This window comes from Thalassobacillus devorans, from assembly GCF_011761345.1.
In the GTDB taxonomy this organism is placed as follows: Bacteria; Bacillota; Bacilli; order Bacillales; family Halobacillaceae; genus Thalassobacillus; species Thalassobacillus devorans.
Genome location: NZ_JAASRY010000001.1, coordinates 1,435,791 through 1,479,682 on the forward strand (window position 1 = coordinate 1,435,791; position 43,892 = coordinate 1,479,682).

At 42.7% G+C, this 43,892-nt stretch carries 49 protein-coding genes and 1 riboswitch (1 of these 50 only partly in view); of the genes, 6 read left to right on the forward strand and 43 right to left on the reverse strand.

Annotated elements, in window-relative coordinates:
- The 14 genes from FHS45_RS07130 to FHS45_RS07195 form a co-directional block, all read right to left on the reverse strand.
- Window positions 1-78, reverse strand: the start of a protein-coding gene (locus tag FHS45_RS07130; protein ID WP_062446452.1) for a DUF4430 domain-containing protein. The gene continues 324 nt to the left of window position 1, outside the view; only the first 78 of its 402 coding nucleotides appear in the window; it begins with the start codon at window positions 76-78; the stop codon falls past the left edge of the window.
- A gap of 192 nt (window positions 79-270) precedes the next feature.
- Window positions 271-450, reverse strand: a riboswitch (cobalamin riboswitch).
- A 65-nt stretch (window positions 451-515) separates the two neighbouring features.
- Window positions 516-2,303 (reverse strand): ATP-binding protein, encoded by a 1,788-nt coding sequence (locus FHS45_RS07135; RefSeq protein WP_062446454.1) that lies wholly within the window; start codon window positions 2,301-2,303, stop codon window positions 516-518.
- Window positions 2,303-3,019, reverse strand: coding sequence for a response regulator transcription factor (locus tag FHS45_RS07140; RefSeq protein WP_062446456.1), 717 nt, complete (start codon window positions 3,017-3,019; stop codon window positions 2,303-2,305). The genes FHS45_RS07135 and FHS45_RS07140 overlap by 1 nt, the downstream gene beginning before the upstream one ends.
- 199 nt (window positions 3,020-3,218) lie before the next feature.
- Window positions 3,219-4,406 (reverse strand): c-type cytochrome biogenesis protein CcsB, encoded by a 1,188-nt coding sequence (ccsB, locus tag FHS45_RS07145; RefSeq protein ID WP_062446457.1) that lies wholly within the window; start codon window positions 4,404-4,406, stop codon window positions 3,219-3,221.
- 36 nt (window positions 4,407-4,442) lie between these two features.
- Window positions 4,443-6,068, reverse strand: coding sequence for a cytochrome c biogenesis protein ResB (gene resB / locus FHS45_RS07150; protein ID WP_062446459.1), 1,626 nt, complete (start codon window positions 6,066-6,068; stop codon window positions 4,443-4,445).
- Between the two features lie 25 nt (window positions 6,069-6,093).
- Complete coding sequence (gene resA, locus FHS45_RS07155; protein WP_229717856.1) at window positions 6,094-6,642, reverse strand: thiol-disulfide oxidoreductase ResA; 549 nt, start codon at window positions 6,640-6,642, stop codon at window positions 6,094-6,096.
- Between the two features lie 54 nt (window positions 6,643-6,696).
- The gene (locus tag FHS45_RS07160; protein WP_062446464.1) at window positions 6,697-7,440 is read right to left on the reverse strand and encodes a pseudouridine synthase; all 744 of its coding nucleotides are present in this window, start codon (window positions 7,438-7,440) and stop codon (window positions 6,697-6,699) included.
- Between the two features lie 263 nt (window positions 7,441-7,703).
- A complete protein-coding gene (locus tag FHS45_RS07165; protein WP_062446466.1) occupies window positions 7,704-8,222 on the reverse strand; it encodes a spore maturation protein in 519 nt (172 codons plus the stop codon).
- Window positions 8,219-8,809: a nucleoside recognition domain-containing protein gene (locus tag FHS45_RS07170; protein ID WP_062446468.1), complete on the reverse strand. Its 591-nt coding sequence runs from the start codon at window positions 8,807-8,809 to the stop codon at window positions 8,219-8,221. The genes FHS45_RS07165 and FHS45_RS07170 overlap by 4 nt, the downstream gene beginning before the upstream one ends.
- Entirely contained in the window at window positions 8,803-9,891 is a 1,089-nt protein-coding gene (locus tag FHS45_RS07175; protein ID WP_062446470.1) for a D-alanyl-D-alanine carboxypeptidase family protein, read from the reverse strand. Before FHS45_RS07175 ends, FHS45_RS07170 begins: the two co-directional genes overlap by 7 nt.
- A 278-nt stretch (window positions 9,892-10,169) precedes the next feature.
- On the reverse strand, window positions 10,170-10,685 hold the full coding sequence (locus FHS45_RS07180; RefSeq protein ID WP_062446472.1) for a DUF3907 family protein: 516 nt from the start codon (window positions 10,683-10,685) through the stop codon (window positions 10,170-10,172).
- A 41-nt stretch (window positions 10,686-10,726) separates the two neighbouring features.
- Window positions 10,727-11,140, reverse strand: a complete 414-nt coding sequence (locus FHS45_RS07185; protein WP_062446474.1) for a hypothetical protein — start codon at window positions 11,138-11,140, stop codon at window positions 10,727-10,729.
- Window positions 11,141-11,206: 66 nt separating this feature from the next.
- Complete coding sequence (gene scpB, locus FHS45_RS07190) at window positions 11,207-11,806, reverse strand: SMC-Scp complex subunit ScpB (protein WP_062446476.1); 600 nt, start codon at window positions 11,804-11,806, stop codon at window positions 11,207-11,209.
- Window positions 11,807-11,809: 3 nt separating this feature from the next.
- Window positions 11,810-12,556, reverse strand: coding sequence for a segregation/condensation protein A (locus FHS45_RS07195; RefSeq protein WP_062446479.1), 747 nt, complete (start codon window positions 12,554-12,556; stop codon window positions 11,810-11,812).
- A 294-nt stretch (window positions 12,557-12,850) separates the two neighbouring features.
- Between FHS45_RS07195 and FHS45_RS07200 the strand changes: the two genes are divergently transcribed.
- Entirely contained in the window at window positions 12,851-13,363 is a 513-nt protein-coding gene (locus FHS45_RS07200; protein ID WP_062446480.1) for a DUF309 domain-containing protein, read from the forward strand.
- Window positions 13,364-13,415: 52 nt separating this feature from the next.
- Here the strand turns inward: FHS45_RS07200 and FHS45_RS07205 are convergent, their stop codons facing one another.
- From FHS45_RS07205 to FHS45_RS07315, 23 genes are all read right to left on the reverse strand, one after another.
- On the reverse strand, window positions 13,416-13,793 hold the full coding sequence (locus FHS45_RS07205) for a GNAT family N-acetyltransferase (protein WP_062446482.1): 378 nt from the start codon (window positions 13,791-13,793) through the stop codon (window positions 13,416-13,418).
- 322 nt (window positions 13,794-14,115) lie between these two features.
- Window positions 14,116-14,541 (reverse strand): site-2 protease family protein, encoded by a 426-nt coding sequence (locus FHS45_RS07210; protein WP_166761377.1) that lies wholly within the window; start codon window positions 14,539-14,541, stop codon window positions 14,116-14,118.
- Window positions 14,542-14,639: 98 nt separating this feature from the next.
- On the reverse strand, window positions 14,640-15,077 hold the full coding sequence (locus tag FHS45_RS07215) for a peptidylprolyl isomerase (RefSeq protein WP_062446487.1): 438 nt from the start codon (window positions 15,075-15,077) through the stop codon (window positions 14,640-14,642).
- Window positions 15,074-16,387 carry a diaminopimelate decarboxylase gene (lysA, locus tag FHS45_RS07220; RefSeq protein ID WP_062446490.1) on the reverse strand — a complete coding sequence of 438 codons (1,314 nt, stop codon included), beginning with the start codon at window positions 16,385-16,387 and terminating at the stop codon, window positions 15,074-15,076. The genes FHS45_RS07215 and lysA overlap by 4 nt, the downstream gene beginning before the upstream one ends.
- A 231-nt stretch (window positions 16,388-16,618) precedes the next feature.
- Window positions 16,619-18,085 (reverse strand): spore germination protein, encoded by a 1,467-nt coding sequence (locus tag FHS45_RS07225; RefSeq protein ID WP_062446492.1) that lies wholly within the window; start codon window positions 18,083-18,085, stop codon window positions 16,619-16,621.
- A 47-nt stretch (window positions 18,086-18,132) separates the two neighbouring features.
- Complete coding sequence (gene spoVAE, locus FHS45_RS07230; RefSeq protein ID WP_062446493.1) at window positions 18,133-18,483, reverse strand: stage V sporulation protein AE; 351 nt, start codon at window positions 18,481-18,483, stop codon at window positions 18,133-18,135.
- Window positions 18,483-19,496, reverse strand: a complete 1,014-nt coding sequence (spoVAD, locus tag FHS45_RS07235; protein WP_062446495.1) for a stage V sporulation protein AD — start codon at window positions 19,494-19,496, stop codon at window positions 18,483-18,485. The genes spoVAE and spoVAD overlap by 1 nt, the downstream gene beginning before the upstream one ends.
- Window positions 19,497-19,507: 11 nt before the next feature.
- Window positions 19,508-19,963, reverse strand: a complete 456-nt coding sequence (gene spoVAC / locus FHS45_RS07240; protein ID WP_062446497.1) for a stage V sporulation protein AC — start codon at window positions 19,961-19,963, stop codon at window positions 19,508-19,510.
- A gap of 17 nt (window positions 19,964-19,980) precedes the next feature.
- Window positions 19,981-20,397, reverse strand: a complete 417-nt coding sequence (locus tag FHS45_RS07245; protein WP_062446499.1) for a stage V sporulation protein AB — start codon at window positions 20,395-20,397, stop codon at window positions 19,981-19,983.
- On the reverse strand, window positions 20,378-21,001 hold the full coding sequence (locus FHS45_RS07250) for a stage V sporulation protein AA (RefSeq protein WP_062446502.1): 624 nt from the start codon (window positions 20,999-21,001) through the stop codon (window positions 20,378-20,380). Before FHS45_RS07250 ends, FHS45_RS07245 begins: the two co-directional genes overlap by 20 nt.
- Window positions 21,002-21,128: 127 nt before the next feature.
- Window positions 21,129-21,881 (reverse strand): RNA polymerase sporulation sigma factor SigF, encoded by a 753-nt coding sequence (gene sigF / locus FHS45_RS07255; protein WP_062446504.1) that lies wholly within the window; start codon window positions 21,879-21,881, stop codon window positions 21,129-21,131.
- A gap of 9 nt (window positions 21,882-21,890) precedes the next feature.
- Window positions 21,891-22,331 carry an anti-sigma F factor gene (spoIIAB, locus tag FHS45_RS07260; RefSeq protein ID WP_062446506.1) on the reverse strand — a complete coding sequence of 147 codons (441 nt, stop codon included), beginning with the start codon at window positions 22,329-22,331 and terminating at the stop codon, window positions 21,891-21,893.
- The gene (gene spoIIAA / locus FHS45_RS07265; protein WP_062446508.1) at window positions 22,328-22,681 is read right to left on the reverse strand and encodes an anti-sigma F factor antagonist; all 354 of its coding nucleotides are present in this window, start codon (window positions 22,679-22,681) and stop codon (window positions 22,328-22,330) included. The genes spoIIAB and spoIIAA overlap by 4 nt, the downstream gene beginning before the upstream one ends.
- Window positions 22,682-22,800: 119 nt before the next feature.
- Entirely contained in the window at window positions 22,801-23,964 is a 1,164-nt protein-coding gene (locus tag FHS45_RS07270) for a D-alanyl-D-alanine carboxypeptidase family protein (protein ID WP_166761378.1), read from the reverse strand.
- Between the two features lie 272 nt (window positions 23,965-24,236).
- Complete coding sequence (locus FHS45_RS07275; protein WP_062446512.1) at window positions 24,237-25,538, reverse strand: pyrimidine-nucleoside phosphorylase; 1,302 nt, start codon at window positions 25,536-25,538, stop codon at window positions 24,237-24,239.
- Between the two features lie 18 nt (window positions 25,539-25,556).
- Window positions 25,557-26,381 (reverse strand): purine-nucleoside phosphorylase, encoded by an 825-nt coding sequence (locus FHS45_RS07280; protein WP_062446515.1) that lies wholly within the window; start codon window positions 26,379-26,381, stop codon window positions 25,557-25,559.
- Window positions 26,382-26,394: 13 nt separating this feature from the next.
- Entirely contained in the window at window positions 26,395-27,573 is a 1,179-nt protein-coding gene (gene deoB / locus FHS45_RS07285; protein ID WP_062446517.1) for a phosphopentomutase, read from the reverse strand.
- Between the two features lie 97 nt (window positions 27,574-27,670).
- Window positions 27,671-28,561 carry a site-specific tyrosine recombinase XerD gene (gene xerD, locus FHS45_RS07290; RefSeq protein ID WP_062446519.1) on the reverse strand — a complete coding sequence of 297 codons (891 nt, stop codon included), beginning with the start codon at window positions 28,559-28,561 and terminating at the stop codon, window positions 27,671-27,673.
- A gap of 6 nt (window positions 28,562-28,567) precedes the next feature.
- Entirely contained in the window at window positions 28,568-28,786 is a 219-nt protein-coding gene (locus FHS45_RS07295; protein ID WP_085508759.1) for a YqzK family protein, read from the reverse strand.
- 281 nt (window positions 28,787-29,067) lie between these two features.
- Entirely contained in the window at window positions 29,068-29,520 is a 453-nt protein-coding gene (gene fur / locus FHS45_RS07300; RefSeq protein WP_062446520.1) for a ferric iron uptake transcriptional regulator, read from the reverse strand.
- A 117-nt stretch (window positions 29,521-29,637) separates the two neighbouring features.
- Window positions 29,638-30,255, reverse strand: a complete 618-nt coding sequence (gene spoIIM / locus FHS45_RS07305; RefSeq protein ID WP_341829884.1) for a stage II sporulation protein M — start codon at window positions 30,253-30,255, stop codon at window positions 29,638-29,640.
- Between the two features lie 92 nt (window positions 30,256-30,347).
- Entirely contained in the window at window positions 30,348-31,523 is a 1,176-nt protein-coding gene (locus tag FHS45_RS07310) for an endonuclease Q family protein (protein WP_062446524.1), read from the reverse strand.
- Between the two features lie 2 nt (window positions 31,524-31,525).
- Window positions 31,526-32,068, reverse strand: coding sequence for an NUDIX hydrolase (locus FHS45_RS07315; protein WP_181949540.1), 543 nt, complete (start codon window positions 32,066-32,068; stop codon window positions 31,526-31,528).
- 93 nt (window positions 32,069-32,161) lie between these two features.
- Between FHS45_RS07315 and FHS45_RS07320 the strand changes: the two genes are divergently transcribed.
- Window positions 32,162-33,082: an aldo/keto reductase gene (locus FHS45_RS07320; protein ID WP_062446528.1), complete on the forward strand. Its 921-nt coding sequence runs from the start codon at window positions 32,162-32,164 to the stop codon at window positions 33,080-33,082.
- Window positions 33,083-33,778: 696 nt separating this feature from the next.
- On the opposite strand, the gene FHS45_RS07325 is transcribed toward FHS45_RS07320, so the two are convergent.
- The 6 genes from FHS45_RS07325 to FHS45_RS07350 form a co-directional block, all read right to left on the reverse strand.
- Complete coding sequence (locus tag FHS45_RS07325) at window positions 33,779-34,003, reverse strand: DUF3886 domain-containing protein (RefSeq protein WP_062446532.1); 225 nt, start codon at window positions 34,001-34,003, stop codon at window positions 33,779-33,781.
- Window positions 34,000-34,332, reverse strand: coding sequence for an iron-sulfur cluster biosynthesis family protein (locus FHS45_RS07330; protein ID WP_062446534.1), 333 nt, complete (start codon window positions 34,330-34,332; stop codon window positions 34,000-34,002). The genes FHS45_RS07325 and FHS45_RS07330 overlap by 4 nt, the downstream gene beginning before the upstream one ends.
- A 66-nt stretch (window positions 34,333-34,398) precedes the next feature.
- Complete coding sequence (locus FHS45_RS07335) at window positions 34,399-35,673, reverse strand: Y-family DNA polymerase (protein WP_062446536.1); 1,275 nt, start codon at window positions 35,671-35,673, stop codon at window positions 34,399-34,401.
- A 134-nt stretch (window positions 35,674-35,807) separates the two neighbouring features.
- Window positions 35,808-36,602, reverse strand: a complete 795-nt coding sequence (locus tag FHS45_RS07340) for an SDR family NAD(P)-dependent oxidoreductase (protein WP_062446538.1) — start codon at window positions 36,600-36,602, stop codon at window positions 35,808-35,810.
- Entirely contained in the window at window positions 36,599-37,576 is a 978-nt protein-coding gene (locus tag FHS45_RS07345; protein WP_082412083.1) for an MBL fold metallo-hydrolase, read from the reverse strand. The genes FHS45_RS07340 and FHS45_RS07345 overlap by 4 nt, the downstream gene beginning before the upstream one ends.
- 141 nt (window positions 37,577-37,717) lie before the next feature.
- On the reverse strand, window positions 37,718-39,337 hold the full coding sequence (locus FHS45_RS07350) for a M20/M25/M40 family metallo-hydrolase (protein ID WP_062446540.1): 1,620 nt from the start codon (window positions 39,335-39,337) through the stop codon (window positions 37,718-37,720).
- 79 nt (window positions 39,338-39,416) lie between these two features.
- On the opposite strand from FHS45_RS07350, the gene FHS45_RS07355 reads away from it, so the two are divergent.
- From FHS45_RS07355 to FHS45_RS07370, 4 genes are all read left to right on the forward strand, one after another.
- Window positions 39,417-40,148, forward strand: coding sequence for a glycerophosphodiester phosphodiesterase (locus tag FHS45_RS07355; RefSeq protein ID WP_062446541.1), 732 nt, complete (start codon window positions 39,417-39,419; stop codon window positions 40,146-40,148).
- A gap of 31 nt (window positions 40,149-40,179) precedes the next feature.
- Window positions 40,180-41,199 carry an NADPH dehydrogenase NamA gene (gene namA / locus FHS45_RS07360; protein WP_062446543.1) on the forward strand — a complete coding sequence of 340 codons (1,020 nt, stop codon included), beginning with the start codon at window positions 40,180-40,182 and terminating at the stop codon, window positions 41,197-41,199.
- Window positions 41,200-41,301: 102 nt separating this feature from the next.
- Complete coding sequence (gene rnz / locus FHS45_RS07365) at window positions 41,302-42,231, forward strand: ribonuclease Z (protein ID WP_062446545.1); 930 nt, start codon at window positions 41,302-41,304, stop codon at window positions 42,229-42,231.
- A gap of 13 nt (window positions 42,232-42,244) precedes the next feature.
- Window positions 42,245-43,615: an aldehyde dehydrogenase gene (locus tag FHS45_RS07370; protein ID WP_062446547.1), complete on the forward strand. Its 1,371-nt coding sequence runs from the start codon at window positions 42,245-42,247 to the stop codon at window positions 43,613-43,615.
- The last annotated feature ends 277 nt before the right edge of the window (window positions 43,616-43,892 follow it).

The window sequence follows — 43,892 nt, forward strand, 5'->3', positions numbered from 1 at the left end:
CTCTGATTCGGATTGACAACCTGTCAATACTGCCACTGTCATTAATAAAGCAACAATAAATTGCTTAATATTCAGCATGACCTATCATCCTTTCACGTAGTTTGTTTGTTTCATTGCTATTGGGTGTGAAATTCAGATAGACAACCGCATTTCCCCCAAATAAATAGCCCATTCTTCAATAGAATGGGCTTGGACTACCAGTATTCATATAGATCCCGACTTAATGGGGTTAATCCACCGGTTGTCTCAACCAGCTCAATCCCCGAAGCTTTGAAACGACGAATCAAGGCAGGTCTACTGGCTTGTGCTTTTCCTACTACGGACCCTTCCCATACATTATGGTACAGTGGTCTGTCCGTTTCGTGGCACTTACAGTTGCGAGGACAGCTTTGGATTTTCACCAAATTCCCTTTTCAACTACTCAAAAGTACCTTGATTCACATATTCAATTCTATTCTTATATTATCATAAGCAAGGTGAAAGTAAATAGTTGTTTCACAGGGAACAAGATTTTATTACAAATCTTGTAGATCTTCGCTAAGATCAGGCAAGTGAAAAGAGAATGTTGTTCCCGAACCTTCTTTACTGTGCACAGCAATGGTTCCCTGATGTGCTTCAATAATATGTTTAGCGATAGAGAGTCCCAGTCCGGTACCTGTCTTTCCTTTTTTCCTTTTCCTCGATTTGTCTGCTTTATAGAAACGCTCGAATACAAATGGCAAATCTTCTTCAGGAATCCCTGTGCCTGAATCTTGTACAGCAGAATGGATTCCTTCATTCGTCATTTCCAGATGAATATCAACATTTCCGCCCGTATTGGTATGACGAATCGCATTATCGATTAAATTCGTATAAACCTGCTCGATACGATCGGGGTCAAAATATTTGGTGCTCATCACTTCTGGAGCATGGAGTCTTAAGTTTACATCCTTTTCCTGGGCAAGCCCTTGGAATTTACGTACAATCTTTTCTGCAAACGGGCGTACGTCTACCTCTTCTTTATTCAAGGTAATATGGCCGGCTTCCATTCTTGCCAGGTCCAGCAGTTCGTTGACCAGTCTGCTCATCCGCTGGGATTCTTCATAGATGATCTGGGCAAGTTCATTTTTCTCCTCCTTGCTTTCAGCTATATCATCTACAATTGCTTCGCTATATCCCTGCATCATCGAGATTGGGGTACGTAACTCATGAGAGACATTTGCAATGAAATCCTGTCTCAGTTTATCCAGGCGTCGTTCTTCAGTCATATCTCTTAGTACTGCAACAGCTCCGCGGACAGAGGATTTATCATATAATGGCGTCATGATAATAACCCAGTTTCTTCCTTGAGCATCTGTCTCTGTCATCACTTCCGTCTCCGTCGCAATAACTTGGTTGAAAATCTCTTTCAACCTTTCTGGCAAATGCATCGACTCATCTTTGTAAGCAATATCTGTCCCATCTTCTTCATAAGCCCAGGCTTGAAGATATTGTTCAGCGGGAGGATTGGTAATCAGGATTTCCCCTTGGCGATTAATAGTGATAACACCGTCAGCCATTGAGCTGAGAATCCCTGACAACTGCTCTTTTTCCTGATTCAATGCATTAATATGAAATTTCAACTGGCGCCCCATCCGATTAAACGCCATTGCGAGCTCCCCAATTTCATCATGGGTAAGAATGGGTACTTTCGTGTTGAATTCCCCTTTAGCAAGTTCTAAAGCGCCTTCGCGCATCTTGATAAGCGGTGCTGTGATCCGTGTCGATAAGAAGAAAGCGAATATCGTAGTCAAGATGATTGCTATTCCGGCACCCAGAAAAATGATTTTAGTCGTCTGCATTGTCGTCTCTTCAACTGAGTCGAGAGACTGGTAGACAAAGACACCTGAACCTTCTGCATTTAACGGTGTACCTACTACCATGACCCCATTTTGAAAGTTATCAATATCCGCTATTTTTTTCACTTGATCTGACCCTGACAATACGGAAGAAAGCTCTTCATCCGATTCAATCCATTGGCGGTCAATTTGGGGCAGAGTTCCTTCTGCCGAGGAACTCCACATGTCCTTCTCATCAAAAAAGATGACCACACGGCTTGTCGGGTCTTTCACTCTGGTAGAGGTGTCTAAAATTAAATCCCTTTCACCATATTCATCAACAATTTCGGAAACCTTATCTGCCGTCTGTAATAACTCTCTTTCAGCTTCTAAAATGTGGAAGTTCTCAAAAAACTCCAGGAGTAATACCGTCAAAAGAAATAATACAAATGAAACTAACAATAATATAGTGAACCATAGTTTACCTACGACACTGCGCCAAAACATCAGTCACCACTTACCTCGAATTTATATCCCACACCCCAGACAGTTACAATCATTTTAGCGGCATCTTTGGAAACCTTGCTTAATTTCTCCCTCAGTCGTTTTACATGCGTATCAACTGTTCTTAGATCACCGAAAAATTCATACTGCCAGACTTCCTTCAATAAATGCTCCCGTTCATAGACCTTATCAGGAGCTTTGGCAAGGAAATGTAATAATTCATATTCTTTCGGGGTCAAGGTTACCTCTTTTCCATCAGCAGTCACCCGGTGTGCGTCATTGTCAATCGTCAGATGCGGGAACACTAATACATTATTTGCCGAAGTATCTGTTTGAAGAAACTTAGTAGAAGAAGACCGACGCAGGATTGCTTTAACCCGAAGCACTACTTCTCTCGGGCTGAATGGTTTTACAATATAGTCGTCTGCTCCTACTTCAAACCCTTGAACACGATTGCTTTCTTCTCCCTTTGCTGTAAGCATCAGAACCGGTGTTGCCTTTTTTTCGCGCAAATCCTTACAAACTTCAATTCCATCTTTTCCAGGCATCATGATATCCAATAATATTACATCGTAATCGTTATTCAATGACTTAGTAAGTGCTTCATCTCCATCTTCTGCTTCTTCAACCTCAAAGTTTTCTCTTTCTAAGTACATACGAATCAGCCGTCTGATTCTTTCTTCATCATCTACTACTAATACCCTGGCTTCTTTTTCCATAGCGATGCCCCCTCTAAAAGTACCTATATATCATTCAATTCTATTACCTTTGTTTCTTTTCCTATTAGCATAACAAAAAATTATTATGTAAACGATAGACCATCAGAGAACTGCAGGCCTCTAATGGTCTATCATTGGTCTTTTCTTCTGTAAGGATTTGGATGCAACCAGCCAGATATACAAATGAATTCCTTAATATTTAAGCGTAGGAGTGTAATCCAGCGATAATAAGGTTGACAGCAATCAAGTTGAACATGATGATAGCAAATCCTCCTACGGCAAGCCAGGCCGATTTAGTACCGTGCCAGCCCCTTGATAACCGCAGGTGAAGGAAGAATGCATAGAATAACCAGGTAATCAGTGCCCATACCTCTTTCGGATCCCATCCCCAAAATCGATTCCAGGCTTCTTGTGCCCAAATCATAGCAAATATCAAGGCGCCTAATGTGAATATTGGAAAACCGATCGAAACTGCACGATAAGAAACTTCATCAATTAAATCCGGGTTGAATTTTTTTAGCTTCGGCTGGATGACTGCAGCTACTCGCTTCCTCAAAATCAGACGCGCAGCCCCATAAAGAACTAATCCACTCACAAGTGACCAAATCAATGTGTTAAATTTGCGTGCCGCACTTTCTCCCCTCATCCATTCCGGGGCATCAAATAGTGGCTGCATGGCTCCTGCCGTCTGTAACTCTCCGTCATTTGGACCAGCAATTGCAGGTAAGTGATATTCTACCGCTACAATCTGACCTTCCACCGGTGCCTGGAACTGGGCCTGGTAATCCATAGCACCGAAAGTAGTAGTTACAATGATAAAGCCTAAAGTAGAGAAAATGGAATAAATAACAAATTCAAGCCAGAATGTATGCTTAGACTTTTTAGTCTGATCAATTTGCCGGATTAAAAATATCAAGCCGGCCACAAAACTGATAGCTAAGATTGCCTCTCCAATTGCGGCTGTGGTTACATGAATATACAGCCAATGGGATTTCAAGGAAGGAACCAATGGTGATATCTCCCTCGGAAACATGCTTGCATAGGCAATGATAAGTAATGCAACTGGCAGTGCAAATAAACCAATGACATCCAACCGGTAGATAAAGTAAATGATGATAAACGCCATGACAAGCATCATGCCGAAAAATGTCGTGAATTCAAACAAGTTACTCACCGGGGCATGTTTGCTGACTGCCCAACGAGTGAAGAAATAACCGAGCTGGGTGATAAACCCGGCAATAGTCAAGGAAATCCCAATAGTACTTGCTTTTCCTCTGGAACTATTTTTTTTGTCACGAATCGTCCCGCCAAAAAAGAAGGTAGCGATCATGTAAAAGAAAAATGAAGCATATAATAGATTACTGCTGATTGTTACCAGATCTCCCATTTAATTATCCTCCTATCCCCTTTTTCATGAAAAGGGTCAACCTTTTAATTGCTGCTGATCCTCCGGCATGTCAATTCCTGTTTGATCAATAGACTTTTCTATGTCTTTCTTCAGTCCATACCAATTCTTATTCGTATGGCCGGCAATCCATACGCCGTACTCCCTAGGCTGCAGCCATATCCTTCGGTGGTTCCAGTACATCCCCTGGACCACCCCGATCATAAAGATCAATCCTCCTACAGCCATAAACGGCAGCGTATAATCCTTTTTCACAGCCAGGCCAGTAACATCCCTTGTATCATAACCTGCCAGGCTCAGCTTATATTGATTTTCATTAGTCGGATCGATATTCATCCCGATACCGGCAAAACTGACCTCTGGATCGCCTCCATCTGGAGGATAAACATAAAATACAAATGCCGGATTTTTAGGGAATTTAGATTTAGAGCGTGGCTGATTCTCATCCATGTAATACTCTGGAAAATATTCATCGATTACTACCCTGGCCCCGCTATCCAGCTCGTATTCCATCTCCGGATTCGTCAAATCGACGGTGAATTCACCCAGTACTGCTGATTCATCGTCCGTTTCATGGAGGGTAAAAGACATAGCAGCAAATTCATCTAACTGATAGCTGGATTGATATAGGGCAAAACCATCAAACTTTGCCGGTTTATTGACAACAATTTCTTTTTTTTGAATTTCTTCTAATTCCGGTTCAGCTCCTACCACGTCATTGTTGGTACGCTCGTAAATCACAGCATTGGTTTGATAGTTGCTGGCAACAGGAGCACTTTGGTTCATCAACGCTTCCTGGAATCGTTCGTCTTTATCAGGATCATAGTTTTCAAGAATGAAGTCTTCATTTTTAACATAATATTGACCGCCTGTGGATGGCACTACAGCAGTCTCACCTTCCCGAACCCACACGAAGTCATCGATATACATAGAAGGTAAAAAGCGTAACAACGCCCCTAAAAGAAAGATGATCAGCCCAATATGATTGACATAAGGACCCCACCGTGAAAATCTACCTTTCTCGGCGAGAATATGGCCATTTTCGTCCCATACTTTATACCGCTGCTTTCTCAATTTTGATTTAAAAGCTTCAACATCAGCTTGTCCGTTTGTTTCCCCAAAAACACGCTGACGCTTCAAAAAAGTATGATGTCGTTTAGGTTTTTGTTTTTTTAGTGCCCTATGTAATGGAACAACCCTGTCAATGCTGCAAATGACCAAGGAAACACCAATCAGTGCAATCATTAACATAAACCATACCGTGCTGTATAAATTATGGAATCCTAACTGATAATAGATTTTCCCGGCCAGTCCATATTGGTCTTCATAAAATGTCGCTGGGTTGGAGCCCGGAGGAATATACATCTCTTGCGGAAAAATCGTACCAAGTGATGATGCAACCAGAGTTATGATAATCAGCCAGACTCCCACTTTAACAGAAGAAAAAAAGTTCCATACTTTATCTATTATATTGCGATTATAAGTCTGGGAACGACGAGCACTTCCTTCATAACGCATATTCAATAACGAGTCTTTCTTATTCCCATCAATATGCTGATTGCCTTCAATTGGCTTCCCGCAGGCTTCACATAATACTGTGCCTTCCGGGTTGACGTGCCCGCATTCGCATTTGATCTTCTTCATAGTAAAACCTCTCTATACCTAAGACTTATGCTTCCGGTTGAATCTCTTTCAAATGTTCTTCCAGTTTTTCAAGTGTCAGAGGCCCGATGACTTTATCTACAATCTCTCCATTTTCATCAATGAAAAAAGTGGAAGGAATAGGGCTGATACCATATTGATCCATTACCTGCCCGTTTTTATCATGAAGATTAGTAAACGTGAGATCATATTTATCAATAAAACGATTGACTACCAGTTTCGTTGAATCAAGGTTGACTCCCACAATTTCTACGCCTTTTTCCTTATACTTAGGGTATAGCTCTTGCATATAAGGCATTTCTTCTTCACAAGGCTTACAATATGTAGCCCAGAAGTTGAGCATTACTCCTTTACCTTTGAAATCATCCAATGACTTTCTTTCACCGTCTGTTCCGAATTGTTCCAGTTCAAAGTTCGGAGCCTGTTCACCTTCCGCAACAACCGCATCATCTTGTGATAAATTTCCGATAATCGCAAAAACAACAAGACCGACCAGTACCGCTAATATAAAGATGCGAAATATCAACCGACGTTGTTTTTTCTTCTTTTTATCCATTTTCATCACTCCTTTTGCGATTATAACATTTAACACTATTGGTAAATGTGAAAGTTATTTAACATTTTTCTCCGATAAATGCCTTAGCTGTTTCACTTCATGGGGGGTCAACTCACGAAGCTCCCCTGCATTCAAACCATGAAGATCAAGAAAACCATAGCGTTCCCGTTTCAACTTATCGACAGGGTACCCGATGGAATCAAACATTCTACGCACTTGCCTGTTTTTTCCTTCGTGCAGGATCAATTGAATAATAGCAGTGTTCTTCTTTTTATCCACCGACTTTGTTTTTACATGCGCAGCTTTTAATAATTCACCATCAGACCGTATTCCTTTTGTCAGCTTAGCCAAATCTTCTCTTAAAGGGATTCCTTTTGTCTTCGCGATATATACTTTTTCAATCTCATGCTTAGGATGCATCAATTGATTAGCGAATTCCCCGTCATTTGTTAATAACAAAATCCCGGAGGTGTCATAATCCAGACGGCCGACTGGAAATACACGTTCCTCTATTTCTTCAGGGAGAAAATCTGTTACTACTTTACGGTTTTTATCGTCTTTGACACTGGAAATAACCCCTCGTGGCTTATATAGAAGAAAATAAACCGGCTCTTCTTTTGTCAATGGAACACCTTCCACTTCTACCTTATCATCCGGTGTCACTTTCGTTCCCAGTTCCGTAACGACCTTTCCGTTGACGGATACCTTTCCTTCCACAATCAATTTTTCCGCTTTTCTTCTTGATGTAACGCCACTTTTAGCAATTACTTTCTGTAAACGTTCTAATGAACCTGTCATACTAATCACCTACTCAATTATTGTTATATAATATATTGGATACATAATAGAAGTCATTTCCCCCTTCATTAAGTGATTCACTTCATTGACTATTTCTATACAAACTTAATGAAAGCCATATATAATTTATAGTACGGGAATTATGTTAACGCCTTATGAAGACGCTAGGGGGAAATAAACTACCATGCAAGAAAAATCCAATACCCAACAGTAAGCCACGCTGACATTTCAGCGTGGCTTACTATCTGGTCTCCTTATCCTGATCAACTGAAAAGGATGGTGACAACTATTATTGAAGCTATTATACCAATCATGTCAGCGGCTAGTCCAACTTTAAGTGCATCCCCCATCTTTTTTATTCCGACTGCTCCAAAATAAACGGTCAGTATATAAAAGGTTGTATCGGTACTCCCTTGCATAACAGATGCCAAATACCCGATAAAAGAATCAGGTCCATAAGTTTTTATTAATTCACTTGTCATCCCTAAAGCAGCGGTTCCCGATAAAGGACGCACAAGGGCTAATGGTAATATTTCTTCAGGCATGCCAAGCAACACTGTAAGAGGTTTTACTAAGGTGATGAATGCTTCCATTGCACCGGAAGCACGGAAGATAGCAATGGAGACCATCATCCCAATCAAAAAAGGCAGCAGGGAGATAGCGATATCTATCCCTTCCTTGCCTCCTTCCACAAACTTTTCATACGTTGGAACTCTTTTGTAGGTCGCTGTTAAGAGAATCAGCAATATGATAGCGGGGATTATCCAAATGCTGATACTCATTCTGCTCCCCTCCTGTATCTTCTCCAGTAAAAATAACGATCAATCAAAAGAGCTCCTGTTGTGGAAATGGTGGTAGCTATAATAGCTGCACCGACAACCGCCGTCGGATCAACAGAGCCATATTTCATCCGAATTGCTATTACCGTCGTTGGAATCAATGTTATGGAGGAAGTATTGATTGCCAGAAAAGTAATCATTGATCGGCTTGCTGTATCCTTACCATGCAGCTGCTTCAATTCTTTCATCGCCTTCAAACCCATTGGCGTAGCAGCATTACCTAAACCGAATAAATTGGCGGTCATATTCGATAAAATATAACCCATGGCTGGGTGGTCTTTGGGGATGTCAGGAAATATCCGCTGAACGACTGGACGGAACAAAGTGGCAAGACCCCTAAGTAAACCAGCTTCTTCGGCAATACGCGTCAACCCTAACCAGAATATCAGCACCCCCATCATGGTCAGCGTTATCATAATCGCATCATCTATGGTACTGAAAATGGCTTTATTAACCTCTCCCATCGTCCCATTAAAAGCAGCAAATACAATTCCAATTACTGCGAGCAACGACCAGATAATATTTACCATGACGTCAACCCCATAAACCGATTAGTCCTTTCCAGCCAGTATGAAAGTAATGTTCGCTCTGAAGGACTATCCACAACAGCTGTGGTCATGATTGGACTGTCATCGAGATAGATTACATGCCTGCCGACAAGTGAGCTGTCTGTATTCTGCAGCAAATTCAATTTTGAATGAAGTGACTGCTTCTCAGAAGTGGTTACCGGCCAAATAACATCCCTTGTATAATATAAAGATTTCTTTTCGGGAACGTTTACTGGAACTTTTCCTTTTTCCTGAAGGAGAACGTGATCGTAATTCTCAAATCCCCATTCGAACATCCGTTGATGATCATTCCAGTCATCTCCTGCATTTAATGTAACGGCCACCAGCTCCATATCCCCTTTTTTTGCTGTAGATACTAATGTTCTTCCGGCTGCTTTGGTAAAGCCTGTTTTCCCTCCGGTACAATAATCATAATACTTAGTGAGAAGCTTGTTTTTATTGAACCAGTAATAATCCCTATTCTCCGATAAGTACCGTTCTGCTCCTGTTATTTCACGGAATGTGTCATACTGCATAGCACTACGCATTAATAAAGCCAAGTCATACGCAGTTGAATAATGATTATCAGAGTCAAGTCCATGGGGGTTTTCAAAATTGGAATGATTCATTCCCAGCCAATCGGCCTTTTCATTCATTAAAAATGCAAATCCTTCCTCGGAACCGCCTAAATGCTCAGCGATAGCCATAGCAGCATCATTACCGGAGCGCAGCATCAGACCATAGACGAGGTCCTTCAGCTTCATCTTTTCTCCTTCTTTTAAATAGATGGAAGACCCCTCTGTGTAAACCGCATGATGGCTCGCTTCCACTTTTTCTTCTAATTTTCCAGATTCAACGGCAATTAGTGCTGTCATTATTTTTGTCGTACTTGCAATCAATTCTTCTTCGTCAGCGGCCTTCTCATATAAAACTCTCCCTGACTGCATGTCCATCAGCACAGCATTTCTGGCAGAGACAGAGATCGCTGCTTCCGCTTGAAATGGATGAATAAGACTAACGATGAGGAAACTATAAATCAACCATATAATCATGCGCTTCTTCAAAGCCGCTCCTCCTTCAATTCATAACTTACTATTTAATCTATGCGAAGAAGACGAGCGTATGATATAGATGGACCTCTTTTAAATAGGAACAGCTGAAAATAAAATATAAAATCGTTTCGAACGAAACGAGCAGCAACACCTGCCAGAAAGCCATATCCCCTGGATAAGTTTTTCACCTTACCTCTAACCTTAATCAGACCAAAAAACTGCCCCAAAAGCCTATGACAGACTTTTGGAGCAGTTCCTTTCTTATTGGCTGGTGATTCGTTTCCTATCTCTCAGGATGCCGGGCCCTTTTTCTTATTTCCTTCCAGGGCAGCTTTGGATTGGTTATTTGTCTCATAACATTCCAATTCTTGCCGGACTTTTTGAAAAGATGACTCCAGTTTCAACATCAATTTTTTAAAGGAAAGCGGTGGCTCATGATGATAAAGGATTGCACTTTCCCCTGTATACGCGGCACGACTGTCTTCATACCAAGTATCACTTTTAGGAGCAAAAAACTCTGCGATACATTGATGGTATATACCGTACAACGTCCGCTCTGCTGCTGCCGTTTTAAACCCTTCCGATTGAAGCAGGACAGCAATGGCGTCTTTAGCTTCATCACAAAACACTTCCAACCTGCGAAGCGACTTCAATAATGAACGGTAGTATCTTTTTTCTTTACTTCCTTGTTCTTCCATTAAATTGTCCAATTGATGATAATCAAGGTAGGCATCTAACTGCTCAACTATTAATGTTAAATAACTGCCTGCCACATTCAGTTGTGCCCGTATCATCTGTTTATGCATAGCCAGCCTCCTAAGTGGTGTATATCTCATGAAGGTCAATCTCAAGCATGAAGAAATTCCAGGGTGGATTCGAGATCGAATCGCTTGCCATTGCTGAGCTTTAAGAAGGCCTGTTGGGCTGCTTCCCAATTCACATTCGTATATAGTTCCTTATATTTCTCATAATCATTGATATAGACTTTTTTGCGATGTTTATAGCCAGGATTTTTCACGAGTGCAATAAAAGCTGCCATGTCCTTAAGCATGATTTCTTCCTCACCGAACACTATCACCGGGTTCTCCGAAAAAGGTGTAAATTCTTCAGGATTTTCATCAAAATACCGTAAATATAGTAAAGAAAAACTGTGTTCTTTACCCTTATCTTCATAGATTACTTCGGAGCGATTGAAAAATTCCTCAGGTGAATTGGCCTTTTCTTTTACCAACTCTACGCCTTTCGCAGATATGATTTCCATAGGCTCCCCCTTATCAGTATATGATATAAGTATATTTTACCATAACCCTATTGAGAAGGTTGTATATTATTCCTCATCGGGTTGCTTCTCTGCAGCTGGTGCTTTGAATTCTTCAAAGAAAAGGTCGGCTTCTGCCTCCACATCTTCTTCATTCCCTTCTGGTAAAGGGGGCAAGTCTTCTAAGGAACTTATTCCAAAATAAGTTAAAAATTCTTTTGTAGTACCATACAAAATGGGACGGCCTATTCCCTCTTTCCTCCCAACTTCTTGTATCAGGGAACGAGTAGTAAGGGTCTGGATGGCACGTTCACTCTTCACCCCTCGCAGCTCTTCAATTTCCGACCTGGTAATGGGCTGTTGGTAGGCAATGATAGCAAGTGTTTCTAGAGCTGCTTGTGACAGCCGGGAAGCATGCGGTGTATCTAATAATTGCTTCAAATAGGGAGCATGTTCAGCTTTCGTCGTCATATAGACGATATTCTCCACGGACATCAGGGCAAGACCTCGTTTCTTGTCACTGTAGTCAAATTTCAGACTGTCAAGTATTTCATCGAGCACTTCTCGTTCTACCTCGAGTACATTCCTGAGTTTACTTGTGTTTATTCCCTCTTCCCCGACAGCAAAAAGAAGCCCCTCTACTATCCCTTTATATTCATGAATGTCCATTAATTAATCCTCCATTTTATATACAAGCAATTCGTCAAAGTGCTTTTCTTGCACACAATATATTTCATTTCCTTTCATCAATTCCAACAGGGCCATAAAAGTTACAACAATATGTTGGCGGGATGGCTCTGGAAATAGTTCAAAAAAACTAACAGCGTTTCCTGAGCTGTTAATATACTTCTTAATTTCACTCATTCTCGTTTGTATTGGAATTTCATCGCGTTGAATTTTGGTATCGGTACGACTACTCTCCTGTTTTTTATGGCCTTTCAGTATTTTAGCCATAGCTCCCAGGATGTCATAGATCGACCCCTCGCCTTCACGCACCTCAGGTTTACCGTCTTGAAAATCTTCGAGATTCGAAGGAGGTTTTGTATACGTTCGGTCAGCATTTTCTTCCTTGTGTTTAAGGTGCAACGCAGCATCCTTATATCTACGGTATTCAATCAGACGCCTCATCAATTCTTCCCTAGGGTCTTCTTCCAGTTCTTCTTCATCATCCAAATCAAAGGATTGATTGGGTAAGAGCATCTGGCTTTTCATTGCTAACAGGCTTGCTGCCATTACTAAATATTCACTTGCTATATCCAACTCCAGTTCTTGCATCGTATGGATGAAAGTCATATACTGTTCTGTTATATCAGCGACAGGAATATCGTATATATCGATTTCATACTGGTTGATTAAATGTAAAAGAAGGTCCAGCGGTCCCTCAAATGCGTCTATTTTTACTTGATAACTTTGTTTCATATATGTATTTCCTCCACATTCCAATGGAATGATATTAATACCGCCTAAACAATAAATGGCGATATACTCCTTTATTATCGTAAGATGTATCTTACCAAAAAATCAAAAATTCGTTAACTCCAACATAACAATAAGCAGTGAATACATTCGCAATTGTTCATCTTGTTTATATTTATCGAGCCGTATGGACTAGAAACAGACAGGTAACCAACGCTTGTCATAGAAATTTTGTGATTCTTTCTTCGTCCTCATATATGTTACACTCATGGTATCTTCTAAGAAGGAGCAAATGTAATGATTTATCCCCAAGCCTATACCGATTTTCTAGCCCACTTCAATGGAACGAAAGACTTTTTTGAATGTCATGAAGTACTAGAAGAATATTGGAAAGAAACTACCCCATGCCACCGTGAGTCTGTTTGGGTATGGTTAATTCAGTTCGCTGTAAGTCTCTACCATTACCGTCGGGGGAATGAGAGAGGCGCGCTCAAGCTGTTAAAACGTCTGGAACGCACTTGGAGTGTCCAAGAAGACAATTTAGAAAGCCTGGGTTTACATGCACATGATTTAAAGATCACCTTAACAGAAGTTCACGAATCACTCCGACAAAAAAAACCTTATTACAATGTTAACATTTCAATACTGGATACTGACCTGCAGGATATAGTCGAGAGAAAATGCCAGTACTGGAATGTTCCTTATAACAGGGAAACAGACCCTGGCGACTACTTCCTTACACATAAACATAAGTTAAGAGACCGGCATTCAAGCGAGGATGTAAAAGCAGACCAGCTAAGCCAAAAGTAAATCCATTCCCCAAATGAAATAAGCGCATGTCAATGACATGCGCTTATTTTTATCAGGCTTCAGCAGATTCAGCATCTGAACCAGTTGTGCAGCACTTTTCTAAAAAGCCACTCGTGGCTTCGTCAGCACATACGTGATATTGGTCCTTGTAAAAACCCTTCACGCCTTGCACCATCTTTTTACCAATGCCCATGTTTCGATGAGAAGGATTGACAGTGACATGTTGAATCACCGCTCGTTCACCTTCTTCTAATCGGACACCGACTGCCCCGAGGATATCTTCGTCCTTCCAAAGGAATAACTGCCAATCCTCATTGGTTTCATATTCTTTTATGGTTTGCTGGAGCTTCTTGACATCCTTCTCTTCTGGCATGAATGACAACAGCCCCATAGCAATTTTTTCAAATGTTTTCTTATAACGAATTAACATAGTAACCCCTCATTATGAAAATAACTTTCCTACTCCCATGATGGGCAGGATAAAGGCTGTTTCCGTAATAACCAGCCAAGATCTTCTTATTACTGCTTAATCGCTTCAACAGATCATGGACAGTTGAAGAAATCAATCATTCATGGCTGAAATATTTGCATGTTTTAGAGTGCTATGAAAAACCAGTAGTATAATCCCCATAGTATGCTGAAGGTTAATAAAACGATAAACAAAATCACATTTTTCTTTCTCATTCAGCTTCCCCCGTGTTAATAACCTTTTTAAGCTTCAACGAATAGCATAAGCTAAACTAAAAAATTATTCAAGTTGTCTTATGTAATTGTCTATTTAATAATATATGGAAAAAACGATAGCCATCAGAATATTTCCCCTTCCAATAAAAGGGAATCAGATTGACAACTGATAAATATAAATTGAACCAAAGAAAGGTATTGCCTTCTTCTAACCATAGATAGAGCAAGAAAAAAAAGACCAGGTTCATTAACGGTCCGCTCAATGTTACCATTGCCTCTCTCCAATGAGAAATTCTATAGGGATGCCTGCTCTCTGTATGACCGCCAAGGAAGAATATTGCGTGTATATATAAATGAAGCTTCCCTATTTCGATTTGAAACAATTTCGGTCCAAAGCCGATCCGTACCTTTGCTTCCCCATGGTTGATTAGCACTGTCGGAATGGCATGCCCTAATTCATGGATAAAGATACCTAAAGGAACTACCCAGATCATAGCTGTCAAAAACTCCAACAAACGGTAATCTCTCCCCTCCCGTAAGGATATCATAGATAGAAAAATAGTGAGCCAAAACAGGCCCACTATTCTCCTACTTACTCTTCATCCCACACGCGGACTTCTTTCATTGTATCTCCCGGCTTGATATTCAAGACTGTATCCATTCCTTCAGTCACTTGTCCGAAAACAGTATGGACGCCGTCTAAATGCGGCTGAGGGTCATGTACCAGAAAGAACTGACTGCTTCCAGTATCCTTCCCGGCATGCGCCATTGATAGCGACCCGGCCACGTGTTTGTGCGGGTTCCCTTCCGTTTCACATTTAATTGTTTTACCGGAGCCTCCGCGGCCGGTCCCCGTCGGATCTCCTCCTTGTGCTACAAAACCTGGAATTACCCGGTGGAAAATGACTCCATCATAGAAACCACTGTTGGCTAATTCTTCGAAGTTGGCTACTGTTCCCGGGGCATCTTCCGGGTAAAATTCCAATAAAATTTTTTCTCCTGTTTCAAACGTAATGCTGCCTTTTTTCATGTAAGACTCTCCTCTCCTTTTTTATAAGAGCAATCTAACCTTAGCAAATCTTCATAGCTTTCCCGCTCAATGACAAGTTGATGTTCGCCATTTTCCACGAAAACCACTGCAGCTCTAGGAAAACGGTTGTAATTATTAGACATCGAATAACCATAAGCGCCAGTACTCATTACAGCAAGAATGTCATGATGAGATACTTCCGGTAGCTCTACATCCCATATTAGCATATCTCCGGATTCACAGCACTTCCCTGCAACGGAAACTTTTTCATGCACTGGAGCGTCCATCTGATTGGCCACAACAGCTTCATATTTAGCATGGTACAATGCCGGCCTTAAGTTATCAGTCATACCGCCATCCACAGAAATATACTTTCGGACCCCGGGAATTTCTTTTATAGAGCCGATAGAATATAAAGTTACAGCGGCATCACCGACAATCGCACGGCCCGGTTCTATCCAGATTTCCGGTATTGGATAATTCCGTACGGCAGCCTGTTCATTAACTTCATTAATAAGCGCGTGGGCATAGGCATCTAATTCAAGAGGATCATCATCTTTCGTATAACGGATGCCGAAACCTCCTCCCAGGTTAAGCACATCAGCTATAAATCCGTATTTTACCCGCCATTCTTCCATGGAAGCGAACAGCTTTTTAGTCGCCATCAAAAAACCGCTTGTTTCGAATATCTGTGAACCGATATGGCAATGAAGACCGATAAGATGGATGCGTTCAGTTGCATGGATACGTTCAAACGCTGCATCAGCCTGGCCACTGGATAAGTCAAAACCGAACTTAGAATCCTCCTGCCCGGTCAGAATATAATCATGGGTATGCGCTTCAATACCCGGGGTCACTCTTAACAGCACATCCATTTCTTTCTGCTTATCTTCAAGGATTGCGGTGAGCAAATCGATTTCATAAAAGTTATCAACCACGATACAGCCGATTCCTTGTTCTACAGCCATCTCTAATTCATCTACGCTTTTGTTATTGCCGTGGAGATGGATCTTTTCTACCGGAAAATCTGCCTTTAGCGCCGTATATAATTCTCCCTGGGAGACGACATCAAGACTCAGGTTTTCCTGTTTAGCTACTTGCAGCATCGCCACAGAAGAAAAGGCTTTGCTGGCATAGGCAACCTGAGCCTTCATTCCTCTTTCTTCAAATGTTTTTACGAACGCACGGGCATTTTTACGGATACGCTCGACATCATATACAAATAATGGAGTGCCATACGTTTCTGTTAATGACACTGCATCAATTCCTCCAATAAGTAAATGGCCTTGCTCATTATATGGTAAACTCATGTAGTTCCTTCCTTCCTCTATCAACCATCCAAAATATTTTGATCACTTTCTCCTATATCATACGGGTTGGACCAGTTCAGGGAAACGGCTTCATTTCCTTATTTCGAAACGTACAATAATTGTTTCAGGAGAGCCACAATCAAAAAAGAATGCCCCCAGTGAGGGAAAGACATTCTTATTTGTAAATTATATTAAATTTATCATATGGTGCTAAAACCGGCAAATACCAAATTACGGCTGCCGGTGATTATTTTGAGGATGGACGATACTTGGACGGACTTTGGCTAATGGTACAGAAAGACGGAATAAAATTTGCATCATTGCCTTCATATTGAATGGCAAAAACGGCCAAAAGTAAGGCGTATTTAGTGATTTTGTTCGTGCCAGGGCAAGGATATATATAGTAAAACCAATAGTAAATCCTTTTACCCCAAAGAATGCAGTTAACAACAATAGAAGAATCCTGCTTATTTTATTTGCTACGCTCAATTCATAACTAGGCGTAGCAAAAGTGCCGATAGCCGCTACCGCCACATACAAGATTACTTCAGGCACAAACATGCCTACATCAATCGCAATTTGTCCGATTAGTACAGCAGCTATCAAACCCATCGCAGTTGATAGGGGGGTGGGGGTGTGGATGGCTGCTATCCTTAAAAATTCAATCCCGATATCTGCTATTAATATCTGTATGACGACAGGTATACTGCTTTCTTCATTTGGACCGATGAAAGCAAGCGGTTCAGGAAGCAGAGAAGGCTCCATGACCATCAGCAGCCAGAACGGCAATAAAAACACAGAAGCAAACATACCGATGAACCGAATCCACCTGATGAATGTTCCAACCACCGGCGATTGTCGGTACTCCTCCGCATGTTGGACATGATGAAAAAAAGTAGTAGGAGTAATGATCATACTTGGGGTTGTGTCTACCATAATTAATACATGCCCTTCAAATAGATGGCTGGCAGCAACATCAGGCCTCTCTGTGTAGCGGACCAGTGGAAAAGGGTTAAACCCCTGTTTCACAATATATTCCTCTACCGTTTTATCAGCCATCGAAAGACCATCAATTTCTATATTCTTTACCTCTTCTTTTACAAGCTTCACTAATCCTGGATCAGCCACGTCTTTCAAGTAAGATATACATATATCTGTTTTCGACCTTGTACCTGATTTGATAATTTCATGCCGCAACCTTCCGTCCCTGATCCTTCTTCGAGTCAAAGCTGTGTTTTCAATAATATTCTCTGTATAACCGTCACGTGATCCACGGACGACTTTTTCGGTATCGGGCTCCTCAGGTGACCTCCCTGGATAAGATCTCACATCAATGATGAACGCTTTTTTCTCACCCTCAACAAAGATGACAGCCAATCCTGATAGTAGCTGGGTAATACATTCCTCCATAGATTCAACAATTTCCACTTGTTGATGGACAAGATGTTCATATATTCCTTCAAACACTTTTCTTGTTCTTGGTTGTTCCGCTTCCCACTCCATCAACTCTTTCATCAACTCAATCACATAGTCTGTATCAACAAGACCTGTAACATAATACATATTCAGCTTTCTGCCTAAAATCGGAAACTGCCGGAAACCTACATCAAAGGATTCTTCTATGCCTACTTGCTCGTCCATGAATTTTTCAATATCATGTAAACGTGACATTACATGGGTTTCTTGTTGATTATCCATTACGTTCTCCTTTCTCTATCGCCCGTCTAAGTGAAAATCCGGATTCTTTACCCTTTTGGTTTAAAAATGACAGCGATCAGAAATCCGAACAAAATCGCTGAGGCGATGCCGGCTGATGTAAGCTGGAATATCCCAGTTGCTATCCCGATAAATCCATGCTCTTTCGTTTGCTCCATGGCACCATGAAGCAAGGAATGGCCGAAGCTTGTAATAGGAACGGTTGCTCCCGCTCCTGCAAATTCAATCAAGTTATCGTATAAATCAAAAGCATCCAGGACGGCTCCTGCTACTACAAAGGATGACATGACATGAGCTGGCGTCAGCTTTGCAACATCCAGGAGCAGTTGCCCGATGACACAAATGCCTCCTCCAACCAGGAATGCCCATAGATAAACCATCATGCTCCCTCCTCTCGCATGAGTACCACACCGTGAGCAATCGCAGGAATGGACTCCTTCTGCTGCACCATGGTCGGACTCATCAACGCCCCAGTAGCTACTACAAGAATTTTGTTGTATTTTCCTGAAGCCAGGTCATCCAGTAACTTCCCATAAGTCACAACAGCTGAGCAGGCACATCCACTACCGCCACTGAAGACTGGCTGGTCACTATGATAGATCATCAAGCCACAATCATTATGGACCTCTTCGACATTAAATCCATCTTCTTTCAGCATATCCCGTACGATAGGAGTTCCTACAGAAGATAAATCCCCAGTGACAATCAAATCATAATCTTTCGGGGAGCGGCCCATGTCCTGAAAATGGTTCTTGATGGTATCGTAAGCAGCTGGTGCCATCGCCGAACCCATATCGAATGGATCCTTTGTTCCATAATCCATGACCCGTCCGATTGTGGCAGCCTCCACTCGTATATTTGATTTTTGTTTGGAGATCATTACGGCACCACTTCCTGTAACAGTAAAAGTGGCTGTCTTTGGTTTTTGCCCACCATATTCCGTTGGATAACGGAACTGCCTCTCTGCTGTAGCGTTATGGGAACTTACAGCGGCAATTACTTGATCTGCAAAACCTCCATCAATTAAAGAAGCACCAGTAGCCAGCGTTTCCATAGATGTCGAGCAGGCACCAAACATACATAGAAAAGGTAGCCCCAACTCCTTAGCAACATAATTCGCAGTAACATTTTGATTAAGTAAGTCACCGGCAAGGAACAAATCCATCTCCGAACGATCTTTGCCTGATTTTTGTAAACAGGCATTGACTGCATCCTTCATCAATTGGCGTTCAGCCAACTCCCAATTGTCTTGATTGCAGTGTAATTCCTGGTACGTTTGATCAAAACTTTCCCCTAAAGGACCAGCTGCTTCCAGCGGACCTACAGCTGTTCCTGCAGCGTTAATATAGATGGCACTATTATATAACCAAGACTGCTGTCCCATTTTACCCATGATTGTTCCTCCTAGAAGAAATGTTGCCAAGTATATCTCAGCATGCCAAGAACATATGCTGCCACTACTCCAAATACGATGACTGACCCGGCAAGCTTGAACAAGTTGGTAGCTACGCCAAGAACTAATCCCTCACTCTTATGTTCGAGAGCGGCAGATGTTATCGAGTTAGCAAATCCGGTGACCGGTACTGCCGATCCCGCACCAGCAAACTGGCCGAGTTTATCATATACACCAAAGCCGGTTAACAAAGCAGCTGTAAAGATTAACGTCGTTACTGTAGGGTTGACCGCTTCTTTTTCAGAAAAGTTTAGTACGTTCACGTAGAAGTCTGTCACCGCCTGGCCGATGACACATATCAGTCCCCCAACGATAAAAGCCTTCAGACAGTTCCAAAAGTAATTTGGTTTTGGCTGGTAATTTTTAATAGTTTTATTGTATTGAGCCTGCACAAATTTATCGCTCATGTTCTTACCTCCAAGTTTCATTTCACGAATAGGAGCCAGTGGAATAAAGAGCCGGTTATTTTACCCAGCACTAGAGCCATCATTAATAACAATAACTGCCCCTCCATCCCGATTCGTTTCGTAAGGAGGGGAAATACATTCAATACTTCCGTAAGAGCGGCGGCCAGCATACCGATAAAAATCCCGTGCAGTAAGCCCCAAATGCCAATGACGACATCAGGCAGAAAAATAGCCTGATCACCGAAAGAAAGATATATTCCTGCAAAGGTTCCTATAATTACAGCTGATTCGTAGCTTCGTACTTTGTTGGTCGCACCGCTTAATTGCATCAATCGCGGGATGATTCCTAAGACAGTCAGGAAAGCAACAAAACCTGTTCCTACTGCTATTCCTGCAGCCAGCCCTATCAGGATTTCAAGAAGAATGGTTATCATCGTTGTTTTCCACCTTATTTTCATTAACGGCTACATAGGAATCCATACTCTGTTGATACTTAAACACTTCTACTTCTAATGGAGACGGTTCTTCATTGATCTTCTTATTAAATACATGATTGAAAAATAGGATCATACCAAGTCCAAGCCCTATCGAATAAGGGATTTGAATCCAAACAGGATGTTTCTTCTGTTCTCCTGTAAGCATAAAATGAAGTTTTTGATGCACCGCTTCCATACTAACGTCATAGTGGAAGTTCATGATTGCCATTGCTGCTCCTACAAATAGCAATACCCATATGCCTGCAACCATCCATAATGGAGGTTTTCGCTTCTTGGTAATAATAGTAATGATCGTCTGCGGAGGCCCTATGAGCTGAACCTCAACCGCTGGAAATGACTCAGCAATCTTTTCTATTACTACAAAACCATCTATAACAATGATGTTTTTGTCTTTTTTCGTTATATAGTGAAGTGGCAGTGTTTCCAGCTTTTCTTTTAAAGTTATAGAACAAGCGAGATAGGCGATGTCTTTAAGGAGTACAGGCCGATAACTTGTCATATCCACCTTTTTCCGCAGCCGAACATATACGATATTTCCCATATAAACTACCCTTTCGACATGAGCCTTTGTTTCTTAGTATGGATAGTAACGGGAAAAACATGCACCGGGAAACAGGTATGAAGACATACAAAAAGACGCATCGTAGGCAATGCGTCCATCGTAGAGATTAATCAGGCTCCATTTGCTCTTTAATCTCTTTCAATATTTTCTTTTCTAACCTTGATACCTGTACTTGGGATATGCCAAGGCGTTCTGCCACTTCCGTCTGGGTCTGATCCTTGAAATAGCGAAGATAAATAATCAGTCGTTCTCTTTTATCCAGTTTGCGGATGACATCCTGTAGCATCATTTTATCAAACCACTTGGTATCATCTTCAGCCATCTGATCCAGTAAGGTGATTGGATCTCCATCATTTTCATATACGGTTTCATGTATAGATTGAGGCGCCCTGCCTGCTTCTTCGGCAAGTACCACTTCTTCTGTAGTCATTTCCAGTGCCTTAGCCATTTCTTCGATAGTCGGCGATCTGCCATACTCTTTGGTCAATTCTTCTTTTTTCCGCCGAATCTTATTGTTTGTCTCTTTCAATGACCTGCTGACTTTCACACTGCCATCATCACGGATAAACCGCTGAATTTCACCAATAATCATCGGCACAGCATAAGTGGAGAACTTCACTTCATAGCTCAAGTCGAATTTATCTACGGACTTCAACAACCCGATACACCCGATTTGGAACAGGTCTTCCTGATCGTAACCACGGTGGATGTATCGCTGCACTACCGACCAGACCAATCGGACATTTCTTTCGACTAACATGTCTCTTGCTTCCTGATCACCCTTTTGACTTCGGGCGATCAATGCCCTGACATCTTCATCAGTCAACCGCTTATTTTTTTGACTCACATCCACATTCATCGCAGGCCCCTAATTACAATACGCTTTATTTGTACTTAAATGCTTGATCAAGCGGACCGTCGTGCCTTCTTCAGGGCTAGAAATGACATCGACCTTGTCCATGAAATTTTCCATGATCGTGAAACCCATTCCTGATCGTTCTAATTCCGGTTTCGATGTGTATAATGGCTCTCTCGCCTCTTCAATATCCGCGATCCCTTCCCCATGGTCTTGAATCATCAGTTCCATCTCGCCATCATCGAGCGAGCAGGAAATATATATTTTCCCATCCGGACGTTCATGATAGCCATGGATAATCGCATTAGTAACTGCTTCGGATACAACCGTCTTGATTTCTGTGAGTTCTTCCATCGTCGGGTCAAGCTGGCTTACGAATGCGGCAACTGTCACACGAGCGAATGACTCATTTTGACTGATACTAGAAAACTCCAGGTTCATACTATTTTTCATGAAGCCACCCCCAGCATCTCTAATGCGAACTCTTCATTATCGACAAGCTTCATGATTTTGAACATACCCGATAAATCAAAGAGTCGTTTGACTTCAGGAGATATAGAGCAAATAACCATCTCTCCTCCCATTGCATTAATTTCCTTGTATCTGCCTAAAATCACACCAAGACCAGAGCTATCCATGAAATCCAGACCCTCCAAATTCAAGATAACATTTCGTACCTGGTGCTGATTAAGAATCGCTTTCCATTCTTTCTTAAGACCCTCCGCTTCATGGTGATCCAATTCACCAACCAACCGAACTAGAAGGACGTCTTCTTTGCGGGCAAAATCGACACTTAGACTCACTATGTTTACCTCCTCTTTCTTTGCGTTAGTGAGTCTTTTTCTTTACTGACTTCCTGATTTCCTGCATGGTGACAAAACTAGTGAAGATACGCTAAATGTTTAGCTTAATTGACATTTTGTCACCGGTGGGCCATCTTACCCAGCGTCCTTTTGAAGAGCTGCCACACGTTTCCTTGTTTAATATTCGTCTCTGCTACCAAAGGAACTTCAGTAAGTACTTTTTCACCCTGCATCACCTTCAAAGTAGCTAATTGACTTCCCTTTTCAATCGGAAGCTTAACCTCACTCTCGTACTCTAAAGAGGTCGTGACATTTTCCAAATTCTCACCCTTACGCTTCAATAAAGTGACAGGTGTTTTGGTGACAAGATCCAATTCAGGGGTATCTGCTCGATCTAAATGTAAGGTGGTCATCGCATATCCTTTATCATAGAGTTGTTCTGTTTCAAACTGGTTATAAGAGTAATCAAGCATCCTGGCAATATTCGCATTTCTCTCTTTTGGTGTCTTCGCCCCCATGACTACCGCTATCATACGCATGCCATTCTTCTCAGCAGTCGCAGTTAAACAATATTTAGCTTCATTCGTATAACCGGTCTTCAGTCCATCGACACCTTTATAGTGCTTAACCAGCTTATTCGTATTTACCAGCCAAAACTCATTTTCCTGACCTTTTCTCAAATAATCTTCATAGATGCTCGTGTAGTTTGTTATATCCTCATACTTTAATAAATTCTGAGCCATTACTGCCATGTCATAAGCTGTACTGTAATGGTTTTCTTCTGGAAGCCCTGTCGTATTTTGAAATTTGGTATTCTTCAGGCCTAGTTCCTTCGCCTTATCATTCATTTTTTGGACAAAGGCTTCTTCACTTCCCGCTATTCTCTCCGCTAATGCAACACTGGCATCGTTACCAGAGGCCACAGCTACTCCTTTGAGAAGATCTGCTACAGTCATTTCTTCTCCGGCTTCAAGAAATATTTGTGACCCTCCCATCGATGCAGCACGCTCACTGATTCTGACACTTTCTTCAAGCGCAATGGTTTTATCCTCTAATGCTTCCATAATCAAAAGCAATGTCATAATTTTTGTCATGCTTGCCGGGGGAAGTTTTTCATGGGCATTCTTATCATAAAGGATGGTCCCACTACTGTTCTCCATCAGTACTGCAGACTTGGTCCCTTCCGTAAGTTCTATTTGATTGGACTCCTGTCCATAGGTTACGGGGATGATTAACGTATTTACCAGCAAGAATACTGTAAAATAAATGGCTATCTTCTTCATTCACTTTTCCCTCCATTCATAGTTATAGTTATATTTTCCAACCATCTATCGTTTTATTACGAAACACGGAGAAAATTATTTAATAAACGATATATTTATTATGTAAACAAAAGGAAGGAGTAGATATATACATGTTATGGAAGAATCAATTCCGAAAAAACCAGCGAGGATCATTTTTAATAACTTAACCATCCCAACACCTGGATGAGGACTAATTCAAAATAAAATCGCCCCTATCCTTAAGATGGATAGAGGCGCCTGGCAGAGACGGTTTAATTTATTACTTTATGGATCAAAGTAGGTGCTGTAATTGTTTCTTTTGTGATGGTATATGCCTCTTTCACTTTAGTGATAGAGTCTGTCGGATTTTCTTCATCACTGTTTAAAACAACGAGAGGTTCGCCCGTTTTAACTTGATCACCGATTTTCTTCTTAAGCGTAATGCCTACTGCATGGTTGATGGTATCATCTTTTGTCGCTCTTCCAGCTCCGAGATACATGGCTGCAACACCGATCGATTCGGCGTCGATAGCTGAGACATAGCCATCCTCTTCAGCAGTAACTTCTACATGATACTTGGATTGTGGAAGTTTATCCAAATCATCAATCATCGCAGTATCGCCCCCCTGAGCACCAATAAAGTTACGGAATGCTTCGAATGCTTTCCCGTTTTCCAGGTTCTTCTCCAGGGTTTCATACGCTTCGTTATAATCAGAGAATACTTCTGCTAACACGGTCATGTGAGATGCGATTTCGAGAGATAGTTTGCGGAGGTCTTCCACATTCTTACCTTGCAAAATCTCTGCCGCTTCTTTAATTTCATTGGCATTACCAACTTCGTAGCCAAGCGGCTGATTCATATCACTTATGACAGCAACCGTGTTTCTGCCAAGGTTTTTACCAATATTCACCATTTCACGCGCTAACGCTTCAGAATCTTCCAACGTTTTCATAAATGCTCCAGAACCCGTTTTTACATCCAGGACGATACTGTCTGCTCCAGAAGCAAGCTTCTTGCTCATAATGGAACCGGCAATCAAAGGAATGGAATCCACTGTTGCAGTGACATCACGCAAAGCATATAGCTTCTTATCTGCCGGAGCCAGGTTACCCGTCTGTCCAGCTACAGCCAGCTTGTGGGTGTTGACGTTGTTAATGAATTCCTCTTTGGTCATTTCAATATGGAAGTTCTTAATCGCTTCTAATTTATCCAGCGTTCCACCCGTGTGACCAAGTCCTCTTCCCGACATCTTTGCAACCGGAACACCGACAGATGCAACCAGTGGACCTACGATGAAAGTAACTTTATCACCTACACCGCCGGTAGAATGTTTATCAACAATATGGCCTTCGATTCCAGAAAGATCAATTGTTTCTCCAGAATCTACCATCGCCTGTGTCAATGTTGCCGTCTCTTTTTCTGTCATTCCTTTGAAATAAATAGCCATTGTTAATGCGGAAGCTTGATAATCAGGAATGTCACCGTTTGTATATCCTGTTACAAAGAACTTGATTTCTTCCTCATTAAGCTCAAGCCCATTCCGTTTCTTCTGGATCACGTCTACCATTCTCATTGTGCTCATCCTCCCCTATTAAGATGCGGGTATTGACTTTAAGATTTCTTTTACAAAACCAAGAAAATCCTCCCGGACCTGTGCTGTCGTCTCGATAACCTCGTCATGAGTAAGCGGCTGATCCAAAATACCAGCTGCCATATTTGAAATACAGGAGATGCCCAGAACCTTAATACCAGAATGGCTTGCTACAATAACCTCTGGTACCGTAGACATTCCTACCGCATCTCCCCCCACAGTCCGCAGCATTTTGACTTCGGCTGCTGTTTCATAAGCTGGGCCGGTATTCCCTACATACACTCCATTTCTCACCTTTAGACCTAGATTATCCGCACACTTCTGAGCAGTTTCAATTAATTCCTTATTATAGGCTTGTGACATGTCAGGGAATCGAGGCCCCATTTCCTCGTCGTTCTTACCAATCAGCGGACTATCTCCCATATTGTTAATGTGATCGTTGATGATCATAAGATCCCCTGGATTGAAGTCCTTGTTGACACCACCGGCAGCATTGGTTACAAACATTGTTTCAATGCCCAATTGTTTCATGACACGAACCGGGAATGTCACTTGCTGCATAGTATACCCTTCATAATAGTGAAAACGACCTTGCATCGCGATAACTTGATGCCCTTCCAGTTTCCCGATAACCAATTGCCCTTTATGGCCAGATACTGTGGATTCAGGAAAATGAGGAATTTCGCCGTATGGAATTACGACCGGGTTTTTGATTTCCTCTGCCAACACCCCAAGCCCTGAACCGAGTATCAAACCTACGCTTGGTTTTTCTGGCAGCTTATCCATTATAAATGAAGCTGATTGTTTAATTTCTTCCATATTCATGGTTAACCCTCCGTTATTTAATATCATTCAAAAAGCTTTGACCGTACTCTGGCATTTTAATATTGAAATTATCGGATACCGTAGCACCGATATCAGCAAATGTTTTACGCTGTTCCAAACGTTTCCCTTCATTGATTCCTTTATGATAGGCAAGCAACGGCACCAATTCACGGGTATGATCTGTACCGTGATGGATTGGATCATTGCCATGGTCTGCAGTTATCAACAACAAATCATCTTCCTTTAATTTCTCTAACACTTGTGGAAGTCTTGCATCAAAAGCTTCCAATGCTTCCCCATACCCTTGAGGATCACGGCGATGACCAAATTTCGCATCAAAATCGACAAGGTTAAGGAAATTCAAACCACGGAAGTCTTTATCCATGGAGGTCACTAATTGATCCATTCCGTCCATATTATCACTCGTACGAATGGATTCTGTGACACCTTCCCCATCATAAATATCCGAAATTTTTCCTAGAGCGATGACATCCAATCCTTCGTCTTTCATTTCATTCATAACGGTACGGCCAAAAGGCTTTAATGCATAGTCATGGCGATTAGGCGTCCGTTCAAATGCACCTGGCTCCCCTACAAACGGACGTGCGATGACACGACCGACCATATATTTTTCGTCGCGAGTCAATTCTCTGGCTGTTTCACAGATTTCATATAATTCTTCAAGGGGCACAACATCTTCATGAGCTGCGATCTGCAATACAGAATCAGCAGATGTATATACGATCAACGCCCCAGTCTTTATATGTTCTTCGCCTAATTCCTTTAAAATCTCTGTACCGGAAGCAGGCTTATTGCCGATAATCTTTCGTCCAGTACGTTGAACCAGTTCCTGGAGCAGCTCATCCGGGAAACCGTCAGGGAAGGTACGGAAAGGCTTATCGATGTACAAGCCCATGATCTCCCAATGGCCAGTCATGGTATCTTTCCCATTAGAAGCTTCCTGCATTGTAGTATAATGAGCTTTTGGCTTAGCAGCCTCTTCAATCCCTTTAATATTGCGAATGTTGCTTATGCCTAACTCCCCCATATTCGGCATATTCAATCCGTCCATATGTTCAGCGATATGGCCAAGCGTATTCGCTCCTTCATCATTGAACTTAGCAGCATCAGGCGCCTCACCGATCCCTACTGAATCCATTACAATCAAAAATACTCGCTTGAATTCATTCATGATAAAACCTCCTATTGATTACATTCCTTATCCTTACCATTTTCACACAAAACATCGAGATGTAGGATGTCAGACAACTAATTTTGTAAAAAAGAGTTTATGCTCGCGGATGGTACGAGCGATAAACGTCTTTTAATCGCGTTTTACTTACATGTGTGTATACCTGTGTAGTTGAAATATCAGCATGCCCCAGCATTTCCTGGACAGCTCGCAAGTCAGCCCCGTTTTCTAACAGATGAGTGGCAAATGAGTGCCGCAATGTATGAGGGGTTATTGGCTTTTGAATCCCGACATCACGGGCAACCGCTTTCAATATCTTCCAAAAACCCTGCCTTGATAATGAATTACCATGATGATTGACAAAAAGTTCTTCCGTCTGCTTTTTCTTGAGCAGGCTTGGACGTGAGCGGTTTAAATAGTCTTCGACAGCTTCCTTAGCCATATCTCCCAGCGGAATAATACGCTCCTTCGCCCCTTTTCCGAAACATCTGACAAATCCCATGGTAAGATGCAGGTCTGTCACTTTCAAAGAAACCAGTTCAGACACGCGCAAACCAGTAGCGTATAACATCTCAAGCATCGCCCGGTTACGAATGGTAAGTGGATCATTTCCTTGCAAGTTCAACAACTTGTCCACCTCTGCCATGGAAAGTACTTTCGGCAGCTTGCGCTCTTTTTTGGGAGTCTCGATATGCAGGCTCGGATCATGGCTGCTCAGCTTTTCCCTGACTAAAAATTGATGAAAAAGCCGAAGAGATGATAAAAGCCGAGCTATCGTAGCAGAAGAGCGGCCTTCATCCGTTAAATGATACATGTATTGCATGATATGTGACCTTGACACTTCATCCCAATCATTAATCGAAAAACTATCATCCAAAAAATTACCATATTGTCTTAAGTCACGTTGATAGGACTTAATTGTATTCTCCGATAACCCTCTTTCCACAGTTAAATAGTGGAAAAAATCCTCCAATGCATGCTTCAGCATACGTCTCTACTCTCCCAATTGAAAAAAAATCGATAACCGCTCTGGCCAGCTGATATCTTCCTGATTGAATACTTTCACAGCAGCCCCTTTCGGTTCATCATAACGATGATAGCGCTCATATTCCTGATGAACCATTCGTAAAGCCATATAAAAAAAGGAAGTACAAAGGACAAATATAATGAGAACCTTCAATGTATCCTTGAGGAACAACCAAACGTGTTTCATCAGCACGCCCCCTTGTCTATCTCCTTAACAAGGTATGCCATTCCTATCGGAAAATATACATAAAAAGAAGATTCCAATCTACTTTAAACGTACAATAATTCTAATAGAATGTAAAGAAATTCCGATCTCCACCTGAAGACACCTTGAAATGGGTCTCCTGCCACCCTTTACACCTATATATTTTATCACATTAAGCACCTTGCCTAGCTGCAAAAAACAACAAAAAAGTGAACACGATTACCGCATTCACCATTGTACAATTTATACCATTAACCGGTCCATCAGGATTTAACTGTTTCTTTTTGACAGACCCGGCATATTCCATGAAAAGTCAGTCGATGATCCTTCACCTGGAATCCCCACTGGTTTTCCACTATTTTTTCTACATCCCCAAGAAGGTCTTCTTCAATCTCTTCCACTGATCCACACTCGATACAAACAAGGTGATGGTGAAAATGTTCCGCACCTTCTTTTCGTAAATCATACCGGGAAACACCGTCCCCGAAATTTATTTTATCAACAATTTTCAATTCAGATAATAGCTCCAATGTCCGGTAGACTGTAGCCAGTCCTATCTCAGGCGCCTTCTCTTTTACAAGGAGGTAAACATCTTCAGCACTTAAATGATCCTCTTCATTTTCCAGCAATACTCGTACCGTCGCTTCTCGTTGAGGTGTTAGTTTATAGCTTTGAGAATGCAACTGCTTTTTAATCCGTTCGATCCGATGTTCCATGTAGCGTCCCCCTCCCGCGCAATTCCATTTTAATTATAAGCACAGAAGGAACCAGTGTCAAATTACAATCATTATAATTTATTGTTTGTAATTATTATTAAATAATACAATACCCAATTATTTATAAAGCCATTTTACAACCCATTCCAGCGTTTGGTTAGAGAGAAAGGCTTCTATAAAAGCTGCAATGACAAGACATGCGATTAAGATGGAAAAAAGAATCCCATATTGAAGAAAAATTGTCATGATCGGTTGATGTACCCGCTTCGAAAAAAGCTGCCGGAATAAGGTGATGGAAAAAATCATAGCTAATGCTCCAGCTATTAAATAAATCGGTATAATCAATAGATTCTGTGGAGCAATCGAAACGGAAGAAATCAAAAGCCCATACCATCCCATCTGATTTACGAGGAACCCTACAGAGAATCCAACGACCAAACCTTTAATGAATAGCAATACGGTGATGATCGGCATACCAATAACAGAAATTCCTAATATAAATATCAGCAACATATATTTCAAGTGATAAGCAAGGCTATCCCAAAATAGAGTCGGCTTTGATACGACATCTGTATTCATCATCTGCTGAAAAAATTGATTCAAATAAAAGTACAAGTCCTGTTTTTGGATAAAATTCATACTGTTAACGATAATAGCTCCAAAAATGATTCCAATTAAAAATAGCACGGAAATGAAAATATAAATATTCATATAACTGGTAAAATGATTCTTCAAAACCCGCTGCTGTGCGTACATCCGTTCCTCCACCCCTTCCAAGCTATCTATTACAACTCTATGAAGTGATGGAAGGAAGTAGACCAATGTTTCTATGAATTTCTCCTGATCTTCCCATACTTGCCTCCCCCGCCGGCATCAATTGCTAGTTCTCCTTTCCTCAATGCCATAATCCCTTTCGCAAGTTTATCCGGAACGACTTCTCTTAATTCCGTTCTCTTCGCATGATGAATCACAGCCATTTCCGTACCGAAGACATCAAGAAGCTTTTCATAAGTCTTCGGACCAAGAGAAGGCAAATATTCAAGAGGCACCTGGTAGATGTAAGGGGGACGATTCTTGATAGTGGCGTTCGGCGAAGCAAGTTCTTCTATCCTTTCCGCCACACCTTTAATTACCTTTTTGGAATGACAGACCGGGCAAGGAACTTTGTACTCTGCTAATGTAGCGCCACAGTCGTTGCAGACGGTTTGATGGTATTTGCCTAACAATGGATTCATACCATAATTGGCCAATACTCTCCTGTCTTGCTGACCTTTGAGTGCTAAGCCTAATTCTTGAAACGTAGGTTCAAGAAGTTCTACCCTCTGATATTCCCGGCCGATTTTTCCTAAAGAATGGGCGTCTGAGTTAGAAACGAATGGATAACGGGATAATTCCTCAATACTATCTGCCATGTCTGTATCAGAGCTCAAACCTAATTCTATGGCATCAATTTTTTCCGGGTTCAGTACTTCCGCTAACGATTTATGAACCCCTTTGCCGTATAGGCTTTTGAACGGAGTGAACACATGGGCGGGAATAAACCAGCCACCAAGGCTTTGGACATAATCCTGCAGTTCCCCTGCTGTTCCATAATAGCGCTGAGAGCTCAAATTTATATTTTTCATTCGTGCAGACAGCCAAGTGGTGAACTCTTTCATCAATGAAAAATAAGGGAAATAGCACAACACATGAATCGGTCCCTGGCAGAAGTCATCATAGATTTCTATTTCTGAACCTAAAATCAACGTGGTATTCTCATAGCGGATACCTCCTCCCGCCATCTCCTGAGCCCGTCCGCTCGAAAGGAAATCTTCAAGCTCCGCCTGTACGCTGGGTGCGTGGCTGTCAATCACTCCAATGATCTCCATTCCTTTTCGTCTGCTTGCTTCCCTCAAAATATTTGTCAGCGTGAGCGATTTGCCCCCACTGATTTTGACCGGGCGTCCATTCCAGTCTCTTCCAATATGAATATGAAGGTCGACGTTATAGATTGAAAAAGACATCTTCATTCTCCCCTGGTTTTCAAATAAAGCAGCGCATAGGCAGTTTTGGCGTCATGAATACGCTTTTCTTCCATGAGACGTTCCGCTTCCCCAAGAGGAAGTTCATACTTTTCAACAAATTCATCCTCATCTCCTGCAATGTCCTCCTGCAGGCGTTTCAGCTGGTTTGTGAAATATACATACACAAGTTCATCTGCAAACCCCGGCGAAGTGTAAAAGGAGGTGACAAGTTCCAGGTGGTCCGTCGTATATCCTGTCTCTTCTTCCAGTTCGCGTTTAGCAGTAACCTCTGGTGCTTCTCCATCTTCCAGCTTCCCAGCTGGGATTTCCAGGATGCTTTTCTCCAAAGCTTTGCGGTATTGTTCAACGAAAACGATGTTATTTTCCTCTGTCAATGCTATAATCGCTACAGCACCAGGATGTTTGATTAATTCTCGTTTAGATGTGTTGCCATCGGGTAAAGTAACACTGTCTACCTGAAGTTTAATTACTTTCCCGTCAAATATCTTCTCTGTATCTATTGTTTTTTCTTCAAATTTTTTCACAAAAATACCCCTCTCTGCTATCGCGCACACTACCGCCATTCTAACATATTGAGAATGGCGGTTATAACTATTTTCTAGGAAAGGGATGGTACGATGAATAAACGACAACTGGGAAAATCAGACCTTTATCTATCCGAAATCAGCCTGGGCTGCATGAACCTCGGAACAGAGGAGAGTAAAGCAAAGGATATCATCGACCGAGCGCTGGATGCCGGAATCAACTATTTAGACACCGCTGATTTATATGATTTCGGCGAGAATGAAAAGGTAGTAGGAAAAGCGATCAAACACCGGCGTGAAGATATCATTCTCGGCACCAAAGTTGGAAACCATTTTGATAAAGAGAAAGAGGATTGGCATTGGGACCCATCGAAGGAACATATCAAAAATGGCGTAAAAGACAGCCTTCAGCGGCTTCAGACCGATTACATCGACCTCTATCAGCTCCACGGGGGTACGATAGATGATAACATTGGAGAAACATTAGAAGCTTTTGAAGATTTGAAGCAGGATGGTCTAATTAGAGAGTATGGAATTTCATCAATCCGCCCAAATGTCATCCGTGAATATGTCGAGCGTTCCAGCATGGTAAGTGTCATGATGCAATATAATATGTTAGACCGCCGGCCGGAAGAAGAAATCCTCGACCTGCTTCACAACAATAATATCAGTGTCCTCGCCCGCGGACCGCTTGCCAAAGGGATGCTCAGCAATAAAGGAGCAAAAGTTGCGGAGGCGAAGGCAAAAGACGGATTCCTGGATTATAGTTATGAAGAGATGCTGGCACTGACTGAAAAACTTGAGGATTATGGTAATGAAGCACGTACACTCAACGCGCTGGCTCTTCAATATGTCCTGCACCACCCAGCTGTAGCTACGGCCGTATTTGGAGCAAGCTCCTTGGAACAGGTAGAAGACAACTTGAGCTTCCTGGAAGCCGCTCCATTGACCGAGCAGATTTATGGTGAAATCCAGGCGTTGACCAGCCCGATCACCTATCAAAAACACCGGTAATACCTGAAATCCGCCCTGTTCTTAGGTGCTTTAAAAAGTCTCAGATAAATGTTGTTGTAGATTTAGACTTATTCAACTATCGGGCCGAAAAGTCGAAGACTTGATTTCGAGATATCTGAGGGGTCTTTACCATAATAGTGTCAGGGCTGGTTTGGGAACTGGCGAGCTTCCTCGGGCTATCGCCCTGTGGGATCTCGCCTAGATCCTTCTCCCACGGGAGTCTCGCAGTTTCCCAACCACCCCATCCGAAGGATGAGAGAAAAGAACCCCGCATAGCTGAAAAAATCTTCCACGATTACCGAATAATATGACTCGAGGTTGAAGGTTACAAGCAGGCTTTTATAAGTAGCTCACTATTGTTGAAGTACTGCTTTCCCATAAACGCAAGGAGGGCCGGGAAATTGCGAGACTCCTCGAAAATGCTACGCATTTCCTTCGTGCGGTGTTTATTCAAGAAGCTTATTCAAAGTCCTATGGGATGAACATGAGCGGTGAGATCCCGCAAGGCGAAGCCTGAGGAAGCTCACCCCATGCCCACGGAAAGCGATCCGTTTTCCCAGCCACCATAACCGCTACTTAACGTTTCGAAACTGAGTCTTCAGCAATTGGGAGCTTAACTTTAATATCAACATGTGGTTTAACAAAGCTTTAAATAAAATCAGACTGCCTGATGGAGTATGCTCCACAGGCAGCCGTTTACTTGAACTTTTTCCAGTCCATTTCACTTTCTTCGAGCAGTTCTTCAAAACTCTTATTTGCTTCTTTCTTCTTTCGTTCCTCTATTTTACGCTTTCTCTCTCGTTCCTTGTCCTGCTCTTCCTTTTGTTTCAACTGTGATTTTTTTGACTTCAATTGGCTGACGATATCGGCATTCAGCCGGTCACTCAACGAGCCTTGCTCGTTGATACGTTTCTTACTCATGCGCTGTCTCCTTTCATCACTTCCGAACCTGGGATTACAGGATTGAGAACTCCGTTCGGGCTGCTTAAGCGAAGCTTCCCATTCACTATTTCCAGCCGGAGACTCTTCTCAAAAAAGACGGCCTGCTGTTGGTGAAGAATCACTTCAAAATCCTCATTATCTACACCTTGATCCCAATCGGTTCTTGTGTCCGTCCAACGGAGGGTCGGAACGCCATTCACCCCGCATCCACAGCCTTCCGTGTCATAATACAGCCGTAAATACCTGCGGTTATCAGGATTCAACGCTTGCAATTGTTCTTTCGCTTCATTAGTTATCTTCAATTCCATTTCTATCCCCCCTATGAGTATAATCATAAGGAATTTTTTATTTCCAGGCAAAAAAGACATTCCGACTTACTCTGCAAAGTGCCCTCCCACAAGTTTGCTTCGATGAAGAGCGGTCCCTGCTTCTGTATAAGAAACGCCCCGGAGCAGCGCATCACTGCCATATTTGTCCCGGATGGCATCCATGACGTAACCGAGTTCCCGTTTACGATCCCTTCCCGTATCGAATAAATCCAATTGGATGCTCGTGTCTTCACTGATATTAGACAAGGCGACAGATATACTCCGCACCGTCTTTTCCTCATAGAACTCTTTAAACAGCTGCAGGCACGTATAATAAATATCCATGGTAATGTTGGTCGGCTGGTCGAGGCTGCGCGAACGATGAAAGCCGCCGCCTCCTTCCGTTTTACTATAGCCGATTCCCAGACTGATTGTCCGTCCCGCTTTATCGTTGCTCCGCGCCCGCCTCGCCACCTCTTCACACATTTCCAGCATGACGTGTTTCACATGGGACGGGTCATGATAGTCACGCAGCAGAATCTGGCTTTTCCCATAACTGATCTGCCCCTGGATGATAGGAGCACCAAGCTCCGATAAATCGATCCCATGCGCATGATAGAACAATTGATTGCCCATGACGCCGAATACTTTTTCGAGCCGATCCAACGGATAATGCGCAAGCTGGCCGACGGTCGTAATCCCCATCCGGTTCAGTCTTCTTTCCAGGCGCGGACCGATCCCCCACATCTCTCTGAGTGGGGCAACCCGCCACAGTTTTTCCGGGACGTCCTCATATGTCCAGACGGCGACACCTTTTTTCTTCGCTTCCAAATCAAGACACAGCTTGGCCATCAGCATATTTGGGCCAATTCCGATTGCCGCCTTGAGATGGAAGGTATCTTCCAGTTCCTTCAAAATCATCGTTGCTATCTCTTCCGCTTCGCCGAACATCCGCTCGCTTCCATCGACCTCAAGAAAGCTTTCATCCACGCTATAAGTATGGATGGATTCTTTGGGTACATATTTATGAAACAACCTCGTAACCTCAGTGGAAATCTCTAAATAGGTACTCATCTGCGCGGATACAATAACAATATCTGGGTCATCCGGTATTTCAAACAGCCGGCTCCCTGTGCGAATGCCGTAGTCCTTCTTCATGGCCGGGGATGCGGCTAACACTACACTCCCCCTGCGATTCGTATCCGCCACCACTGCTAAATGGCAGGTCATCGGATCAAGCCCCCGTAAAATGGCGGCGCAGCTGGCATAAAAACTCTTCATATCCACACACAGGACTCGACGTTCCGGAAATAAATTGTAATCGATTACCGGATTACTCATTTCCGTCACACCTCTCTTTTGATCTCACCTTATATTATGAGAATGTGTGTTCGTATATGCAAGAGGGAATCATTGTAAAAAAGAGCTGCTGGCTGAACCTCAATAGAAAAAACCCGGCAAAAGACATTGCCAGGCTATTTTTTATTGAATTGTTTGTGGAGGAGTTTTTCTGTCAAGCCAGGGAATTGGTAGTGCAGCTTACTACCCGCTTCCATCCAGACCGGAAGATTGATTTCCCTGCTCGGTCTGAATAATTGCTTAACGATCCGATTGGCAACCCGGTTAGCGTCAAGCATCCATGAATCCACAGCATTACGGTAAGCACCTGAAGGATCAGCCTGGTCGAAGAAACCAGTGCGGACAGGACCAAGGTTTACTCCTGTGACCAATATGCCCTGAGGCTCCGCTTCCAGGCGCAAAGCATTGGTGAAGCCCAATACAGCATGTTTCGTTGCGGCATAAACGGCAGACTTAGGTGTCGCCATCTTTCCTGACTGGGAAGCTATGTTGACGATGTGCCCGGATTCCTGCTCTATCATCCGGGGGAGCACCTGGTGTGTCATTCTTAGCAAAGAGGTAATATTCACCTGGATCATCCGGTTGATATCTTCCCATTCAGACTCAGCGAAATAGTCAAAGATGCCCATCCCGGCATTGTTGATTAGAGCATCAATCGATTCATGTTCCGCTAAAATTTGTTCACTGATCCCTTTCGATTCTGTATCTCTGCTAAAGTCAGCCTGATACCAGTGGCACGAGACATCGAATTTTTCTTTCAATATGTTCGCTGTTGTCTCCAGCTTATCAGCAGAACGGGCTACCAGGATAGGACTTCCTCCGTTCCTGGCAACATGAATGGCAATATACCTACCGATTCCCCCGGATGCTCCGGTAATCAATACTTTCTTCTCTTTTAAGAAGGGATTCATAGATGAGAACCCTCCAGGTTTTGATAAAGAATCACACCATCATCCACGCTTGCTTTCACAGCTTTTATGTCCTCCAGATAATCAAGCTGACCAATGGTTTCAGACATGGTAAGACCGAATTGTTTCTCGTATTGGTTCGGAAACAAACAAGCGCAAATCTGGAAAATATTCATCTCTGCCTCTCCAATGATTTCCCGCACTTTAGTCGCCCGTTTTTCCTGACTCTCTAAACGCCGGTTAATCAAGTGGGCCGCGTTAGTGAATGTCTTTCCATGCCCGGGGTAGACATGTTCAATATCATACGAAAGCAATTTTTTTAAGGAGCTGCGATACTGGAGCATCGGCTTAGGTCTCTCTTCACCAGGTTGATAAGGTGGCTCAAGCAACGGATTAGGAGAGATATGTTCAAGCAAATGATCGCCTCCCAGCAGAGCTCCGTCCTTTTCGCGATAAAAAGACAAGTGACTCTGTGCGTGGCCAGGTGTAGCAATTACTTCCCATTCTTCATGTCCAGGCAGGGAGTCGCCTTCAAGTATCATGCTGGTGAGATTCCCTTTTGCTACATCACCAAGAGGGTTGCGCAGTTGTTTCAAAAAGCGGAGGTATTGCTCCGGGACCCCTGCCTGGTGATATAAAGCCTGGAAAAAGTTTTGGTAATGCTGCAAGAAATCTGGTTCTCTCTTAAGCCATTGATCGACTTGAGGATGAGCGACCACTTCTTCAAGACGTGGAAAATACTCAATCAGACCGATATGGTCGGGATGATGATGAGTCAAAACTACCTGTTCAATATCTTTTGGTTCATAACCAATCTGCTTCAATTGATAAACAAACGCAGCCCAGGCTTCATCGGTCTTCACCCCTGCGTCAATAATTGAGAGACGTTCTCCTTCCATTACATAAATATGGACATCCCCTACCGCATAAGGAGTAGGTACGGTTATTTGACTGATTTTTTGCTTCACGATAGTCATCTGAATTCCTCTCTCTTACTGAATAGTCATTCATTTTAATTATACCATTGTAGCATAATTTTTCCATTCCCTCATCTTTTTTGGGATTAACGAACTTATAAGTTAAAAGCTGATCCGATGGTTATCGGACCAGCTGAAGGCTCAGTTTTCTAACAGCTTTTTTAATGTATATTGAAGAAGCTCTGGCAAATACTCGAAGGAATAAGTCAGTTCGAGCCGTTCTGTCCATTGATGCGGGTCCTTCCCTAACGGACCGACATTAATGACCGGCATATTCAAGGTTTTCATCACATCCTCAGGCAGTTCAAACCCCCGCCCCTGTATCGGCATCAACTTCAAAAGATCTTCAAGTGGGGAGTCAGAAGATACCGGACCTAGGAAACTCAAGTCAGACAGCCCGGCAAAATATTCGACATTTTTCAGATCAACTCCATATGTTTGGCTGGCATATGATTGACAATCCTTCACCGTCGCTTCAATGAGCGGATCTTTTTTTGATGAAACGGATGGATAGAACGGCGGGCTGTAAAACAGAACAATCATTGGCCCGATATCTTTACATAACGAAGCAAGATCCTGAACGAGCAGGGTAGAAAAATCACGATCCCCTTGATCCCTTTGGGAAGTCAGCAGGTTCTGACGCCTTTCTACCTCCCCTTTCCCATACCTTTTCTCAGCCTCCCGGTATAATTGTTCATAGGTCAGTACCGTCACCGTCATTTCCAGGTATTCGCGTTCCTTTTCGGAAATATAATACCCTGCCTTATCATTATAATGCTTGAGGATCTTTTCCCTCGCTCTTTCTGCTGCCGTAAGCAGCTTATCGTTTATATCTGCAATCGTCTGCTCCATATAAAGGACGTTATACATAGCCACAGCAGACTGAGGGGTCTGAACGGAGTATTCCTCTTTTAAATCACGCTGCATCAGGCTGATTGGCGGGGGTGTCGTTTCCTCACCCACCGTTTCGATAAAATCCTCACTTAATTCCAATTCTTGCGCAAGATAACTGATCATCAGATTAGCATTCAACCCGGCAAAGGGCTCTCCTACATGTGTTTCTTTTCCATAGCAAAGAAAACCAGGAAGCACCTTTCCGATAGAACCCGTATATAAGTAGTAAGCAGTATCACCTGGAAATTTCCGAAACATTGGTTCCCCGTTCATCGTTGCTTTAAAATTCAAGTCATGCCGTTTCTGTAATTCGTCTAATGCCGGCAAAGCCGTAAGCATTCCAAGCGAATTCACTTCCTCATCAGGGACCGCGAGTAACAAAAGATTCCCATCAAACTCTCCATTCATCGCCTTTTCCAGCATAGATAAATGGACAGTCAGGCCTGCTTTCATGTCCATGGTTCCACGCCCAAACAACCAGTCACCTGTTTTCAGATCGTTTGCAGCTTCTTCCGGCAGCTCTTTTAGACGATGTTGTAATTCTCTGGTCAGTTCTTTTGGATGGAAGGCCAGATTTTGAAAGGAACCATAATCTTCAATCCCCACCACATCTACATGGGAGAGCAGTACGATTGTATCTTTTGCTTCCGGTTTTTTTACTAGAGCAGTCAAGAGCTGACGCCCATCCTTTAAAGGATAGGTTTGCAAAAGGTCAGGATTTTCCTTGAAATAGGGTTTTGTCGCTAATAGGTGCTGCAGATATTCAATGATAGCAATTTCATTATTACTACCTGTAATACTAGGATAGTTGACAAGGGAACATAATAGGTCCGTCAACTGCTCTTTTGTCTTCCATTGGGTTTCCATCTTGATCCACTCCTTTAAATTGACTTTTACTAGTAAATGTCACACAATCAAAAAGAGTAGATAGCGAGAGGTGACATAATTGGGAACTTTGATTTATGCCCATAGAGGCGCCAGTAAACTTGCCCCCGAAAATACCATGCCGGCGTTTGAATTAGCCCACCAGGCAGGTGCAGATGGTATTGAAACGGATGTCCAGCTGACTAAAGATGGTGTTCCGGTTTTGATTCATGATGAGAATGTGCGTCGCACCACAAATGGTACCGGTTTCGTTCAGGATTATACATATGAAGAAATAAAAAAGCTGGATGCAGGCAGCTGGTTTTCCACGAAATTTTCAGATACACCTATTGTAACATTAGAAGAATTTTTAGAGTGGGTACAGGACAAATCTATGGTGTTAAATATCGAGCTTAAAAACAATGTAATTGATTATAAAAATATGGAGCGAATCGTTTATGACCTTCTACAGGCCTACCAGTTACTTGATCAAACGGTCGTTTCCTCATTCAATCCCGACAGTATGAAACGGATGAAGGAAATCGATCCAAAGGTGGCAACGGCCTTTTTAACTTCTCAAAAGCTCCCTGACCTGTTTGGATATTTAAAAAGGTTACAGGTGGATGGGTTACATGTAAAGTATCGGCTGCTGAACAAAAAACTGGCAGAGAATTGTATGCAGCAAAACCTGGCCTTGCGAAGCTACACGGTAAACCGCCCTGCCCAAATGAAAAAGTGTTTTAAGCTTAAATGTGAAGGCATTTTTACAGATGTGCCCCACTTGGCTAAAGAATACCGTGAGTTATATCAATAATCAAAAACATACGTCATAAAGGAGAGATAGCATGGAATCAAAACTATTTTCCCCATATAGGATAAAAGACGTCACACTAAAAAATAGAATCGTCATGTCCCCGATGTGTATGTATTCTTCCGACACGCAGGACGGTAAGGCTGCTCCCTTCCACTTTGCGCACTATGAAAGCCGTGCTGCCGGACAAGCCGGTCTTGTCATGACGGAAGCTACTGCTGTGGTCCCGGAAGGGAGAATTTCCTATGAAGACCTTGGCATATGGAGCGATGAACATATAGCAGGATTAAAGCAAATCAATGAAGGGATACACCGTCACGGTGCTGCTTCTGCCATCCAGCTTGCCCATGCCGGGAGAAAAGCTGATCTGAAAGATCCTATTTATGGACCCAGTCCGCTCCCTTTTAATGAACAGTTGCAAACTCCGAATGAGATGTCCCTGGAAGATATCCAAAATGTAATCACCGCTTTTAAAAATGCTGCCAGAAGAGCTGATGAAAGTGGATTTGATATCATCGAACTCCATGGCGCCCATGGCTACTTGATCAATGAATTCTTATCTCCTCTTACTAATAAACGAAGCGATAATTATGGAGGTTCTACAGAAAACCGCTACCGTTTTCTGAGAGAAGTGATTACAGCTGTCCAAGAAGTATGGAATGGCCCTTTGTTCGTTAGGATTTCAGGGAATGAATATCATGAAGAGGGTAATACGATGAAAGATTTTCTTTACTATGCTGGAGAGATGAAAAAGCAGGGTATTGACTTGATTGATGTCAGTTCAGGCGGAGTAGTGCCAGCTCCCATCCATCCATTTCCCGGGTACCAATTATCGTACGCGGAGGAAATCAAACGCAGGACCGCGATTCCCACAGGAGCGGTGGGGCTAATAACACACGGAATTCAAGCAGAAGAGATTGTTCAAAACGAACGCGCTGAGCTGGTATTCATCGGTCGCGCTCTATTGCGAAATCCTTACTGGCCGAGACAGGCAGCTGAAGAGTTAGGATTCACCCTTGAAGGACCCCGCCAATATGCAAGGGCATGGAAATAAAAAATTCTCAAAAAGATCCGTCCAATTCTTTGGCACGGATCTTTCTTTCTACGTGTCACGTGGCTTAGCCAGTGATAAGATAGCGGTATAGGAGGAAAGAATATGGAATTATTTTTTCTCGGGACCGGTTCCGGCGTCCCTTCAAAAGAACGGAACGTTTCCGCATTAGCACTGCAGATGCTTCAAGAACGGCAGAGTACCTGGCTGTTCGACTGCGGGGAATCCACCCAGCACCAGATCCTGCGTACCAATATCCGGCCGCGCCGGGTAGAAAAAATATTCATTACCCACCTTCATGGCGACCATATTTACGGACTGCCAGGTTTTTTGAGCAGCCGTTCTTTTCAGGGTGGAGAAACCCCCTGTACAATATATGGCCCAAAAGGGTTGAAGGAATACATTACGATAAGTCTCCGTGTCAGTGGAACAAGGCTTACCTATCCCCTTGAAATTGTCGAAGTGATGGATGAACAGACAATTTTTGAGGATGAAGGGATTACTGTAAAGAGCGTGCCGCTAGAACACGGGCTTGAAAGTTTCGGATATATTATCCAGGAAAAAGATCAGCCCGGGGAACTCCTGCCGGAAAAACTGAAGGCTGCAGGCATTTCCCCTGGACCTATTTACCAAAAAATAAAAAAGAATGAAACGACGGAGCTGACTGATGGCAGGGTTATTCGCAGGAAGGATTATCTCGGTCCTGTTAAGGCAGGAAGAAAAATCGCCATTCTTGGGGATACCCGGTACCTGGAAAGATTGGCAGATATTTTGAAGCATGCCGATATTCTTGTCCACGAAGCCACGTTTGCTGGTGATGATGAAAAATTGGCCCATGCGTACTTCCATTCTACTACACGCCAGGCGGCAAACCTTGCCAAACTTGCTGAGGTGAAGCAATTGATTATCAGCCACATATCTTCCAGGTATCAGGGAGATAAAGTTAAGGATTTGTTGCGGGAAGCACAGGAAATCTTCCCTGATACAGAAATCGCCTATGACTTTTACCACCACCCTGTCCCGGCTAACAAGTAAGGAGGAATGTTCGATGTCCATCATCTCGAAAGCAACAGCAGATCAAAAAGATTTTTTTCGCCAAGGTCACACCAAGCCATACGAGTTTCGTCTCGCTCAATTAAAAAAACTGAAAAAGATGCTGAAAAAGTGGGAGCCTGCTATTCTTGAAGCGGTAAATGCCGACTTGAATAAATCAGAGTACGAGGCTTACACTACCGAAGTCGGCTTCCTCTATAGTGAGATTGATGACCATATGAAACACTTGGAAGAATGGATGGAACCAATTGAAGTTAAAACTCCTCTTACTCATAAAGGCTCGAAAAATTATATCATAAAAGAACCCTATGGAAATGTACTCGTTATCGCTCCATGGAACTATCCGATCAACCTGGCTTTCGCTCCGGTCATCGGAGCCATAGCTGCTGGCAATACTGTGATTCTGAAGCCATCCGAGCTTACCCCGAAGGTTTCTTCGCTGCTGGAGGAAATGGTCGCTGAAACCTTTGAACCTGGTTTCTTCACCGTCATCGAAGGTGGAAAAGAAACAAGTCAGGCATTGCTCGACCAACGGTTTGATTACATCTTCTTCACCGGGAGCATTCCAGTCGGAAAAATTGTGATGGAAAAAGCGAGTAAGCACCTGACACCGGTCACTCTCGAACTTGGCGGAAAAAGTCCCGCAATCGTCCATAAAGATGCCAAACTTGACCTGGCTGCCAAACGGATTGTCTGGGGAAAGTTTACAAACGCAGGCCAGACCTGCATCGCACCTGATTTCCTTTATATTCACCAGGATGTGAAAGATAAACTGTTAGCTAAGATTAATAAGCATATAGAGAGCATGTACGGAAAGAATCCATTGAAAAACCCGGATTTCACCAGTATCGTCTCCAGCGGACACTTTGACCGATTAACTGACTTTCTGGATAATGGCCAAATTTTCACTGGCGGCCGAACCGATCGGGAACGATTAATCATCGAACCTACCATCATAGATAATATCAGTTGGACTGACCCAGTCATGGAAGAAGAAATATTCGGCCCGATCCTGCCGGTACTGACCTTTGAGAATCTAACCGAAGCAGTGGATAACCTTCAAGATAAAGAGAAACCCTTAGCTCTCTACTACTTCGGCCAAAAAGAAAAACAGCAGAAATTCGTGACGGAAACGCTATCCTTTGGCGGCGGTTGTATCAATGACACCCTCTATCATATTGCTAACCCTCACCTTCCCTTCGGCGGGGTCGGCAGCAGCGGCATGGGGGCTTATCATGGGAAAGCAAGTTTTGAGACATTCTCCCATCAAAAGAGTATGACAAAGCAAACAACCAAATTCGACTACAGCATCCGCTACCCAGGCTCAAAAATAGGATTGAAAATCATCAAAAAATTACTGAAATAGTAGAACAAAAGCGCAAGCGCCTTGCTCACCCCCGACAAGCTTAAGACAAGCCTCGCCGTGACGTTTTTGGTCACAGAGAGGATTGACTTAAGACCTCGAGGGGGTAGGCGCTGGAGCTGGATGGGACAAACCACTTAAAGTTACCCAAAAAAGAAAATTTTATAATTTCCTAGACAATAAATAAAGAGGCTGTCCCAAAAGTCCTCTTTAAAATGAAAAAACCACGAAGAAATTGTTTTTCTTCGTGGTTTTTTCATTGTGAGCTTATTTCCTCCCC

Bases quoted from the DNA above. Each gene is read 5' to 3' on its own strand.
- FHS45_RS07135 (WP_062446454.1), bottom strand. From the start codon at position 2,303: ATGTTTTGGCGCAGTGTCGTAGGTAAACTATGGTTCACTATATTATTG.
- FHS45_RS07140 (WP_062446456.1), bottom strand. From the start codon at position 3,019: ATGGAAAAAGAAGCCAGGGTATTAGTAGTAGATGATGAAGAAAGAATC.
- ccsB (WP_062446457.1), bottom strand. From the start codon at position 4,406: ATGGGAGATCTGGTAACAATCAGCAGTAATCTATTATATGCTTCATTT.
- resB (WP_062446459.1), bottom strand. From the start codon at position 6,068: ATGAAGAAGATCAAATGCGAATGCGGGCACGTCAACCCGGAAGGCACA.
- resA (WP_229717856.1), bottom strand. From the start codon at position 6,642: ATGGATAAAAAGAAGAAAAAACAACGTCGGTTGATATTTCGCATCTTT.
- FHS45_RS07160 (WP_062446464.1), bottom strand. From the start codon at position 7,440: ATGACAGGTTCATTAGAACGTTTACAGAAAGTAATTGCTAAAAGTGGC.
- FHS45_RS07165 (WP_062446466.1), bottom strand. From the start codon at position 8,222: ATGAGTATCAGCATTTGGATAATCCCCGCTATCATATTGCTGATTCTC.
- FHS45_RS07170 (WP_062446468.1), bottom strand. From the start codon at position 8,809: ATGGTAAATATTATCTGGTCGTTGCTCGCAGTAATTGGAATTGTATTT.
- FHS45_RS07180 (WP_062446472.1), bottom strand. From the start codon at position 10,685: ATGCATAAACAGATGATACGGGCACAACTGAATGTGGCAGGCAGTTAT.
- FHS45_RS07185 (WP_062446474.1), bottom strand. From the start codon at position 11,140: ATGGAAATCATATCTGCGAAAGGCGTAGAGTTGGTAAAAGAAAAGGCC.
- scpB (WP_062446476.1), bottom strand. From the start codon at position 11,806: ATGGACATTCATGAATATAAAGGGATAGTAGAGGGGCTTCTTTTTGCT.
- FHS45_RS07195 (WP_062446479.1), bottom strand. From the start codon at position 12,556: ATGAAACAAAGTTATCAAGTAAAAATAGACGCATTTGAGGGACCGCTG.
- FHS45_RS07200 (WP_062446480.1), top strand. From the start codon at position 12,851: ATGATTTATCCCCAAGCCTATACCGATTTTCTAGCCCACTTCAATGGA.
- FHS45_RS07205 (WP_062446482.1), bottom strand. From the start codon at position 13,793: ATGTTAATTCGTTATAAGAAAACATTTGAAAAAATTGCTATGGGGCTG.
- FHS45_RS07210 (WP_166761377.1), bottom strand. From the start codon at position 14,541: ATGATCTGGGTAGTTCCTTTAGGTATCTTTATCCATGAATTAGGGCAT.
- FHS45_RS07215 (WP_062446487.1), bottom strand. From the start codon at position 15,077: ATGAAAAAAGGCAGCATTACGTTTGAAACAGGAGAAAAAATTTTATTG.
- lysA (WP_062446490.1), bottom strand. From the start codon at position 16,387: ATGAGTTTACCATATAATGAGCAAGGCCATTTACTTATTGGAGGAATT.
- FHS45_RS07225 (WP_062446492.1), bottom strand. From the start codon at position 18,085: ATGGATAATCAACAAGAAACCCATGTAATGTCACGTTTACATGATATT.
- spoVAE (WP_062446493.1), bottom strand. From the start codon at position 18,483: ATGGTTTATCTATGGGCATTCCTGGTTGGAGGAGGCATTTGTGTCATC.
- spoVAD (WP_062446495.1), bottom strand. From the start codon at position 19,496: ATGGGTAAAATGGGACAGCAGTCTTGGTTATATAATAGTGCCATCTAT.
- spoVAC (WP_062446497.1), bottom strand. From the start codon at position 19,963: ATGAGCGATAAATTTGTGCAGGCTCAATACAATAAAACTATTAAAAAT.
- FHS45_RS07245 (WP_062446499.1), bottom strand. From the start codon at position 20,397: ATGATAACCATTCTTCTTGAAATCCTGATAGGGCTGGCTGCAGGAATA.
- FHS45_RS07250 (WP_062446502.1), bottom strand. From the start codon at position 21,001: ATGGGAAATATCGTATATGTTCGGCTGCGGAAAAAGGTGGATATGACA.
- sigF (WP_062446504.1), bottom strand. From the start codon at position 21,881: ATGAATGTGGATGTGAGTCAAAAAAATAAGCGGTTGACTGATGAAGAT.
- spoIIAB (WP_062446506.1), bottom strand. From the start codon at position 22,331: ATGAAAAATAGTATGAACCTGGAGTTTTCTAGTATCAGTCAAAATGAG.
- FHS45_RS07270 (WP_166761378.1), bottom strand. From the start codon at position 23,964: ATGAAGAAGATAGCCATTTATTTTACAGTATTCTTGCTGGTAAATACG.
- FHS45_RS07275 (WP_062446512.1), bottom strand. From the start codon at position 25,538: ATGAGAATGGTAGACGTGATCCAGAAGAAACGGAATGGGCTTGAGCTT.
- FHS45_RS07280 (WP_062446515.1), bottom strand. From the start codon at position 26,381: ATGAATATGGAAGAAATTAAACAATCAGCTTCATTTATAATGGATAAG.
- deoB (WP_062446517.1), bottom strand. From the start codon at position 27,573: ATGAATGAATTCAAGCGAGTATTTTTGATTGTAATGGATTCAGTAGGG.
- xerD (WP_062446519.1), bottom strand. From the start codon at position 28,561: ATGCTGAAGCATGCATTGGAGGATTTTTTCCACTATTTAACTGTGGAA.
- FHS45_RS07295 (WP_085508759.1), bottom strand. From the start codon at position 28,786: ATGAAACACGTTTGGTTGTTCCTCAAGGATACATTGAAGGTTCTCATT.
- fur (WP_062446520.1), bottom strand. From the start codon at position 29,520: ATGGAACATCGGATCGAACGGATTAAAAAGCAGTTGCATTCTCAAAGC.
- FHS45_RS07310 (WP_062446524.1), bottom strand. From the start codon at position 31,523: ATGTCTTTTTCAATCTATAACGTCGACCTTCATATTCATATTGGAAGA.
- FHS45_RS07320 (WP_062446528.1), top strand. From the start codon at position 32,162: ATGAATAAACGACAACTGGGAAAATCAGACCTTTATCTATCCGAAATC.
- FHS45_RS07325 (WP_062446532.1), bottom strand. From the start codon at position 34,003: ATGAGTAAGAAACGTATCAACGAGCAAGGCTCGTTGAGTGACCGGCTG.
- FHS45_RS07330 (WP_062446534.1), bottom strand. From the start codon at position 34,332: ATGGAATTGAAGATAACTAATGAAGCGAAAGAACAATTGCAAGCGTTG.
- FHS45_RS07335 (WP_062446536.1), bottom strand. From the start codon at position 35,673: ATGAGTAATCCGGTAATCGATTACAATTTATTTCCGGAACGTCGAGTC.
- FHS45_RS07340 (WP_062446538.1), bottom strand. From the start codon at position 36,602: ATGAATCCCTTCTTAAAAGAGAAGAAAGTATTGATTACCGGAGCATCC.
- FHS45_RS07345 (WP_082412083.1), bottom strand. From the start codon at position 37,576: ATGACTATCGTGAAGCAAAAAATCAGTCAAATAACCGTACCTACTCCT.
- FHS45_RS07350 (WP_062446540.1), bottom strand. From the start codon at position 39,337: ATGGAAACCCAATGGAAGACAAAAGAGCAGTTGACGGACCTATTATGT.
- namA (WP_062446543.1), top strand. From the start codon at position 40,180: ATGGAATCAAAACTATTTTCCCCATATAGGATAAAAGACGTCACACTA.
- rnz (WP_062446545.1), top strand. From the start codon at position 41,302: ATGGAATTATTTTTTCTCGGGACCGGTTCCGGCGTCCCTTCAAAAGAA.
- FHS45_RS07370 (WP_062446547.1), top strand. From the start codon at position 42,245: ATGTCCATCATCTCGAAAGCAACAGCAGATCAAAAAGATTTTTTTCGC.